The following is a 57,321-nucleotide window of genomic DNA, read 5'->3' on the forward strand; positions in this document are numbered from 1 at the left end:
CCTCGTGCCACGGCGAGGGTCGCGTCGAAGAGTACAAGACTCTGTCGGTCAAGGTCCCGGCCGGGGTCGACACCGGCGATCGCATTCGCCTGTCCGGCGAAGGCGAGGCAGGTACCCATGGTGGCCCGACCGGCGACCTGTACGTAGTGGTCAACGTGCGCGAGCACCCGATCTTCCAGCGTGACGGCAAGCACCTGTACTGCGAAGTGCCGATCAGCTACACCGACGCGGCCCTGGGCGGCGAGCTGGAAGTGCCGACCCTCGATGGTCGGGTGAAGCTGAAGATTCCCGAAGGTACCCAGACCGGCAAGCAGTTCCGCCTGCGCGGCAAGGGCGTGGCACCGGTGCGCGGTGGTGCGGCAGGCGACTTGCTGTGCCGCGTGGCGGTGGAAACCCCGGTCAACCTCAGTCGTCGCCAGCGTGAGCTGCTCGAAGAGCTGCGCGATTCGCTCGAGGGCGACAGCTCTCACTCGCCCAAGGCCAGTGGCTGGTTCGAAGGCGTGAAGCGCTTCTTCGGCGATCTCTGAGAAGGAACAGGCTATGCGACGTATTGCAGTGATGGGCGCCGCCGGGCGCATGGGCAAGGTGCTGATCGAGGCGGTGCAGCAGCAGGCGCCCAAGGCTGGCCTGACCGCGGCGATCCATCGCCCGGACAGCACCCTGGTCGGTGCCGATGCCGGTGAGCTGGCGGGCCTGGGCCGCATTGGCGTGACGATTTGCGACGACCTGGCCAAGGTCGTCGACGAGTTCGATGTGCTGATCGACTTCACCCATCCGTCGGTGACTCTGAAGAACCTGGCGCTTTGCCGCAAGGCGGGTAAGGCCATGGTCATCGGCACCACCGGCTTCTCTGTGGAGGAGAAGGCGCTGCTGGTCGAGGCTGGCAAGGACATTCCGATCGTCTTCGCCGCCAACTTCAGCGTTGGCGTCAATCTCAGTCTCAAGCTGCTGGACATGGCGGCGCGCGTGCTGGGTGACGATGTCGATATCGAGATCATCGAGGCCCACCATCGACACAAGGTCGATGCGCCGTCGGGTACCGCGCTGCGCATGGGGGAAGTGGTTGCCAATGCGCTGGGGCGTGACCTGCAGGAAGTGGCGGTGTATGGCCGTGAAGGCCAGACGGGTGCCCGTGACCGCAAGACCATCGGCTTCGCCACCGTGCGTGCCGGTGATGTGGTCGGTGATCACACTGTGCTGTTCGCTGCCGATGGCGAGCGTCTGGAGATCACCCACAAGGCCTCGAGCCGCATGACCTTCGCCAAGGGTGCGGTGCGCGCGGCGCTGTGGCTGGATGGGCGTGAGCCTGCGCTGTATGACATGCAGGATGTGCTCGAGCTGCATTGATGCGGCCCCTGTAGGAGCGGCCTTGTGTCGCGAAAGGGTCGCGCAGCGGCCCCTGGATCTCTGAGTTACTCAGAATTGCCGGGGCTGCTGCGCAGCCCTTTCGCGACACAAGGCCGCTCCTACAATGATTACGTAATTTCTGCTGTCGCAATCCTGTGTTTTAGAGACACATTCCAGGTAGACCCAAAACGCATTTTTCTGTAAGCTACAGCTTTAGTGTGTCCACTAAAAGCGCGCAGACTAATTCAGCATAAAAGCGGGGTGACGTGTCCATACGTCATTCCGCTTTTTTGCAACCTGCGATCGCCCTTTCAGGCTTGATTTACGGGAGGTCTTCTTGACTAAGCCAGCCATACTCGCCCTTGCCGATGGCAGCATTTTTCGCGGTGAAGCCATTGGAGCCGACGGTCAGACCGTTGGTGAGGTCGTGTTCAATACAGCAATGACCGGCTACCAGGAAATCCTCACAGACCCTTCCTACGCCCAGCAAATCGTCACCCTGACTTACCCGCACATCGGCAACACCGGCACCACCCCAGAAGACGCCGAATCCAATCGCGTCTGGTCCGCCGGCCTGGTCATTCGTGACCTCCCGTTGCTGGCCAGCAACTGGCGCAACACCCAGTCGCTGCCTGACTACCTGAAAGCCAACAACGTCGTCGCCATCGCCGGCATCGACACCCGCCGCCTGACCCGCATCCTGCGCGAAAAAGGCGCCCAGAACGGCTGCATCCTCGCCGGTGACGACATCACCGAAGAGCAGGCCATCGCCGCCGCCCGTGCCTTCCCGGGCCTCAAGGGCATGGACCTGGCCAAGGTCGTCTCCACCAAGGAGCGCTACGAGTGGCGTTCCAGCGTGTGGGAGCTGAAGACCGACAGCCACCCGACCATCGACGCTGCCGACCTGCCGTACCACGTGGTTGCCTTCGACTACGGCGTCAAGCTGAACATCCTGCGCATGCTGGTCGCACGTGGTTGCCGCGTGACCGTGGTGCCGGCTCAGACCTCGGCCAGCGAAGTGCTCGCGCTCAACCCTGATGGCGTGTTCCTGTCCAACGGCCCTGGCGATCCGGAGCCGTGCGACTACGCGATCCAGGCGATCAAAGAGATTCTCGAAACCCAGACCCCGGTGTTCGGCATCTGCCTTGGCCATCAGCTGCTGGCCCTGGCCTCCGGCGCCAAGACCCTGAAGATGGGCCATGGCCACCACGGTGCCAACCACCCGGTCCAGGACCTGGACACCGGCGTGGTCATGATCACCAGCCAGAACCACGGGTTCGCCGTCGACGAAGCCACCCTGCCGGGCAACGTCCGCGCCATCCACAAGTCTCTGTTCGACGGCACCCTGCAGGGTATCGAACGCACCGACAAGAGCGCGTTCAGCTTCCAGGGCCACCCTGAGGCGAGCCCAGGCCCGACCGACGTCGCGCCACTGTTCGATCGTTTCATCGATGCCATGGCCAAGCGCCGCTGAGCATCCTGCATCAAGGCCCCGGGCCGGCTCGCGCCGCCCGGAAGCGCCTGACCCAGATTGTTCAAGACGGCTTGCCGACTGACCCGCGGATTTGAGTGACAACCATGCCAAAACGTACAGACATCAAAAGCATCCTGATTCTCGGCGCTGGCCCGATCGTGATCGGCCAGGCCTGCGAATTCGACTATTCCGGCGCCCAGGCTTGCAAAGCCCTGCGCGAGGAAGGTTTCCGCGTCATCCTGGTGAACTCCAACCCAGCCACCATCATGACCGACCCGGCCATGGCCGACGCCACCTACATCGAGCCGATCAAGTGGCAGTCGGTGGCCAAGATCATCGAGAAAGAGCGTCCTGACGCCGTCCTGCCGACCATGGGTGGCCAGACCGCGCTGAACTGCGCCCTGGACCTGGAGCGCCATGGCGTTCTGGAAAAGTTCGGCGTCGAGATGATCGGTGCCAACGCCGACACCATCGACAAGGCCGAGGATCGCTCGCGCTTCGACAAGGCAATGAAGGCCATCGGCCTGGAGTGCCCGCGTTCCGGTATCGCCCACAGCATGGAAGAGGCCAACGCGGTCCTCGAGAAGCTCGGCTTCCCGTGCATCATTCGCCCGTCCTTCACCATGGGCGGCACCGGTGGCGGTATTGCCTACAACCGTGAAGAATTCGAAGAAATCTGCGCCCGTGGCCTGGACCTGTCGCCGACCAAGGAACTGCTGATCGACGAATCGCTGATCGGCTGGAAGGAATACGAGATGGAGGTGGTCCGCGACAAGAAGGACAACTGCATCATCGTCTGCTCCATCGAAAACTTCGACCCGATGGGTGTGCACACCGGTGACTCGATCACTGTCGCGCCTGCGCAAACGCTGACCGACAAGGAATACCAGATCATGCGCAACGCCTCGCTGGCGGTGCTGCGTGAGATTGGCGTCGAAACTGGCGGCTCCAACGTGCAGTTCGGTATCTGCCCGAACACCGGGCGCATGGTCGTGATCGAGATGAATCCGCGTGTATCGCGTTCCTCGGCGCTGGCCTCCAAGGCCACCGGCTTCCCGATCGCCAAGATCGCCGCCAAGCTGGCCATCGGCTACACCCTCGACGAACTGCAGAACGACATCACCGGCGGTCGCACTCCGGCGTCCTTCGAGCCGTCGATCGACTACGTCGTCACCAAGCTGCCACGCTTCGCCTTCGAGAAATTCCCCAAGGCCGATGCCCGCCTGACCACCCAGATGAAATCCGTCGGTGAAGTCATGGCCATCGGCCGGACCTTCCAGGAGTCCCTGCAGAAAGCCCTGCGTGGCCTGGAAGTCGGCGCCTGCGGCCTCGACCCGAAAGTCGACCTGGCCAGCCCGGAAGCCGCCAGCATCCTCAAGCGCGAACTGACCGTGCCGGGTGCCGAGCGTATCTGGTACGTGGCCGACGCCATGCGTTCGGGCATGACCATCGAGGAAATCTTCCAGTTGACCGGCATCGACCTGTGGTTCCTGGTGCAGATGGAAGACCTGATCAAGGAAGAAGAGAAGGTCAAGACCCTGGCCCTGTCGGCGATCGACAAGGACTACATGCTGCGCCTCAAGCGCAAGGGCTTCTCGGACCAGCGCCTGGCCAAGCTGCTCGGCATCACCGACAAGAACCTGCGCCGTCACCGCCACAAGCTGGAAGTGTTCCCGGTGTACAAGCGCGTCGACACCTGCGCCGCCGAGTTCGCCACCGACACCGCCTACCTGTACTCGACCTATGAGCAAGAGTGCGAGGCCAACCCGTCGACCCGCGACAAGATCATGATCCTGGGCGGTGGCCCGAACCGTATCGGCCAAGGCATCGAGTTCGACTACTGCTGCGTACACGCGGCACTGGCGCTGCGTGAAGACGGCTACGAGACCATCATGGTCAACTGCAACCCGGAAACCGTCTCCACCGACTACGACACCTCCGACCGCCTGTACTTCGAGCCGCTGACCCTGGAAGACGTGCTGGAAGTCTGCCGCGTCGAGAAGCCGAAGGGCGTGATCGTCCACTACGGCGGCCAGACCCCGCTGAAACTGGCCCGCGCCCTGGAAGAAGCCGGCGTACCGATCATCGGTACCAGCCCGGACGCCATTGACCGCGCCGAAGACCGCGAGCGTTTCCAGCAGATGGTCCAGCGCCTGAACCTGCTGCAGCCGCCAAACGCCACCGTGCGCAGCGAAGAAGAAGCCATCAGCGCAGCCGGCGGCATTGGCTACCCGCTGGTCGTGCGGCCATCGTACGTGCTGGGCGGTCGCGCCATGGAGATCGTCTACGAACTGGATGAGCTCAAGCGCTACCTGCGTGAAGCGGTACAGGTCTCCAACGACAGCCCGGTGCTGCTCGACCACTTCCTCAACTGCGCCATCGAGATGGACGTGGATGCGGTTTGCGACGGCACCGACGTGGTGATCGGCGCGATCATGCAGCATATCGAGCAGGCCGGCGTTCACTCCGGTGACTCGGCGTGCTCGCTGCCACCTTACTCGCTGAGCAAGCAAGTGCAGGACGAGGTCCGTGTACAGGTCAAGAAGATGGCCCTGGAACTGGGCGTGGTCGGCCTGATGAACGTGCAGTTGGCCCTGCAGGGCGACAAGATCTACGTCATCGAGGTCAACCCGCGCGCTTCGCGTACCGTGCCGTTCGTCTCCAAGTGCATCGGCACCTCGCTGGCGATGATCGCGGCCCGCGTCATGGCCGGCAAAACCCTGAAAGAGCTGGGCTTCACCGAGGAAATCATCCCGAACTTCTACAGCGTCAAGGAGGCCGTCTTCCCGTTCGCCAAGTTCCCAGGGGTTGACCCGATCCTCGGCCCTGAGATGAAATCCACCGGTGAAGTCATGGGTGTCGGCGACAGCTTCGGTGAAGCCTTCGCCAAGGCCCAGATGGGTGCCAGCGAAGTGCTGCCGACCGGCGGTACCGCGTTCATCAGCGTGCGCGACGACGACAAGCCACAAGTGGCTGGCGTTGCCCGCGACCTGATCGCACTGGGCTTCGAAGTGGTCGCCACTGTCGGCACCGCCAAGGTGATCGAGGCCGCAGGCCTGAAAGTGCGCCGTGTGAACAAGGTCACCGAAGGTCGCCCGCACGTGGTCGACATGATCAAGAACGACGAAGTGTCGCTGATCATCAATACCACCGAAGGCCGCCAGTCGATCGCCGACTCCTACTCGATTCGTCGCAATGCGTTGCAGCACAAGATTTACTGCACCACCACCATTGCGGCCGGTGAAGCCATCTGCGAGGCGCTGAAATTCGGTCCGGAAAAGACCGTTCGTCGCCTGCAGGATCTGCATGCAGGACTCAAAGCATGAGCATTACCAAGTACCCTATGACCGTCCAGGGCGCTCGCGCCCTGGAAGAAGAGCACCTGTTCCTGAGCAAGACCGAGCGTCCGCGCCTGAGCCAGGCCATTGGTGAGGCCCGTGAGCTGGGCGACCTGAAGGAAAACGCCGAATACCATGCCGCCCGCGAGGAGCAGGGCATGGTCGAGGCGCGTATCCGTGATATTGAAGGTCGCTTGCAGAACTCGGTCGTGATCGACGTCACCACCATTGCCCACACCGGCAAGGTGATCTTCGGCACCACCGTCGATCTGGAAAACACCGAGACTGGCGATCAGGTGACCTACCAGATCGTTGGCGAGGACGAGGCTGACATCAAGAAGGGCAAGCTCTCGGCGAGCGCGCCGATCGCTCGCGCGATCATCGGCAAGGAAGAGGGCGACACGGTCGTCGTCAAGACGCCAAGCGGCACCGTCGAGTACGAGATTGTCGAAGTCAAGCACATCTGACCGGCGCCTGCGGGCGCCATCCCTCGAGGGGATCCTCTGGCAGCTGGCCCAGGTGTTCTGGGTTGGCGGCTTGTGGGTGTTCCATGTGGGCCTGGTGCCGGCGCTCAAGGTCAGCGGCCTGGCGCCGTTGCTGGTGCATGACATCGCCGGGCAGATCGATCGCTGGTTGATCGGCGTGGCGATGCTCGGGCTGGTGACCCAGCTGGCGGTATTGGCGAGGGTGGACGGCCTAACGGCCTGGTGGCGGCAGTTTCGTGGGCAGATGTTGCTGCTCGGCCTTGGCGCCTGTGTTGGCTATTACACGCTGCGCTACGGAATTTCCGTGGGCGAGCGTTGGCAGATGTTCTGCTTCCTGGTGCTGGGGTTTTCCGGCATCGTGCTGGTGGCCCAGCCGGTACCGGTCAGGGCGCGCCGCCAGCCTGGCTTGACCCGGAACGTGTAGGAGCGGCCTTGTGTCGCGAAAGGGCCGCGTAGCGGCCCCCGGATTTCAGCTTCGCTGCGGATATCGCTGGGACTGCTGCGCAGTCCTTTCGCGACGCAAGGCCGCTCCTACAGGCGCCACCGTTACTTGAAACGGTGGATGTTGGAGAGCTGCTTGTTCGGCTGCGGATTCTTGCGGTAGATCAGCGCTTTCTTGCCGATGGTCTGCACCAGCTCGGCGCGGCCAGCCTTGCACAGTTCGGCGATGGCTGCGGCACGTTCCTCGCGATCTTCCGAGCGGATCTCGACCTTGATCAGTTCGTGGTCGGTCAGGGCGCGTTCCAGTTCGGCGATGACGCCTTCATTCAAACCATTGCCTGCGACGATCAGAACCGGCTTCAGGTCGTGACCAATCGATTTGTACTGCTTCTTCTGCTCGTTATTGAGCGGCATAATCTGACCCTTTTCGTCTGATTCTGTAAAATTGACGGGCATTTTACCCGAGGGCCTGTGGCTCCGCCCAGTCAAACACGACGCATATCATCGAGGTGCCCCGTGGTACAACGTTCCAAAAGCAGCGCCAACTGGCTGCGCGAACATTTCAACGACCCTTTTGTGAAGCAAGCACAGAAGGATGGCTACCGCTCGCGCGCTAGCTACAAACTGCTGGAGATCCAGGAGAAAGACCGCCTGATCCGTCCCGGCATGAGCGTCATCGACCTCGGCGCGGCCCCCGGAGGCTGGTCGCAGGTGACCAGTCGTCTGATTGGTGGCCAGGGCCGCCTGATCGCCTCGGACATCCTGGAAATGGACTCGATCCCCGATGTGACCTTCATCCAGGGCGATTTCACCCAGGACGAAGTGCTGCAGCAGATCCTCCAGGCGGTCGGCGATTCGCACGTGGACCTTGTGATTTCCGATATGGCCCCCAATATGAGTGGTACGCCCGCGGTGGACATGCCGCGCGCCATGTTCCTCTGTGAACTGGCCCTGGATCTGGCGACCCGCGTGCTCAAGCCCGGCGGGGATTTCCTGATCAAGATCTTCCAGGGCGAAGGTTTCGACATGTACCTCAAGGACGTGCGCAGCAAGTTCGACAAGGTGCAGATGCGCAAGCCGTCGTCCTCGCGGGATCGCTCCCGCGAACAGTACCTGTTGGGCAAAGGTTTCAAAGGAGTGTGAAAGGCGTGCTGCGGGGTTGCCGATAGTTATTTCCAATCGGCCGCCCCGTCTGGATCGTCCGAACTTCGTGTAGTCTAGCTTTCACAAAGGGTTACAGACGGTGCCTGCGGATGCGTGGGTAATGTAGTAAGTTAGGGCGATGAATATCATGCGAGGCACGGCTGCGTCGTGCGCCGGCCTCAGAGGGTAGCGAATTGAACGACATGGCAAAGAATCTGATCCTCTGGTTGATCATCGCCGCCGTCCTGGTGACGGTGATGAACAACTTCTCCAGCCCTAACGAGCCGCAGACCCTCAACTATTCCGACTTCATCCAGCAGGTCAAGGATGGCAAGGTCGAGCGCGTGACCGTCGACGGCTACATCATTACCGGCAAGCGCACCGATGGCGACAACTTCAAGACCGTGCGCCCGGCCATCACCGACAACGGCCTGATCGGCGACCTGGTCGACAATCATGTCACCGTCGAAGGCAAGCAGCCCGAGCAGCAGAGCATCTGGACCCAACTGCTGGTGGCCAGCTTCCCGATCCTGGTGATCATCGCCGTGTTCATGTTCTTCATGCGTCAGATGCAGGGCGGTGCCGGCGGCAAGGGCGGCCCGATGAGCTTCGGCAAGAGCAAGGCGCGCCTGCTCTCCGAAGACCAGGTCAAGACCACCCTGGCTGACGTCGCGGGCTGCGACGAGGCCAAGGAGGAGGTCGGCGAGCTGGTCGAGTTCCTGCGCGACCCGGGCAAGTTCCAGCGTCTGGGCGGGCGTATTCCGCGCGGCGTGCTGATGGTCGGCCCACCCGGTACCGGTAAGACCCTGCTGGCCAAGGCCATCGCCGGTGAAGCCAAGGTGCCGTTCTTCACCATTTCCGGCTCCGACTTCGTCGAGATGTTCGTCGGCGTGGGTGCCAGCCGTGTCCGTGACATGTTCGAGCAGGCCAAGAAGCACGCGCCGTGCATCATTTTCATCGACGAGATCGATGCCGTCGGTCGCCATCGTGGTGCCGGCATGGGCGGCGGTCACGACGAGCGTGAGCAAACGCTGAACCAGTTGCTGGTGGAGATGGACGGCTTCGAGATGAACGATGGCATCATCGTCATCGCCGCCACCAACCGTCCGGACGTCCTCGACCCGGCGCTGTTGCGTCCAGGTCGCTTCGACCGCCAGGTGGTGGTCGGCCTGCCGGATATCCGTGGTCGCGAGCAGATCCTCAAGGTGCACATGCGCAAGGTACCGGTTGGCGAGAACGTCAACGCTGCGGTCATCGCCCGTGGTACGCCTGGCTTCTCCGGTGCCGACCTGGCCAACCTGGTCAACGAGGCTTCGCTGTTCGCTGCTCGTGCTGGCAAGCGCCTGGTGGAAATGAAGGAGTTCGAGCTGGCCAAGGACAAGATCATGATGGGCGCCGAGCGCAAGACCATGGTCATGTCCGAGAAAGAAAAGCAGAACACTGCCTATCACGAGGCCGGTCACGCCATCGTCGGTCGTGTCGTGCCCGAGCACGACCCGGTTTACAAGGTTTCGATCATTCCCCGTGGCCGTGCCCTGGGCGTGACCATGTTCCTCCCGGAAGAGGACCGCTACAGCCTGTCCAAGCGCGCGCTGATCAGCCAGATCTGTTCGCTTTACGGCGGCCGTATCGCTGAAGAGATGACCCTGGGCTTCGACGGTGTCACCACCGGCGCGTCCAACGACATCATGCGTGCCAGCCAGATTGCCCGGAACATGGTCACCAAGTGGGGCCTGTCCGAGAAACTCGGCCCGCTGATGTACGCCGAAGAAGAGGGCGAGGTGTTCCTCGGTCGCAGTGCCGGTAGTCAGCACGCCAGCGTCTCCGGTGAAACGGCGAAGATGATCGACTCCGAGGTGCGCAGCATCATCGATCAATGCTACGCCACGGCCAAGCAGATCCTCACCGACAACCGCGACAAGCTCGACGCCATGGCCGAGGCCTTGATGAAGTACGAGACCATCGATGCCGATCAGATCGACGACATCATGGCTGGTCGCACCCCGCGCGAGCCGCGCGACTGGGACAACGATGCTGGCACCAGCGGCACGCCGGCTTCCCAGGATGATCGTCCGGAATCGCCGATTGGCGGTCCAGCGGCTCAACACTAAGGGTTTCTATGACCTCACAGCAGTACCCGACCCGGTTGCCTTGCGGCAACCGGGTTCTTGATTTGTCCCGTACCCATGTCATGGGTATCCTCAATATCACCCCCGACTCCTTCTCCGACGGCGGGCGCTATAGCCAGCGAGACGCTGCGTTACGCCATGCCGAGGCGATGGTGGCGGCAGGGGCGACCTTGGTCGATGTCGGTGGCGAATCCACCCGCCCAGGCGCCCGTGCGGTTTCACCGACACAGGAGCTGGAGCGCGTGGCGCCGATCGTCGAGGCGATCAGCAGCCGGCTTGATGTGATCATCTCCGTCGATACCTCGACGCCTGCGGTGATGCGTGAGTCGGCCCGTCTGGGCGCTGGCCTGATCAACGACGTGCGCGCCCTGGAGCGCGATGGTGCGCTGGATGCCGCGGCAGATACCGGCTTGCCGGTGTGCCTGATGCACATGCGTGGCGAGCCGGGCACCATGCAGGACAATCCGCACTACGAGGATGTGACTGCCGATGTCACGCGCTATCTTGAACAGCGTATGGCCGCCTGCGCGGCAGCCGGCATCGCTGCCGAACGCATCGTCCTCGACCCAGGCTTCGGTTTTGCCAAGACCCTTGAGCACAACCTCAGCCTGTTCAAGCACATGGAAGCGCTCTATCGCCTTGGGCGCCCGCTGTTGGTGGGTGTTTCGCGCAAGAGCATGATCGGCCTCACGCTGGACCGTCCGGTCGGCGAGCGGCTCTACGGCAGTCTGGCCCTGGCCGCCCTGGCCATGAGCAAGGGCGCGAGCATCCTGCGGGTGCACGACGTGGCGGAAACCGTCGACGTGGTGCGCATGATCGCCGCGGTACAGAACGCCGAATAAGAACATTGGAGTCACTATGAGCAGAAAATACTTTGGCACCGATGGTATCCGTGGTCGCGTCGGCCAATTCCCGATTACCCCCGACTTCATGCTGAAGCTCGGCTGGGCCGCGGGCATGGCCTTCCGCAAGCAGGGTAACTGCCGTGTGCTGGTGGGCAAGGACACGCGAATCTCCGGCTACATGTTCGAATCCGCGCTGGAGGCCGGGCTTTCCGCGGCCGGCGCCGATGTGATGCTGCTTGGGCCGATGCCGACCCCGGCCATCGCCTACCTGACCCGCACCTTCCACGCCGAAGCCGGCATCGTCATCAGTGCTTCGCACAACCCGCACGACGATAACGGCATCAAGTTCTTCTCCGGCGCCGGCACCAAGCTGCCGGATGAAGTCGAACTGATGATCGAGGAACTGCTCGATCAGCCGATGACCGTGGTCGAGTCGAGCAAGCTGGGCAAGGTTTCGCGCATCAATGACGCGGCCGGACGCTATATCGAGTTCTGCAAGAGCAGCGTGCCCAGCAGCACCAGCTTCGAAGGGCTGAAGATCGTCGTCGATTGCGCCCATGGCGCCACCTACAAGGTGGCGCCGAGCGTGTTCCGCGAGTTGGGTGCCGAGGTAACGGTGTTGCACGCTGCGCCGGACGGCCTGAACATCAACGAAGGCTGTGGCTCGACCCATATCGAGTCGTTGCAGGCGGCGGTGCTGGTCGGTCACGCCGACATGGGTATCGCCTTCGATGGTGACGGCGACCGGGTGCTGATGGTCGACCACACCGGCGCCATCGTCGATGGTGACGAACTGCTGTTCATCATCGGTCGCGACATGCAAGAGCGCGGTAAGCTCCAGGGTGGCGTGGTTGGCACGCTGATGAGCAACCTGGGCCTGGAGTTGGCGTTCAAGGAGCTGGATATCCCGTTCGTGCGCGCCAAGGTCGGTGACCGCTATGTCATGGCCGAGCTGCTCGAGCGCGACTGGCTGCTGGGCGGCGAGAACTCTGGCCACGTCGTCTGCGCCAGCCACACCACGACCGGTGATGCGATCATCGCCGCGCTGCAGGTGCTGATGGCGCTCAAGCGTCGCGGCGAGAACCTGGCCCAGGCGCGCCAAGCGGTGCGCAAGTGCCCGCAGGTACTGATCAATGTGCGCTTCGCCGCGGGCAAGGACGATCCGCTGGAAAACCCCCTGGTCAAGGAGGCTAGCGCCAAGGCCACCGAAGCCATGGCCGGGCGCGGGCGCGTGCTGTTGCGCAAGTCTGGCACCGAGCCGTTGGTGCGGGTGATGGTCGAGGGTGACGACGAAAGCCAGGTGCGCGGCCATGCCGAAGCCCTGGCCAAGCTGGTCGAGGAAGTTTGTGCCTGAAAGAGGCTTGCCAGCGCAGATCGGGTTGGGTAAGATCTGCGCCCACTTTGACCGACGAGGTAAAGCATGCGTCGCCCCATGGTAGCTGGTAACTGGAAGATGCACGGTACCCGCGCTAGCGTCGTAGAGCTGACCCAGGGCTTGGGCAATCTGTCCCTGCCAAGCGGTGTGGAAGTCGCGGTGTTTCCACCGTCCTTGTTCATCAATCAAGTGATCGATGGCCTGGAAGGCAAAGGAATCAGCGTAGGCGCACAGAATTCTGCGGTACAGCCTGAACAAGGCGCACTGACCGGCGAAGTTGCCCCGAGTCAGTTGGCTGAAGTCGGTTGCAAGTATGTGCTGGTTGGGCACTCCGAGCGTCGCCAGGTTATTGGCGAAAGTGACGAAGTGCTGAATCAAAAGTTTGCAGCGGCGCAGCAAAGTGGTTTGACGCCAGTGCTCTGTATAGGGGAAACTCTCGCAGAGCGCGAAGCCGGCGAGACGCTTGAAGTTGTAGGGCGTCAACTAAGCAGTGTTATCGATGTGTTCGGTATCAAGGCTTTCGCCAATGCAGTTATTGCCTATGAGCCTGTTTGGGCCATCGGTACTGGTTTGACGGCCTCGCCACAGCAAGCTCAGGATGTGCATGCAGCCATCCGCAAGCAGTTGGCGGCGAAGGACGCCGAAGTTGCAGAAGGTGTGCAGCTTCTCTACGGCGGCAGCGTGAAGGCGGCCAATGCGGCCGAACTGTTCGGCATGCCGGATATCGATGGGGGGCTCATTGGTGGAGCTTCCCTGAACGCAGACGAATTCGGTGCAATTTGTCGCGCCGCAGGAAACTGAACAAATGCTGGAAACAGTCGTAGTTGTTTTTCATCTGTTGGCGGCGCTGTCACTGGTAGTTATGGTGCTGTTGCAACAGGGTAAAGGTGCGGAAGCAGGTGCATCTTTCGGCGCAGGTGCTTCAAATACTGTGTTCGGAAGCCAAGGTTCCGCTACCTTTTTGAGTAAAGTTACTGCTATACTTGCTGCCACTTTCTTTTTGACTGCACTTGGGTTAGGATACTTCGCCAAGCAGCAGGCTCACCAGCTGACTCAAGCTGGTCTGCCAGATCCAGCAGTGCTGGAAGTCAAAGAGTCAAAGCCGGCAGTCAATGATGATGTACCGGTGCTCCAGCAGCAGAAGAGCGAAACCACCAACACTGGTGACGTACCTCCTCCGGCCAAAGAGCAGCAGTAACGGGTTTCAAGAAGTAGTATTGCCGAGGTGGTGGAATTGGTAGACACGCAACCTTGAGGTGGTTGTGCCCATAGGGTGTAGGGGTTCGAGTCCCCTTCTCGGTACCAATTGAAGCATGAGAGCCCGCTTTAGCGGGCTTTCTTGCAGGTGGAGGTTGGATTGACCCTGCACAGGGTTCGGTCTTATACTTTCGCCCCAGCTTTGTCGCGGGGTGGAGCAGCTTGGTAGCTCGTCGGGCTCATAACCCGAAGGTCGTTGGTTCAAATCCAGCCCCCGCAACCAGCTTCAGCAGAGCCCCTTTTCAGGGGCTTTTTGCTAGCCGACAGTTTTCGGCGCCGTTGTCCAACGGCGCTTTCAGGGATGGGCGCTTCGCCCATTTTTTATTTGCACAGCATGCACGAGGGGGTTCAGGTGTCGAGCAAGCTAGAACAGTTGCAGGCCTTGTTGGCCCCGGTGGTCGAGGGTCTGGGCTATCAGTGCTGGGGGATCGAATACGTTTCCCAGGGTAAGCATTCGGTACTGCGCATCTACATCGACAAGGATGGCGGCATCCTGGTGGAGGACTGCGAAGCGGTCAGCCGTCAGGCCAGCGCCATTCTCGACGTGGAAGATCCGATCAGCAGTGAATACACCCTCGAAGTTTCTTCGCCTGGCATGGATCGCCCACTGTTCACTCTGGAACAGTTTGCCTCGCATGCCGGCGAACAAGTGAAGATCAAGCTGCGTTCACCCTTCGAGGGTCGTCGTAACTTCCAGGGCCTTCTCCGTGGTGTGGAGGAGCAGGATGTGGTGGTCCAGGTGGACAACCAGGAGTTCCTGCTGCCGATCGACTCGATCGACAAGGCCAATATTATTCCCAGTTTTGACTGAGACGTGCCGGGCCCGGCGGATGTTCCGGGGCCAATGGCTTGCGCAAGGCGAGGCGTACGATGAGCAAAGAAGTACTGCTGGTTGTTGAATCGGTATCCAACGAGAAAGGTGTACCGCCAGGCGTCATTTTCGAAGCGCTGGAAGTGGCCTTGGCCACTGCAACCAAAAAACGTTTTGAGGACGAAGTCGACCTGCGTGTGGAAATCAACCGCCACACCGGTAGCTACGAGACCTTCCGCCGCTGGACCGTGGTCGACGAAAACGACCTGGACGATCCGGCGATCGAGACCTGGCTGGAAAAGATCCAGGACACGCACCCGGACGCCAAGGTCGGTGACGTGATCGAAGAGAAGATCGAGTCGATCGAATTCGGCCGCATCGCCGCCCAGACCGCCAAGCAGGTCATCGTGCAGAAGGTCCGCGAGGCCGAGCGCGCCCAGGTGGTCGACGCCTACCGCGAGCGTGTCGGCGAGATCATCTCCGGCACCGTGAAGAAAGTCACTCGCGACAACGTCATCGTCGACCTGGGCAACAACGCCGAGGCGTTGCTGGCCCGCGAAGACATCATTCCCCGTGAGACCTTCCGGGTCGGCGTGCGCCTGCGCGCGCTGCTCAAGGAAATCCGCACCGAGAACCGCGGCCCACAGCTGATCCTGTCGCGCACTGCGCCGCAGATGCTGATCGAGCTGTTCCGCATCGAAGTGCCGGAAATCGCCGAAGGCCTCATCGAAGTCATGGCCGCCTCCCGTGATCCGGGTTCGCGTGCCAAGATCGCCGTCCGCTCCAAGGACAAGCGCATCGACCCGCAAGGTGCCTGCATCGGCATGCGCGGTTCGCGCGTCCAGGCCGTATCCGGCGAGCTGGGTGGCGAGCGTGTGGATATCGTCCTGTGGGACGAGAACCCGGCGCAGTTCGTCATCAACGCCATGTCGCCGGCAGAGGTTGCCGCGATCATCGTTGATGAAGATGCCCATGCGATGGACATCGCCGTGGCCGAGGACAACCTGGCCCAGGCCATCGGACGTGGCGGCCAGAACGTCCGTCTGGCCAGCCAGCTGACTGCATGGACCCTGAACGTGATGACCGAGAAGGACATCCAGGCCAAGCAACAGGCTGAGACAGGCGACATCCTGCGTAACTTCATCGAGGAACTGGAAGTCGACGAAGAGCTGGCACAGGTGCTGGTCGACGAAGGCTTCACCAGCCTCGAAGAAATTGCTTACGTACCGTTGGAAGAAATGCTCAACATCGATGGCTTTGACGAGGACATCGTCAATGAGCTGCGCGCTCGTGCCAAGGACCGTTTGTTGACCAAAGCCATCGCTACCGAAGAAAAACTGGCAGACGCCCATCCGGCCGAAGACCTGCTCTCCCTCGAGGGCATGGACAAGGACCTGGCGGCGGAACTGGCGGTGCGCGGCGTGGTTAACCGCGAAGACCTGGCCGAGCAGTCGATTGACGACCTGCTCGACATCGACGGCATCGACGAAGAGCGTGCCGGCAAGTTGATCATGGCCGCCCGAGCCCACTGGTTCGAGTAATTAGGCGCGGCCTGAGGAGAGAAGTGCATGACGCAAGTCACGGTGAAAGAACTGGCCCAAGAGGTCGAGGCACCGGTAGAGCGCCTGCTGCAGCAGATGCGTGAGGCAGGTCTGCCGCACACCGACGCCGGTCAGGTAGTGACCGATAATGAGAAGCAGACCCTGCTGACCCATTTGAAGAGCAGCCACAAGAGCAAGGCGGAAGAGCCGCGCAAGATCACCTTGCAGCGCAAGACCACCAGCACTCTGCGTGTCGCCGGTAGCAAGAGCATCAGCGTAGAAGTACGCAAGAAGAAAGTCTTCGTGCAGCGCAGCCCGGAAGAGATCCAGGCTGAGCAGAAGCGTGAGCAGGAAGAGCGCCGCGCCGCTGAAAACGCCGCGCGCGAGAAGGTCGAGGCCGAAGTGCGCCAGCGCAACGAGGAGCAAGCTCGCCGTCAGGCCGCCGAAGCCCCGGCTGCGGCACCTGCGCCCAAGGCTGAACCTGCCCCTGTCGCTGCCCCGGTAGTGGCCAATGCGCCGGTGTCCGAAGACGCCGCCGCGCGTGCTGCCGAGCGCAAGAAAGACGAGACCCGTCGCAACGAAAGCCGTACCCGTGATGACGATCGTCGCGGTGGTGGCCCAGCGGCTGCCGGCCGTGGCGATGCGCCGCGCATGTCGGTCAAGGTCAAGGTCAAGGAGAAGGAAAAGGCTCCGACCCCTCGCGCCGCGCCCCGTACCACCGACGAAGAAAGCGATGGCTTCCGTCGTGGTCGCGGTGGCAAGGGCAAGGGCAAGAAGCGCAATGCGCATGGCTTCCAGAGCCCGACTGGTCCGGTCATTCGTGACGTGACCATCGGCGAGACCATCACCGTCTCGGAACTGGCGCAACAGATGTCGGTCAAGGCCGCTGAAGTCGTCAAGTTCATGTTCAAGCTGGGTACCCCGGTCACCATCAACCAGGTGCTCGACCAGGAGACCGCGCAGCTGGTCGCCGAAGAGCTGGGCCACAAGGTCACCCTGGTCAGCGACACCGCCCTGGAAGACTCCCTGGCCGAATCGCTGAAGTTCGAAGGCGAGACCACCTCGCGTGCGCCGGTCGTGACCGTCATGGGCCACGTCGACCACGGCAAGACCTCGCTGCTCGACTACATCCGTCGTGCCAAGGTGGCCGCTGGCGAAGCCGGTGGTATCACCCAGCACATCGGTGCCTACCACGTCGAAACCGACCGTGGCATGGTCACCTTCCTCGACACCCCAGGCCACGCTGCGTTTACCCAGATGCGTGCCCGTGGTGCCAAGGCCACCGACATCGTCATCCTGGTGGTGGCGGCGGACGACGGCGTGATGCCGCAGACCCGCGAAGCCGTGCAGCATGCCAAGGCAGCTGGCGTACCGCTGGTGGTAGCCGTGAACAAGATCGACAAGCCAGGTGCAGACCTCGATCGCATCCGTAACGAGCTGTCCGTCGAAGGCGTGACCTCCGAGGAATGGGGTGGTGACACGCCGTTCGTCAAGGTTTCGGCGAAGATGGGTACCGGTGTCGACGAGTTGCTCGAAGCTGTCCTGCTGCAGGCCGAGATCCTCGAGCTCAAGGCCACCCCGACCGCTCCAGGTCGTGGCGTGGTGGTCGAGTCGCGTCTGGACAAGGGCCGTGGCCCGGTGGCGACCATCCTGGTTCAGGACGGTACCCTGCGTCAGGGCGACATGGTCCTGGTCGGCTCCAACTATGGCCGCGTGCGCGCCATGCTCGACGAGAACGGCAAGCCTGTGAAGGAAGCTGGCCCGTCGATTCCGGTCGAGATCCTCGGCCTGGATGGCACCCCGGATGCTGGTGAAGAGATGTCGGTGGTTGCCGACGAGAAGAAAGCGCGTGAAGTGGCGCTGTTCCGTCAAGGCAAGTTCCGTGAGGTCAAGCTGGCCCGTGCTCACGCCGGCAAGCTGGAAAACATCTTCGAGACCATGGGTCAGGAAGAGAAGAAGACCCTCAACATCGTCCTCAAGACCGACGTGCGCGGTTCGCTCGAGGCGCTGCAAGGCTCGCTCGGCGGCCTGGGCAACGACGAAGTTCAGGTGCGCGTCATCGGTGGCGGCGTTGGTGGTATCACCGAAAGCGACGCCAACCTGGCGCTGGCTTCGAATGCAGTACTGTTCGGCTTCAACGTGCGTGCCGATGCCGGCGCGCGCAAGATCGTCGAGCAGGAAGGTCTGGATATGCGTTACTACAACGTGATCTACGACATCATCGAAGACGTCAAGAAGGCCCTGACCGGCATGCTCGGCAGCGATGTTCGCGAGAACATCCTGGGTGTCGCCGAAGTGCGTGATGTATTCCGTTCGCCGAAGTTCGGCGCCATCGCTGGCTGTATGGTCATCGAGGGTACCGTGTACCGTAACCGTCCGATCCGCGTATTGCGCGACGACGTGGTGATCTTCGAAGGCGAGCTGGAATCGCTGCGTCGCTTCAAGGACGACGCCGCCGAAGTGCGTAACGGCATGGAGTGCGGTATTGGCGTCAAGAGCTACAACGACGTCAAGGTCGGCGACAAGATCGAAGTCTTCGAGAAAGTCCAGGTGGCTCGTACCCTGTAAGGGCCGAGCGTGGTGCAGGCCCCGCCCCAGGGCGGTCGCCGGCACCTCTGAAGGTAGCGCCCGGTCAGGCTTTTCGCTTGACCGGGCGTTTGCCGCTTTAAGATACAGGTAGCAAGAATGGCAAAAGAATACAGCCGTACCCAACGTATCGGTGATCAGATGCAGCGTGAGCTGGCCGAGCTGATCCGCCGCGAAGTCAAAGACCCGCGCGTCGGCCTGGTGACCATCACCGCCGTCGACGTCAGCCGTGACCTGGGCCACGCCAAGGTGTACATCACCGTGATGGGCCAGGACGGTACCGACGCCGTGCCGCAGACCCTCAAGGCCCTCAACAGCGCCGCGAGCTTCCTGCGCCTGCACCTTGGCCGCGTCATGCAGTTGCGCAGCGTGCCACAGCTGCATTTCCACTTCGATGAGAGCGTCAGCCGTGGTGTCCACCTGTCGGCGCTGATCGAACGTGCGGTGGCAGAAGACCGCCTGCACAAGGATGCCGACGAGCCGGACACCAAGGAGTAAGCGGTGGCCCAGGTCAAACGTATCCGCCGCAACGTCAGCGGCATCATCCTGCTCGACAAGCCGCTGGGGTTCACCTCCAACGCCGCCCTGCAGAAAGTCCGTTGGCTGCTCAATGCCGAGAAGGCCGGCCACACCGGCAGCCTCGACCCCTTGGCCAGCGGCGTGCTGCCGCTGTGCTTCGGCGAGGCGACCAAGTTCTCCCAGTACTTGCTCGATTCCGACAAGGGCTACGAAACGGTCATGCAGATGGGGCAGACTACGACCACGGCGGATGCCGAAGGCGAAGTGCTGCAAACCCGTGAGGTGACCGTTGGTCGTGCCGACATCGAAGCGGTGATTCCGCGTTTTCGTGGCGAAATCAAGCAGGTACCGCCGATGTACTCGGCTCTCAAGCGCGATGGCCAGCCGTTATACAAACTGGCGCGTGCAGGAGAGGTAGTGGAGCGCGAGGCGCGTTCTGTTACTATTGGCCGCCTGGAGTTGCTCGAGTGCGAAGGCACCCGTGCGCGCCTGTCGGTTGGTTGCAGCAAAGGCACCTATATCCGCACCCTGGTGGAGGATATCGGTGAGGCGTTGGGTTGTGGTGCCTACGTTGCCGAACTGCGCCGGACCCAGGCCGGGCCCTTCGCGCTGGCACAGACCGTGACGCTCGAGGAACTCGAACAGGCCCACGCCGAAGGTGGCAACGAAGCGCTCGATCGCTTCCTGATGCCCTCGGACAGCGGCCTGCAGGATTGGCCCCTGGTGGTGCTTTCCGAGCACAGCGCGTTCTACTGGCTGCATGGTCAGGCGGTACGCGCCCCGGATGCGCCACAGTTCGGCATGGTCCGGGTGCAGGATCACAACGCCCGCTTCATCGGTATCGGTGAGGTGAGCGAGGACGGGCGCATTGCGCCGCGTCGACTGATTCGGTCGGAATGACCGGAACCATCGGTGCAGGCTTCGGCTGAAACCGGCGGACTCGAGGGTGGCTGTTATTAGGCACGGTCACACCTCTTCTTATTAATACGGGGACTTGTCCCTGGCCTATTGGAGACCGTTCGCGGGATCCGTTTATCAGGAGAAGCCAAATGGCCCTCAGCGTCGAAGAAAAAGCCCAGATCGTTGCAGACTATCAGCAAGCCGCCGGCGACACCGGTAGCCCGGAAGTACAGGTTGCTCTGCTGACCTTCAACATCAACAAGCTGCAAGGCCACTTCAAGGCCAACGAAAAAGACCACCACTCCCGTCGTGGTCTGATCCGTATGGTCAACCAGCGTCGTAAGCTGCTGGACTACCTGAAGGGCAAGGACACCACTCGTTACAGCGCCCTGATCGGTCGCCTGGGCCTGCGTCGCTAATAGCGGCCTGGCCAGTGGTGTTGCATGGCGTGTCGCATTCCTCGGCAAGGCTGCCTGGCAGCCCTGCCGTTGGACACGCCGCGCGATCTGCGAGGTTGGCAGCCTGGTCTGCCGAGCGGTTCATCCGCCCGGCGCCAGGCTCCCAGCCTCGTGTTGTATCTGGACGGTCGATGGGGCCGATTCCCCGTGCTGCCCAAGAATTCGCAAGAACCAGTTCCCCCAAGAGCCACTGAAAAAGGTAGGAAACCGTGAACCCGGTAATCAAGACGTTCCAGTTCGGTCAATCGACCGTTACTCTCGAAACGGGCCGCATTGCCCGTCAGGCCACCGGCGCCGTGCTGGTCACCGTCGACAACGATGTCACCGTGCTGGTGACCGTGGTCGGTGCCAAGCAAGCCGACCCGGGCAAGGGCTTCTTCCCGCTGTCCGTGCACTACCAGGAAAAAACCTACGCCGCCGGCAAGATCCCTGGTGGTTTCTTCAAGCGTGAAGGCCGTCCTTCCGAGAAGGAAACCCTGACCTCGCGCCTGATCGACCGTCCGATCCGCCCGCTGTTCCCAGAAGGCTTCATGAACGAAGTGCAGGTTGTCTGCACCGTCGTCTCCACCAGCAAGAAGACCGATCCGGACATCGCTGCGATGATCGGTACCTCGGCTGCCCTGGCCATCTCCGGCATTCCGTTCGAAGGCCCGATCGGCGCTGCCCGCGTCGCCTTCCACGAAAGCACCGGCTACCTGCTGAACCCGACCTACGAGCAACTGGCTGCCTCGAGCCTGGACATGGTCGTCGCCGGTACCGAATCCGCCGTACTGATGGTTGAATCGGAAGCCCAAGAGCTGACCGAAGACCAGATGCTGGGCGCCGTCCTGTTCGCCCACGACGAATTCCAGGCCGTCATCAAGGCGGTCAAGGAGCTGGCTGCCGAAGCCGCCAAGCCGACCTGGGACTGGAAACCTGCCGTTGCCAACACCGAGCTGTTCAACGCCATCCGCGCCGAGTTCGGTGAAGCGGTGTCGCAGGGCTACACCATCACCGTCAAGGCCGACCGCTACGCGCGCCTGGGCGAACTGCGCGACCAGGCCGTTGCCAAGTTCTCCGGCGAGGAAGGCCAGCCATCGGCTGGTGAAGTCAAAGACATCTTCGGCGAAATCGAATACCGCACCGTTCGCGAAAACATCGTCAACGGCAAGCCGCGTATCGACGGTCGTGACACCAAGACCGTGCGTCCGCTGAACATCGAAGTCGGCGTTCTGCCCAAGACCCACGGTTCGGCCCTGTTCACCCGTGGCGAAACCCAGGCCCTGGTCGTCGCGACCCTGGGTACCGCCCGTGACGCCCAGCTGCTGGATACCCTCGAAGGCGAGAAGAAAGACCCCTTCATGCTGCACTACAACTTCCCGCCGTTCTCGGTGGGCGAGTGTGGTCGCATGGGCGGTGCTGGTCGTCGTGAAATCGGCCACGGCCGTCTGGCCCGCCGTTCGGTCCAGGCCATGCTGCCGGCCGCCGACGTGTTCCCGTACACCATCCGCGTGGTCTCGGAAATCACCGAATCCAACGGCTCCAGCTCCATGGCTTCGGTCTGCGGCGCTTCGCTGGCCCTGATGGACGCCGGTGTACCGATGAAAGCTCCGGTTGCCGGTATCGCCATGGGCCTGGTCAAGGAAGGTGACAAGTTCGCCGTCCTGACCGACATCCTCGGTGACGAAGACCACCTGGGCGACATGGACTTCAAGGTAGCTGGTACCGCCAAGGGCGTTACCGCGCTGCAGATGGACATCAAGATCAACGGCATCACCGAAGAGATCATGGAAATCGCCCTGGGCCAGGCCCTGGAAGCGCGCCTGAACATCCTCGGCCAGATGAACCAGATCATCGGCGAATCGCGTACCGAGCTGTCGGCCAACGCCCCGACCATGATCGCGATGAAGATCGACACCGACAAGATCCGTGACGTCATCGGCAAAGGCGGCGCCACCATCCGCGCCATCTGCGAAGAGACCAAGGCCTCGATCGACATCGAAGACGACGGTTCGATCAAGATCTTCGGCGAGACCAAGGAAGCGGCAGATGCTGCCAAGCAGCGCATCCTGGGCATCACCGCCGAGGCCGAAATCGGCAAGATCTACGTCGGCAAGGTCGAGCGCATCGTCGATTTCGGTGCTTTCGTCAACATCCTGCCGGGCAAGGACGGCCTGGTGCACATCTCCATGCTGAGCGATGCTCGCGTCGAGAAAGTCACTGACGTGCTGAAGGAAGGCCAGGAAGTCGAAGTGCTGGTACTGGACGTGGACAACCGCGGCCGTATCAAGCTGTCGATCAAGGATGTTGCCGCTGCCAAGGCATCGGGCGTCTAAGCCCTGAGTGGCTGGAAAAAGGACCCTTCGGGGTCCTTTTTTTTGGCCTGCCGCGGCCCCCGGAGGGCTGGCGAAGCAGGCGGCGCGACGATTGGTTCGCCGGCAAGCCGGCTCCTACGGGGTTTTGGCCTTGCATCTTGCATTCAGGTTTGCGCCGCAGCTTGCAAAATGCACGACGCCAAGCATTTTGGTTTTCTTCTAACTTATTGATTTATAAGGAATCAAGCGAAACGGAAAAACTGGCACAACCCCTGCAACATCACTCCTACCTGACGCCAGGAACCAAGGCGCAGACCTTTCGAAAAAACAGGAGTGACTCACATGAAGAAGTTCGCCATTGCTGCCGCTACTGCTACCGCTCTGACCCTGACCATGGCCAACGCAGCTTTCGCTGCTCAGTCCACCCAGGCCCCGATGACGCTTGCGGCCGGTGAGGTGACCAAAGCCAAGGAAGCGACTTCCGACACCTGGATCACCACCAAGGTGAAGGCTGACCTGATGACCGAGAAAGGCGTGCCAGGCAGTGACATCAAGGTCGAAACCAACAAGGGTGTAGTGTCGCTGTCCTCGGACGTGGCCATCACCGATGCGCAGAAAGAGATGGCAGTGGCCATCGCCAAGAAGATCAAGGGCGTGCAGGCCGTCTCGGCGGATGGCTTGAAGTCCGAATAAGGAATGTCCCGTCGGCCAAAAGGAGTTGGCCACCCCTTCAAGCAAAAGCCCCGGCCATCGCCGGGGCTTTTCTATTGGCGTTCAGGAAGGCGGCTTCAACTCACCGGGTTTCGGGCGATTACATCGCTCTCGAAGCACACCTGCTCTTCGATCAGCGGTTCCACCAGAGGGCGACTGTCGCGAAAATGCGCGGTCCGGGTATGCGCCTCGTACGCTTCATCGTCTTGGTAGATCTCGTACAGGTAGATGACATCGGCATTCTCCCGGTCCTGCGAGACATCGAATACCAGACAACCCGGCTCGGTGGCGACCGATGCCGCGGCGTTGGTATTGATGGCTGCCAGGAAGGCATCCGCGGTACCGGGTTTCACGCGCGTCTTGATAAATAGGCAGTACACATGACGCTCCTTTTGTTTTAGATTCTGTTGTGAATTGTATACAAAAAAAGGAGCCGCGCTCATGTCCGATCTACCTACCCGCCCAGGCCGCCTCAATGGCCTGCGGCACATCGCCCTGCTGGTCCCCAACCTGGAGGAGTGCGAGCGCTTCTACGTGGATGTGCTGGGCATGGAAGTGCTAAACCGTGCCAACGAAGACCTGGTCTACCTGACCTGCGGCAATGACAACCTGTCGCTCGGGCGCGGCGCAGGCGCGGCCAACGGGCTGCAGACCCTGGATCACTATGGCTTCATTGTCGACAGCGTCGAGGAACTGGAGGCTTGGTACCAGTACTTCAAGGCCCGTGGCGTGACCTTGCTGGATCGTCCGTTCAACCATGGCGATGGCGCGCGCAGCTTCCATTTGCTGGATCCGGCGGGGAACAAGGTGCAGCCGCTGTATCACCCGGCGGTGTCGGGGCAGCGGCTGGTCTGAAGGCTGTACGCCGTAGGAGCCAGCAAGCTGGCTCCTACGAGTCAAGGCAGAGCAGAAGCTTACTCTGCATCCAGGTGCATTGGCGTTACCACGCGCCCGTCACTTTCGGCCTGACCGAGGTTGGTGTCGATGAAGTACACCCGGTCATCTTCCAACTGCCCCTTGTCCACCAGGTAATCCTTGATGCTGCTGGCACGCTCCTGGCCGAGGTTGCGCAGCAACACGGCGCTCTCCGCCCAGGACTTGATCACCGCCTCGCGCAGCTTGGCGGTGCGCTCGTCGCGGCCGAGCTTTTCCCACTCGGCAGGCGGCTGCTGCTTGAGGCGGTTGCGGTAGATGCCTTCGAGCATCGGCGGTTTGTCGCTGTCGTCGACCACCAGCAACGATGCGTTGGCCGGAACCTTGTCGCCACGGCGCTGCAGGATCTTGTACCAGGTGGCCTGGTATTCGCGCTCCAGCCGTTGCTGGGCGATCAACGGGCCGTCGCTACTCTGTGCCGCGGTGCCTTCGATCTCCAGGCGCAGCTCAGGGCGCTCCTTGAGCGCCGAAGCCAACTTGTCGAGGGACGATTGCACCTCGGGAGTCAGGTCGCTGGAGCCGGCGGCGAACGAGACGTTGCCCAGGTCCTCGGAACCACCGCCCGAGACCAACCCGCCAAGCAGCTTGAACGGCGCCTGGGCCGCGCGCAGCACCAGGTTGCGCAGGGTCTGCCAGACAATCGGCATCACGCTGAACTGCGGGTTGTTGAGGTCGCCCGATACCGGCAGCTCGATGGAGATCTTGCCTTCGGTGTCCTTGAGCAGTGCCACCGCCAGGCGGATCGGCAGGTCCACCGCGTCCGGGCTGTCGACCTTCTCACCCAGCTGCAACTGTTCGACCACCACCTTGTTCTCGGCCTTGAGCTGGCCGTTGGTGATCAGGTAGTGCAGGTCGAGGTTCAGGCGGCCCTTGCGGATACGGAAACCCGCGAACTTGCCGGAGTAGGGCGTCAGGGTGGTCAGTTCGACGCGCTTGAAGCTGGTGGCGATATCGAGGCTGGCCATCGGGTCGAACGGATTGAGCGCTCCCTTGATGGTCACCGGCGCATAGCGGTCGACCTTGCCCTTGATATCTACCTTGGCCGGCATCGGCTTGCGGTTGTCGATGGTGCCGATCTGGCCGTTGAGTTGTTGCACGGCGGTGGCGAAGTTAGGCGTCAGGGTCAGGTCGGCGAAGTTGGCCGAGCCGTCGTTGATGCTGATCTGGCCGATACGGATACCCAGTTCCTTGCCGCTGCCGGCGGTAGCCGGTTTGCTCGCGGCCGGTGCAGGCTTGCCGGCGGGCTGTGGGATCAGCAGGTCGTCGACGTTGGTGGTGCGGTCTTCGTTGATGATGAAGCGCGCATAGGGCTGCAGCAGGGTCACCTTGTCGATCGACAGGGCGTCGCCGTGCACGTATGCCAGGCCGTCGACGTTGACCTGCTGCCATTTGACGAAGTCGCGGTTCTTGATGGTATCCAGGGTATGCAATTGGTTGGCCTGGGCCTTGCCGGTGATGCTGAAGGCCAGCGGCTCGGTGCTCTTGAGGTCGACCTTTAGGTCGCTGGAAAGCATGCCGCTGCGCAACTCGAGGCGGATGAACGGGCTGATGTAGGCCTGGGCCACGCGCAGGTCGATGTCGCGGGTGGCGACGTCGAGCTTGGCGGTCACCGGCGCCAGATTGACCTGGCCGGCAGCTTGCAGCTTGCCCTGCTTGCCCACCCCGGTGTCGAGCTTGAGGGTGAAGGGCGACTGGTTGAGGCTGTCGAAGTTCTGCAAGTCGAGGTTCAGTGGGCCGACATCCAGCGCCACCGGTTCCTTCTGGCTACGGTCGGCCAGGTGCACCATGTAGTTGCGCGCCTGTACGTCCTTGAGCAGCACCTGCCAGGGCTTGCTTGGCGTGGCGGCGGCTTTTTCCCTGTCGCTCGGTTCGGCAGTGGCCGGTTCGGCCTTTTCCTTGGCGGCGGCCTTGTCTGGCTGGCTGGCGAACAGCTTTTGCCAGTCGAGCTGGCCGTCTTTCTCCAGGGCGGCCCAGGTCTCGAGCTTTTCACTGCGAATCTTGCCGACCGTGACCAACTGCTTGGCCAGGTCGATGGAGGTCTCGCTCACTTCGAGGCTGGCCAGGCGCGCCAGCGGGCGGCCGTCCGGCGCCTTGATGGCGAAGGGCGCGACCCGCACCGAGGTGTTGTCCAGCAGCAGCTCGGTTTCCTTGGCCAGGTTGAGCTTGTAGTGGGCTTCTAGGCTGACCTTGCCGTCTTCCAGCACCAGCGGCACGGCATCGCGCACATAGGGCCAGAACAGCTTCATCTGGCCATCGCTGATCTTCAGCGTGCCTTGCGAGGCGATCGGCGTCAGGCTCAAGGTGCCGCTCCAGTCGATACGCCCGCCTGCCGGGCCATTGGCCACCAGGGTCATGTCGGCGTTGTCGTCTGGCAGGGTGCTGAGGTTCTTCAGCTCCAGGTTCATCGAGTCGTAGAGGAACTCGATGGGCTCGCTCGGGCGCAGGTCCTCGAAGTGCAGGTAGCCTTCGTTGAGCTTGATGCTGGCGATGCGTACCGGGAACGGATCGCTGGGTGGCTCGTCGGCTTTCGGTTCGCTTGGCGGCAGCTTGAACAGCTGCGCCAGGTTGAGGCTGCCGTCCTTGGCGAACAGCAACTCGGTGCGCGGCTTGTCCAACTCTACGGCGTCCAGGCGCAGGGCCTTGGTCCATAGGCTGTCCAGCGACAGATTGGCGTACAGGCGCTCGAAGCCGACCTGCTCCTTGCCGGGCTCGCCGATCTGCAGGCCCCAGAGCGTCAGCTCGAGGCTGAACGGGTTGAGCTCGATGCGTTGCAGGTGCGCAGGCACCGTGGCGTATTGCGCCAATTGCTGGTTGGCGATGCGCAGGGCGACGCCAGGGAGAATGAGAAAGCCGAGCAGGCTGTACAGGGCCACGAGGGCCAGCAGGGCGCCGAGGGCGCGGGTCAATCCTTTGGGCATGTGTCGCTTCGTCTGTATCAGGCTGGAGTGCTTGGAGTATGGCACGTTAAATCGGTTCCGATGAACGGACCAAAATACCTCATTCGACGCTCATGCGCCGCCTGGCGCGCTGCGCCGAGCCATTGCGCATGGCCCAGCGCAGCACCGGCGCGGTATTGCTCAGGCCCAGGCGGATCATGCGCCGCTCGAGCGCGCCCTGGTGCAAGCCGAGCATTGCGCTGGCCCAGTCCGGCAGCAGGTCGATGCCGGCCTTGAGCATCAGCTTGCCCACCGGCTCGGCGAGGCGGCTGGGGGCCGGGGCCTTGAGCAGGATATCGACCACCTCGAGGCTGCGCGCATCGCACCGCAACTGCGGGCGCATGCGCTGCAGGTAGGCATCCACCTCGGCACAGGAGCGAGGCACGTCGCGCGCGCCCAGGCGTTCGGCGATCAGGGCGATCTCGTTGTAGTAGGCGTCCTGCGCGCTACGCGCCAGACCAGGATTGCGGTAGCGCAGGTGGGCTGCGAGGAAGCTGCTGACTTCGGCCACATGCACCCAGGTCAGCAGGTCGGGGTCGCTGGCGGCGTAGGGGCGGCCATCGGCCGCAGTGCCGACCACCTTGAGGTGGATGGTGCGGACCTTGTCGATCAACCACTCGGCGTCACGGGTCGAACCAAAGGTGGTGCCGGAGATGAACTGGCTGGTGCGGCGCAGGCGGCCGAGCAGGTCCTGGCGAAAGTTCGAATGGTCCCAGACCCCGGCCAGGGCCAGCGGATGCAGCAGTTGCAGCATCAGCGCGCTGATTCCGCCCACCAGCATGCTGGGGAAGTCGCCATGCACCTGCCAGCTGATGCTCTGCGGGCCGAACAGGCCGGGATCGCCCTTGGGCGACTCCAGGTCGAGCTGGCCGAGGGCCAGCCCGGTGAGGCTCATGACTTGGGTTTCGATGCGGCGACGCAAGGCTTCCATGGCGACCTGTGCTGGCCGCCATGGCGGCCGTCTATGGGGTTGGGCAATTGTCGTCCAGTCGGGCACGGCCCGGGCTGGTGGGCGCGTGCGTTTCGAACGCGCCGCCCTGCACATGATAAACCGTGGGCTCCTCGGAAAAATATGGTGTCAGGTGGGCCATGAAGACCTGGTGGTCTTCACTGGCCTCGAAACCCGGCGCGTGGTCCTCCAGTGTTTGCCATTGCACGATCAGGTTGAACTGATGGGGGCTCTCGATCCCTTGCGCGAGCATATGGCTGACGTGACCCTTGGCTCGGCTGAGCAACGGGGCGACCTCGGCGAATGCGTGCGTGAAGGTATCGACGTGGGTCGGACGGATGGGAAGCAGGGCAATTTCGTAGATCATGGCGGTCCTTGAAGTCGAAAAGGGTGACTGGCGCTTCAAGCGCTGGCGGGATCGGCCATGGGCGCGACCGCAATGGCGATCTTCCCTTGCAGGCCATTGTTGGCGCTTTGCAGCCGGGCATGGGCGCGGGGAACCTCGGCGAGGGTGTAGACGGCGCCCACGTGTGGCTTTAGTTGCCCGCGCTCGACCAGCGCGCTCAACTCGTCGAGCTTGCCGCGGTGCTGCCGGGTGAAGACGAAGTGGTAACTCGCGTTGCGGCCCCAGGCCTGGATCAGGTTCTGCGGTTGCGCGATGTCCACGATCGACACCACGCGCCCCAGTTGCGCCAGGACGTCCGGGCTGCGTGCCAGGGTATCGCCACCAATGGTGTCGAAGACCACGTCGACGCCTTGGCCGGCCGTTTCCCGCAGGACGACATCGACATAATCCTGATGCTCATAGTCGATGACCACGTCCGCGCCCATTTGCCGCACGAATTCGGCATTGTCCTCGCGCACGGTGGTGAACACCCTGGCGCCCATGGCCTTGGCCAGCTGGATCGCCACGTGGCCGACACCGCCTGCGCCGCCGTGAACCAGAATGCGCTCGCCCACCCTGAGCGCTGCACGTACTACCAGGGCCTCCCAGGCAGTACCGCCGACCAGGCTAAGGCTGGCGGCCTGCAGATGGCTCAGCGAAGGCGGTTTCAGGCCGATGATGCCTTCGGCGGCGACGTGGTACTCGGCATAGCTGCCCGCCCCATCGAAGATCTGCGGCGTGTACCACACCTCGTCGCCCGGGCTGAACGCGGTCACACCTGGCCCGACGGCTTCGACGACGCCGGAAACGTCGTGCCCGGTAATGGCTGGGAGGGGCACCAGGTCAGGGTAGTCGCCACGCCGAACCTGGTAATCCAGGGGGTTGATGGAAGTGGCATGTACCCGGACCAGTACCTGTCCGGCCTGCGCCACCGGTTTGGCGACATCGCGATAGGCGAACGCGTCCGGGCCGCCAAAAGAATCCAGTATCAACGCTTTCATGGTGTTTTCTCGCTTCGATAAAAAGGGATATCGGGAAATATCGATACATAAAGTGAAATGAAGTTGCTGTTCTGTTCCTTGGCACCTGTCAGATGCCGTAGTTGCTGCCTCCGTGGGGTAGAAAAAATTCGACAAAACGGGATATCGGGAAAAGTCGATATGTAAAGGTGAAAGTGAAACCTACAACTCACTCCCGATCAGCTCGGCGAGCGCGCTGATGGCTGCTTCGTTACGCTTGTAATAGGTCCACTGGCCAATGCGCCGGACTTCGACCAGGCCTGCGCGCTGCAGAGTGGCCAGGTAGTCGGACACCGTCGACTGCGACAGCCCGACGCCTTCCTGGATGCTGCTCACACAGACGCCCACCGTATGAACGTCACCTTCGTCCTGGGGAGGAAAGTGTTTCACCGGGTCTTTCAGGCCTTTGAGGATCTCGAGACGGGTACGGTTCGAGAGTGCCTTGAATATGTCGAGCAGTTCCATGGCGCGATAATATCGGGATTTACCGATATGTCAATGCGGTAAAGGATGATCGGGGCGGCGCTGGCCGCCCCTAGGGTTCTACTGGTTGAGGCGCTTGTCGATCAGGCCCTGGACCACGCTGGGGTCGGCGAGGGTGGAGGTATCCCCCAGGTTGTCCAGCTCGTTGCAGGCGATCTTGCGCAGGATGCGCCGCATGATCTTGCCCGAGCGAGTCTTGGGCAGGGCGGGTGCCCACTGGATCAGTTCGGGCTTGGCGAAGCTGCCGATTTCCTTGCTGACCAGGGCCAGCAGTTCGGCCTTGAGCGCATCATCCGGTTCTATGCCGTTCATGGGGGTGACGAAGGCATAGACGCCCTGGCCCTTGAGGTCATGGGGATAACCGACCACCGCCGCTTCGGCGACGCTGTCGTGCAGCACCAGCGCGCTCTCCACCTCGGCGGTGCCGATGCGGTGGCCGGAGACATTGATCACATCGTCGATGCGCCCGGTGATCCAGTAGTCGCCGTCGGCGTCGCGGCGGGCGCCGTCGCCGGTGAAGTAATAGCCGGGCATGGGCTTGAAGTAGGTGTCGACCATGCGCTGGTGATCGCCGTAGACGCTGCGGATCTGCCCCGGCCAGCTGGCTTTGATCGCCAGCAGGCCGGCGCCTGGCCCCTCGATGAGCTTGCCCTTTTCATCCAGCAGCACCGGCTGCACGCCGAACATCGGTTGGGTGGCGCAACCGGGCTTGAGCCTTTGTGTGCCGGGAAGGGGCGTGAGCATGATGCCGCCGGTCTCGGTCTGCCACCAGGTGTCGACGATGGGGCAGCGTTTCTGCCCGACCGCCTCGAAGTACCATTCCCAGGCCTCCGGGTTGATCGGCTCGCCGACACTGCCGAGCAGGCGCAGGCTCTGGCGCGAGGTGCCCTGCAGCGGGCCGGAGCCTTCACGCATCAGGGCCCGCAACGCGGTGGGCGCGGTGTAGAAGATGTTCACCTGGTGCTTGTCCACCACCTGCCAGAAACGCGAGGTGTCGGGGTAGTTGGGCACGCCCTCGAACATCAGCGAGATCGCGCCGTTGGCCAGCGGGCCATAGACGATATAGCTGTGGCCGGTGACCCAGCCGACGTCGGCGGTGCACCAGAACACTTCGCCGTCGCGGTAATCGAACACCACCTTGAAGGTCATCGTCGCCTGTAGCAGGTAGCCGGCGGTGCTGTGCAGCACGCCCTTGGGTTTGCCGGTGCTACCGGAGGTGTAGAGGATGAACAGCGGGTCCTCGGCGTTCATCGGTTCGGGCGGGCAGTCGTCGCCGGCCTTTGCCGTTGCCTCGTGGTACCAGAGGTCACGGCCTTCGCTCCAGCTGACGTCACCGCCGGTGCGCTTGACCACGAGCACGCTGCTGACGGCCGGGCAGCTGGCCAGCGCCTTGTCGACATTCTGCTTGAGCGGTATGCGCTTGCCGCCGCGCACCCCTTCGTCGGCAGTGATCAGGGTGCGGCAATCGGCGTCGAGGATACGGTCGCGCAGGGCATCGGGGGAGAAGCCGCCAAACACCACCGAGTGAATGGCGCCGATGCGGGTGCAGGCGAGCATCGCGTAGGCGGCCTCGGGGATCATCGGCATGTAGATGCACACCCGGTCGCCTTTATTCACCCCCCGGGCTTTCAGGGCATTGGCCAGCCGGCACACCTGGCGGTGCAGCTCGCGGTAGCTGATGGCCTTGCTGTCGCTGGGATCGTCGCCCTCCCAGAGCAGGGCGGTCTGTTCGCCGCGCGTGGCCAGGTGGCGATCGATGCAGTTCTGACTGACATTCAGCTGAGCGCCGTCGAACCAGCGCGCACTACCGGTATTCAGGTCGCATTGCTGCACGCTCGACCAGGGCTTGATCCAGTCCAGGCGCTCGGCCTGCTTGGCCCAGAAGGTGTCGGGGTCGTCCACCGACTGGCGATAGAGGCGATGGTAGTCGTGGTCGGAGAGTGTGGCGGCCTGGCTGACGGCCAGTGCCTCGGGATAGTCGCGGATATCGAACATGGCGGGTGGTCCTGCTCTTGTTAGGGGCGAGGGACTGCAACGGCTATTCGATGGACAGTGTAGAAGGTGGGGGTGTTCCCTGGGGGAAACGCCGTCTGTGTAGGAGCGGCCTTGCGCCGCGAAAGGGCCGCAAAGCGGCCCCAGCAATCAAGGCTTTATTGTTGAAATCCTGGGGCCGCGGTGCGGCCCTTTCGCGGCACAAGGCCGCTCCTACAGACAGAGCGGCTGTCTGGCGTCAGCCGCGGTGACGGCCGCGGAAGTAGTTGATCAGGCCCTGGGTCGAGCCATCCTCGGCGCTGTCTTCCTGAGCGCCGACCAGGCGCTGATACACGCCCTTGCCCAGCTCCTTGCCCAGTTCCACGCCCCACTGGTCGAAGGCGTTGATGCCCCAGACCACGCTCTGCACGAACACCTTGTGCTCATACATCGCCACCAGCGCGCCGAGGCGGCGAGGGCTGATGCGCTCGACCACCAGGGTGTTGCTCGGGCGGTTGCCCGGGATCACCTTGTGCGGCGCCAGCTTGGCGATATCGGCCTCGTTCAGGCCCTTGGCGCGCAGTTCGGCCTCGGCTTCCGCGAGGGTCTTGCCGAGCATCAGCGCCTGGCTCTGCGACAGGCAGTTGGCATACAGCCACTGGTGGTGGTCGGCGACTGGGTTGAAGCTCACCACCGGCACGATGAAGTCAGCCGGGATCAGCTGGGTGCCCTGGTGCAGCAACTGGTGGTAGGCATGCTGGCCATTGCAGCCGACGCCGCCCCAGATTACCGGGCCGGTATCGGTCTTCACCGGGGTGCCGTCGGTCAGCACGCTCTTGCCGTTGGATTCCATGTCCAACTGCTGCAGGTGCTTGGTGATGTTGCGCAGGTAGTGGTCATACGGCAGGATCGCGTGGCTGCGCGCGCCCCAGAAGTTGCCGTACCACACGCCCAGCAGGGCCAGCAGCACCGGCATGTTCTTCTCGAACGGCGCGGTCTGGAAGTGCTGGTCCATGGTGTAGGCACCGGACAGCAGCTCCTTGAAGTTGGCAGTGCCGATGGCCAGGGCGATCGGCAGGCCGATTGCCGACCACAGCGAGTAGCGCCCACCGACCCAGTCCCACATCGGGAAGATGTTCTCTTCGCGAATACCGAAGGCCACGGCGGCGGCCTTGTTGCTCGAAACTGCGATGAAGTGGCGGTACAGCTCGGCTTCCGAGCCGCCTTGGGCCAGGTACCAGGTGCGTGCAGCCTGGGCGTTCTTCAGGGTTTCCAGGGTGTTGAACGACTTCGAAGAGACGATGAACAGGGTGGTTTCGGCGCGCAGCTTGGCCGACAGCTCATGGAATTCGCTGCCGTCGATGTTGGCCAGGTAGTGGCAGCGCACGCCGCGCTGGGCGTAGGGCAGCAGGGCTTCGGACACCAGCTCCGGGCCGAGGAACGAGCCGCCGATGCCGATGTTGACCACGTCGGTGATCGGCTTTTCGCTATAGCCGCGCCACAGGCCGTCATGGATGCGCCCGACCAGTTCGGTGATCTGGTTGAGCACCTTGTGCACGTCGGGCATCACGTTGACGCCATTGACGCTGAGTTTGTCGCCAACCGGACGGCGCAGGGCGGTGTGCAGCACCGGGCGGCCTTCGGAGGCGTTGATGATCTCGCCGTTGAACATCGCCTGGATGGCCGCTTCCAGGTCGACTTCCTTGGCCAGGTTCACCAGCAGGTCGCGGGTCTGCGCGGTAATCAGGTTTTTCGAGTAGTCGAGAAACAGTCCGCAGCTGCTCAAGGAGAACTGCTCGAAGCGCTTGCCGTCGGTGGCGAAGGCTTCGCGCATGCTGAAGCCCTGCATGGCGTCGCGGTGCTGTTGAAGCGCCTGCCAGGCGGGCAGTGCCGTCACATCGTGGGGGTTACGGTAATACGCCATTGCGGGTGGTTTCCTTGGTGCATGGTCAGGCTATGACACTGGCATTCGTTGCCAGTTGCAAGCTGCTCATTATAGGCATTGGCCGGAAACCGGGAATGGGGTAGGGCAGGGTGCGGGATGAAATTTTGTGGGGGCACTCACTCTGTGGGAGCGGCCTTGTGTCGCGAAAGGGCCGCTCACACACGAGTCGAGCTAGGCAGTCTGTGCTTCGAGGTGCAGATACAAGTTGTCGATCAGCCGGGTGTTACCCATGTAGGCCGCGGCGATCACCACCAGGTCACGGTCATCCGCCTGCGCCGGGCGCAGTGTCACGGCATGCCGCACTTCAAGGTAGTCCTTGCCAAAGCCCGCCGCTTCGAGCTGCGCCTGGCCCTCGGCGACCAGCGCCGGGAAATCGCGCTGGCCACGGCGAATCGCCTCGGCCATGCCGCTCAGGACCCGGTACAGCGCTGGCGCGGCGGTGCGTTGCTCGGCACTCAGGTAGCCATTGCGCGACGACAGCGCCAGGCCATCCTCGGCGCGCACGGTCGGCTCGCCGATGATCTGGATCGGCATGTTCAGGTCGCGCACCATGGCGCGGATCACCGCCAGTTGCTGGTAGTCCTTTTCGCCGAATACGGCGAGGTCTGGCTGGACCATGTTGAACAACTTGCTGACCACCGTCGCCACGCCCTCGAAGTGCCCCGGGCGGCTGGCGCCGCACAGGCCTTCGGACAGCTGCGGCACGCTGACCCGGGTTTGCACGGTCATGCCGTCGGGGTACATCTCCTCGACGGTGGGGGCGAACAGCAGGTGGCAGCCGGCCTGGAGCAGTTTTTCCTGGTCGGCGGCGAGGGTGCGCGGGTACTTGTCCAGATCCTCGCCCGCGCCGAACTGCAGCGGGTTGACGAAGATGCTGGCGACCACGAAGTCGGCGCGCTGGGCTGCCTTGGTCACCAGGGCGGCATGGCCGCTGTGCAGGTTGCCCATGGTCGGCACGAAGCCGATGCGCTTGCCTTCGCCACGGGCACGCGCCACGGCGGCGCGCAGTTCACGAACGGTCTTGACGGTATTCATGCGCTGAACCCATGTTCGCTACCGGGGAAGCTGACGTCCTTGACTGCCTGTACGTAGGCGGCCAGGGCGCTCTGGATATCGGGCTGGCCGGCCATGAAGTTCTTCACGAACTTCGGCACGCGGCCGCTCAGCGACAACCCGAGCATGTCGTGCAGCACCAGTACCTGGCCATCGGTGGCGCTGCCGGCGCCGATGCCGATCACCGGGATGCTCACCGCCTGGGTGATTTCCGCGGCCAGTTCGCTGGGCACGCACTCGAGCAGCAGCATGGCGGCGCCTGCCTGTTCCAGGGCAATGGCGTCGGCGCGCATCTGCCGCGCCTGGGCTTCCTGGCGGCCTTGGACCTTGTAGCCACCGAGCACGTTGACGGTCTGCGGGGTCAGGCCCATGTGCGCGCACACCGGCACGCCGCGTTCGGCCAGCAGGCGGATGGTCTCGCCCAGCCAGGCGGCACCTTCGATCTTGACCATGTGGGCGCCGGCGCGCATCAGCTGGGCGGCGTTGGCGAAGGCCAGCTCAGGGGTGGCGTGGGCCATGAACGGCAGGTCGGTGAGGATTAGCGCACCGCTGTTGCCGCGCTTTACGCAAGCGGTGTGGTAGGCCATGTCGTCGTTGCTGACGGGCAGGGTGCTGTCATGGCCCTGCAGGACCATGCCCAGGGAGTCGCCGACCAGCAGGACTTCGACACCCGCATCGCTCGCAGCCTTGGCGAAGGTCGCGTCGTAGCAGGTCAGCATGGTGATTTTTTCACCCTTGGCCTTGAGGCCGTTCAGGGTGGTCAGGGTTACTTCAGGCATGTAGGGGCATCCTCGTTCAGGCGCTGTGAACAACAACTGCGGACAACGCGTGCATTCATCTTCCGGAGCGGCACATCATCGATCGTGATGTTCGGGCGCAGGTCCGTCCGAGCCTAAATGGGTGATTGCGGCATAGTGGCGCCGCGGGACGCCTATAGTCGTGAGCGAGGTGGGGGAAGTCAATAATCCGTGTTACCGCATTGTTACGCCGTGGGTGTTACTGGCGTTACCTTGCCCTGGAACGCCCGGATTACAGGCGTTCCAGGCCGACGAACGGGCACGCCTGGAGCAACTGCTGCAGGAGGCGGCCATCGGCGAGGCAGAAGTCGGCGGGCACCAGCTCGGCGAGCGGGTAGAGCACGAAGGGACGCGCGTGCATGTGATAGTGTGGCACTTTCAGGCGCGGTACATCGATGACCTGATCACCAAACAGCAGCACGTCGAGGTCTAGGGTGCGCGGGCCCCAGCGTTCCTTGCGCACGCGGCCCTGGTCATTTTCGATGGCTTGCAGGGCATCGAGCAGGTCAAGTGGCGCCAGCGTCGTATCGATGGCCGCCACGGCGTTGGTGTAGCGTGGCTGGCCGGGCAGCAGCGAGTCGCTGGTATAGAAGGCCGACGCCGCCGCCAGGCGAGTGTCGGCCATCAGGTCCAGCGCCTGGAGGGCGCTTTGCAACTGCTCGGCGGGCTGGTCCAGGTTGCTGCCCAGGCCGATGAACGCACGGGTGCTCATGCTCAGTCCCAGGCTTGCTCGTCGTCGCGCTTGCGCTTGGCGCCACTGCGCTTGCGTTTGCGTGGTCCGGCAGTAGTGCTGGCGCCATCGTCGCGGCTGCCCAGCTCGCGGATCATGTCGCGGCGCTGGCTGTCGTTGGCATCCTGGTAGTCGGTCCACCATTGGCCCAGGCCGTCGGTTTGCTCGCCGGCGCTTTCACGCAGCAACAGGAAATCGTAGCCGGCGCGGAAGCGCGGGTTGTCCAGCATCACGTCGGCGCGCTTGCCGCTGCGCCGTGGCAGGCGCTCCTGCATGTCCCAGATCTCGCGGATCGGCAGGGTGAAGCGCTTGGGGATGGCGATGCGTTGGCACTGTTCGGCGATCAGGTCGTGAGCCGCGCCGTTCATGGCCGGGATCGGCGGTACGCCCTGGCTCTGCAGGTGCAGCACGCGGCCAGGCAGGGCGGGCCACAGCAAGGCGGCGAACAGGAAGGCCGGGGTCACCGGCTTGCCCTGCTTGACGCGCAGGTCGGTGTTGCTCAGGGCCTGGCTGATCAGGGTATGGGTGTAGGTCGGGCGCTCTTCCAGGGCGTGGCTGCTGGCCGGGAACAGCGGCTCGAACAGTTCCAGGTCGACCAGCATCTCGAAGGTGATCGCGCCCTGGCCGTTGAGGAACAGCTTCAGGCTCTCTTCGAACAGCCGCGCCGGCGGGATGTCGCGCAGCATCGGCGCCAGCTGGCGGATCGGCTGCACGGTGTGCTTCTCGATGCCGAAGTCCAGCTTGGCGGCGAAGCGCACGGCCCGCAGCATGCGCACCGGGTCTTCCTGGTAGCGCTGGGTCGGGTCGCCGATCAGTCGCAACAAGCGGTTGCGGATGTCGTGGACACCGTTGGCGTAGTCGAGAATGCGCTCGCTGACCGGGTCGTAGTACAGGGCGTTGATGGTGAAGTCGCGGCGTTGCGCGTCTTCTTCCAGGGTGCCGTAGACGTTATCGCGCAGGATCCGACCGCTGGCATTGTGCGACGAGCGGTGGCTGTCGGCCTGGTCTTCATCGGAGTGCGGGGCACGGAAGGTGGCGACCTCGATGATCTCGCGACCGAAATGAATATGGACCAGCTTGAAGCGCCGGCCAATGATTCGGGCGTTGCGGAACTCCGCGCGGACCTGTTCGGGCGTGGCGCTGGTGGCGACGTCGAAGTCCTTGGGGGTGATGCCTAGCAACAGGTCGCGCACGCAGCCGCCGACCAGGTAGGCCTGGTAACCGGCCGACTGTAGGCGCTCGACGATGCCCACGGCATGACGGCTGAACTGGCTGCGTTGCAGCGAGTGCTGGCTCTTGTTGATCACTTCAGGCGTGGTGCGCCTGTGGTGCTGGCCACGAACGGGCGGGCGGAACGACTGGAACAGCTTCTTCAGCATGGGATGCACTGTTTGAAGGAATGTTCGGCCAAGGATAGGAGAATGGCCGCATGATGGGCGGGGATTCTAGCATTTACTCGGGGAATGGTGTAGGCGCTATGCCAAGAGGCGATGCAGAAGGGAGAAACGACATGGGGAGCCTAAGCTCCCCATCAAGTCGTTGCGTGCTCTTATTATTTTTTTGTCGGGCTTCTTGTTTTTGTTGAGTGCCCTGTCCACGACGCCTGAAGCGTATGGACGACCCCCAAACCAGGGGTGAAGAGCAAACGGATTGCTTTGGTCGCCGAGTTGATGCTGACCTTGCGGTCCAATCAGTTCAGGTGCTGCTTTTAAGTGCAGTTTTTGTTGTTCTCTGCCTGATCGTGGGGCAAACCCCAAACACAACGCCTCTCCAAAAGAATCAGTTAGCTGCGCCTCCGCCGTCTTGTTTTTATTGTGCGTGAGCCGTTTCGTCTTGTTCTTATTCTGAGTTGCAGTGCTTGTTATTGTTCTTGTACCAGAGATATAGCAGATGCCGTGCCAACTTTTGAAAACCCAATGAAACCGGGGCTTTCGCCGATTCTGGCTGGGTTGGGGCGCGGGCAAATGTAGAAATTTCGTTACCGTACGCCTCGGGAACTGTTACGTCTGACAGCTTGGGTAACAGATTTGCGCAAAGGCTGATGTGTTACCGCACAAACGCAGCGCGGGCGACGCGTCGACCCGAGCAGCCCGCTCCCACGTCACCCTTGCCGAGTACGTGGGAGCGGGCATGTCGGGTCGCCGCATCGCCCGCGATGCATTACGCAGAATCAGTTGTCGCTGGTGGCGTTGCTCTTGCGCCGCGGGATGCCCAGGCGCTGGCGGCGCTCCCACAGGCACTTGCGGCTGACCCCCAGCTTGCGCGCCAGCTCAGTCTCGGTCATGTGGTCCTGGTGTTCGAGCACGAAGTGCTGGAAGTAGTCTTCCAGCGACAGGTCCTCGGTCGGTTCGTGGCTGGCGCTGCTGGCACCGTTGCCCACCAGCGCCGGCAAGCTGTCGAGCACGTCGTCGTCCAGGTCGCTCAGCTCGATGTCGATGCCCAGCAGGTCGGCGGAAATTTCCGCGCTCTCGCTGAGAATCACCGCGCGCTCCACGGCGTTTTCCAGCTCGCGCACGTTGCCCGGCCAGCTGTAGTGGCGGATGGCTTGCTCGGCCTCGCTGGAGAAGTGCAGGTCGTCGCGGCCGACCCGCGCGCTCTGGCGCGCGAGGAAGGCGTTGGCAATTTCGTTGACGTCGCTGCCGCGCTCGCGCAGGGCTGGCAGCTTCAGGGCGATCACGTGCAGGCGGTAGTAGAGGTCTTCACGGAACTGTCCGGCCTTGGCTAGGTTCTTCAGGTCGCGGTGGGTCGCGGCGATCAGGCGCACATCGACCTTTTGCGACTGTACCGAGCCGACCCGGCGGATCTCGCCTTCCTGCAGTACGCGCAGCAGGCGGGCCTGGGCTTCCAACGGTAGTTCGCCGATTTCGTCGAGGAACAGCGTACCGCCATCGGCGGCTTCTACCAGGCCGGCACGCCCGGCGCTGGCGCCGGTGAATGCGCCTTTTTCGTGGCCGAACAGTTCGGACTCGATCAGGGTCTCCGGGATCGCCGCGCAGTTCACCGAGATCATCGGCGCCTTGGCCCGGCGCGACAGGTTGTGCAGGGCGCGGGCGACCAGTTCCTTGCCGGTGCCCGACTCGCCCTGGATCAGCACATTGGAGTCGGTGGGCGCGACCTTGCGGATCTTCACGAACAGGTCCTGCATTGGCGCGCAGGAGCCGATGATGCCGATTTCGCCGTTGGCCGCGGCCGGTTTGTCGGCGCCAGCCTTGCCATTGGTGGTTCGCGCTTCGCTGGCGGGCGCCGCGGCCGGTGCGTTCTGGCGATCGCGCAGGATGCGCGCGACGGCCTGGAGCATCTCGTCGTGGTCGAACGGCTTGGCGATGTAGTCCACCGCGCCCATTTTCATCGAGTCCACCGCCGAGCGCAGGCTGGCGTAGCTGGTCATGATCAGCACCGGGGTGCCCTGGCCGAGCTTGATCAGCTCGGTGCCCGGGGCGCCTGGCAGGCGCAGGTCACTGACGATCAGGTCGAAGGTGGCAATGCTGAAGCGTTCCTGGGCTTCCTGCACCGAGCCGGCTTCGCTGACCTGGTACTGGTTGCGTTCGAGCAGGCGGCGCAGGGCCGAACGGATGATGGTTTCGTCTTCGACGATCAGAATGTGCGGCATTGATTCAATTCTCTCGACGGTCGCGAATTTCAGGGGACGTCGCTACGACATGCCGGGGCAGGGTCACGCGGATCCGGGTACCACGTTGGCGCTCGATGTCGGCCGGGCTGTCGATGGTGATTTGCCCATAATGCTCTTCCACGATGGAATAGACCAGAGCGAGCCCCAGTCCGGTGCCTTCGCCCGGGTCCTTGGTGGTGAAGAAGGGTTCGAACAGGCGGTCCATGATGCTTTTCGGAATGCCGCTGCCTTCGTCCTCGACGATCAGGTCCACGGTATGCTCGCTGCTTTCGCTGCGCACGCGCACGGCGCTGCCGGGTGGCGAGGCGTCGCGGGCATTGGAAAGCAGGTTGATCAGCACCTGGGCCAGACGCTGCGGGTCGCCCTCGACCCAGTGTTGCGGGTCGCAGAGGTTGAAGAACTGTACTTCGAAATTGCGCCGGTTCAACGCCAGCAGACCAATGGCATCCTGCGCCACCTCGGCCAGGCACACCGGTTCCTCGCTGTTCTGCTGGCTGCCGCCGGCGTGGGCGAAGCTCATCAGCGACTGGACGATGCGCGACACGCGCTTGGTCTGTTCGAGGATCTGGCTGGACAGCTCGATCAGCTCGCCATCGCCCTCGCGTTCTTCGCGCAGGTTCTGCGCCAGGCAGGCGATGCCGGTGATCGGGTTGCCGATCTCGTGGGCCACGCCGGCGGCCAGGCGGCCGATGCTGGCCAGCCGTTCGGAGTGCACCAGTTTGTCTTCCAGGGCCTGGGTTTCGGTCAGGTCCTCGACCAGCAGCACCAGGCCGCTGTTGCCCGGGGCCAGCGGCTCGTCGATGGCCGCCTTGTGCAGGTTGAGCCAGCGAGGTTGGCCGTCGAGGGCCAGGCGTTGCTTGTGCAGGTGTTCGTCGGGCAGGTTGATGAAGCCCTGCAGCAGACCGCGCCACGGTTCGGCAATGGTCACCAGGCGCGAGCCGACCACATGCTTGGCGGCGATCCCGGTGAGCTCCTCCATGGCCTTGTTCCACATCAGGATTTCCTGGTCCTTGGCCAGCGAGCAGACACCCATGGGTAGCTCTTGCAGGGTCTGGCGGTGGTAGCGGCGCAGGGCGTCGAGCTCGGCGGCAAGGCCGGTGAGGCGCGAGTGATAGTCCTCGAGGCGGCTTTCGATGAAGTGGATGTCCTCGGTGACGTAGTTTTCGTTACCGGACTTGTACGGCAGGAAGGTCTCGACCATGTCCTGGGCCACGCTTGGGCCCATCAGGCCGGAGAGGTTGGCCTCGATGCGGTCGCGCAGACGGCGCAGGGCGTAGGGGCGGCGCTCATCGAAGGGCAGGTAGAGGTCGCGCAGGGCCTGTTCGACTTCCTTCTGCGCGGCCTTGGCGCCCAGTGGCTTGGCCAGCTGGGTGGCGAACTCCTGGGGCGAGGCGGCGTGCAGTTCGCGGCGTTGCGGCCGGCGCACGTTGTCCACCGCGCACGCCTCGGCGGCGCTGACCTCTTCGCTGCTGGCGTTGGTGAACAGCGAGATCAAGGTGAACAGCAACACGTTGGCCGCCAGCGAGGCGATGGCCGCCATGTGCCAGCTGGTGTCGTCCAGCACATAGATCATGTCCAGCAACGGGATGTAGAAGCCCTGCAGGTTGCCCAGCAGCGGCAGCAGCATGGTCACCATCCACACCAGGGTGCCTGCCAGCAGGCCGGCGATGAAACCGCGACGGTTGGCGGTCGGCCAGTACAGCACCGACAGCACGCCGGGCAGGAACTGCAAGGTGGCGACGAAGGCGACGATGCCCAGGTTGGCCAGGCTCTGGTGGTTGTTCTGGGTCAGGTAGAAGATGAAACCGGCGGTGATGATGGCGACGATCAGCGCTCGACGGGTCCATTTCAGCCAGCGGTAGATATTGCCCTCGGCCGGCGGCTGGTACAGCGGCAGCACCAGGTGGTTCAAGGCCATGCCCGACAGCGCCAGGGTGGTGACGATGATCAGCCCGCTGGCCGCCGACAGCCCGCCGATGTAGGCCAGCAAGGCCAGTGCCTCATTGTTGGCGGCAATGCCCAGGCCCAGGGTGAAGTACTCGGGGTTGGTGCTGGCGCCCAGGCGCAGTCCGGCCCACAGCACCAGTGGCACCGCCAGGCTCATCAGCAGCAGGAACAGCGGCAGGCCCCAGCTGGCGCTGACCAGCGAGCGCGGGCTGAGGTTTTCGGTGAACGCCATGTGGTACATGTGCGGCATCACGATCGCCGAGGCGAAGAACACCAGCAGCAGGGTGCGCCATGGGCCTTCCTGCAAGGGTGTATGCAAGGCGGCGAGGGCCGTCTGGTTCTGCAGCAGCCATACTTCCAGGCCGTGGGGGCCGCCGAACACGCCATACAACGCGTACAGGCCGATACCGCCCAGGGCCACCAGCTTGATCACCGATTCGAAGGCGATGGCGAACACCAGCCCTTCATGTTTCTCGCGGGTGGCGATATGGCGCGAGCCGAAGAAGATGGTGAACAGGATGATCAGCGCGCAGAAGGCGAACGCCACCCGCGCCTTGACCGGCTCGCCGGTGAGGATGCTGATGGAGTCGGCCACCGCCTGGATTTGCAAGGCCAGCAACGGCAGCACGCCGATCAGCATGATCACCGTGGTCAGCGCGCCGGCCCAGGTGCTGCGAAAACGAAACGCCAGCAGGTCGGCCAGTGACGACAGCTGGTAGGTGCGGGTGATCTTGAGGATCGGGTAGAGCAGCACCGGCGCCAGCAGGAACGCGCCCGACACCCCCAGGTAACAGGCGAGAAAGCCGTAGCCGTACTGGTAGGCCAGGCCCACCGAGCCGTAGAACGCCCAGGCACTGGCATAGACGCCCAGCGACAGGGTGTAGGTCAGGGGGTGGCGGATGACCGCGCGCGGGATCAGCCCGCGTTCGCTGATCCAGGCCACGCCGAACAGCACCAGCAGGTAGGCGGCGCTGATCAGGATCATCTGGGTCAGGCTAAAGCTCATCGGCATCTCGTTGGCTCTGCAGGATGAAGGTGACGACGATCAGGATCAGCCAGAGCAGGTAAGGGCGATACCAGGCTCCGGTCGGTTCGATCCACCAGTCCATGATGGCCGGGGAGAACAGGTAGATCCCCACGACCAGAAGCAGGACCAAACGATAGATGTACATGCTGGCCTCGAGGGTTGGGCGCTGCGGGTTTGGACTTATTATTGGCGCAAATGATGGCGGCGATGCTAGCGGGAATCGGTAGGGTTAGCCAAGGATTTGAATTTGTTGGGCTTTTGATTGCGTTGAAACACTAGGCTTGCTGTTTTGCGCGGCCCCTGTAGGAGCGGCCTTGTGTCGCGATGGGGCGCGTAGCGGCCCCAGGTTTTCAGTGTTGCCTCAGATATTGCCGGGGCTGCTTTGCAGCCCATCGCGACACAAGGCCGCTCCTACAGGGACCGCGTTGGCCGGTCGGACCAGGACATTAATGCAGTTCAGCCTCGGGCACTGTCATTTGCCGGGCAATATTCTCCGGCCGCCACTGCTGCCTGGCCACGGCAAGCACCTCGGCCGGGCTGGCGCCCGCCAGCGCCGGATCGGTCTGCTGGCCAAGCGCGCGCAGCGCCCGCAACAGCAACGGCGTTGCCTGGTCAGCATCCAGAGGCGGCGAGCGATACGACTTGCCCAGCTTGTGCCCGTCGGGCTGCACGATCAATGGAATATGCAGGTAGCGCGGCTGCGAAAAGCCTAGCAACTCCTGCAGGTACAGCTGGCGCGGGGTGTTGTCGAGCAGGTCGGCGCCGCGCACGATGTCGCTGACGCCCTGCCAGGCATCGTCCAGCACCACCGCCAACTGGTAGGCATAGAGCCCGTCGCGGCGCTGGATGACGAAGTCGCCCACCTCGCGGCCCAAGTGCTGTTCGAACGGGCCTTGGACGCGGTCGTTGAAGCGGTAGATCAGTTCCGGCACCCGCAGGCGAATCGCCGCGCCTTCGCGGGCGTGGCCGGCATCGCGGCAAAAGCCTGGGTAGATGCCGTTGTGGCCCTCGAGTTGCTTGCGCGAACAGGTGCAGGCATAGGCCAGGCCCATGCTGAACAAGCGGTCCACGACAGCGGCGTAGGCCTCGTGGCGCTGGCTCTGGAACACTACCTCAGCGTCCCACTCCAGGCCGTAGCGCTCCAAGGTCTGCAGGATCGCGTCACGGGCGCCGGGCATTTCCCGGGGTGGATCGGTATCTTCCATGCGCAGCAGCCAGCGGCCACCGACCGCGCGGGCGTCGAGCCAGGAGGCGAGGGCGGCGACCAGCGAGCCGAAGTGCAGGAAACCACTGGGGGTGGGGGCGAAGCGGCCGATGTAGCGGGAGTCGGTCATGGATTGCGCAGCTATATAAATGAAAACGGGGCGCATGATGCGCCCCGCTCGGGTGGGAAAAGGCTCAGCCTTTGCCGACGGTCTTTTCCTTCTTCTCCGCGATTTCCTTGCAGTCGAAGCACAGGTCGGCGGTAGGACGGGCCTCGAGGCGGCGCAGGCCGATCTCGATGCCACAGGAGTCGCACCAGCCGTATTCGTCGTCCTTGATCTTGTCGAGGGTCTTGTCGATCTTCTTGATCAGCTTGCGCTCGCGATCGCGGTTGCGCAGCTCCAGGGCGAATTCTTCTTCCTGGCTGGCACGGTCGGCCGGGTCGGGGAAGTTGGCTGCTTCGTCCTTCATGTGGTCCACGGTGCGATCGACACTGACCATCAGCTCGCCTTTCCAGGCATTAAGGAGCTTGGTGAAGTGTTTTTTCATGGGCTCGCCCATGTACTCCTCACCCTTGGTCTCTACGTAAGGCTCGACACCGTACATGGTCTGGACTTTTTGCTTTTCTACGGTGGACATGAATAGACCGCCTCTCACTCATCTGATCCAATGCGCAGGCTTGCTTCCATCTCCGGCGCCCGCCGGCCCTGCGACTGCGAGCCGCCGAACTTACCAGATAGATCCGGGGTGCGCTACCCCGCCCTATGCCTGCTATTGACAGCGGCGCGGGCGGCACGTTCGCAGGCCCGCGCAGGTAGAATCACCAGTTTAGACCTAATTGAGAGAAGGCCCATGGCTCAGCCACACAGTGCGCGCAGTCGCGCCATCGAACCCTTCCACGTGATGGCCCTGTTGGCGCGCGCCAACGAGCTGCAGGCAGCGGGCCACGACGTGATCCACCTGGAGATCGGCGAGCCCGACTTCACCACCGCCGCGCCGATCGTCGCCGCCGGCCAGGCCGCCCTGGCCGCCGGGCACACCCGTTACACGGCTGCCCGCGGCTTGCCGCAGCTGCGTGAGGCAATCGCCGGGTTCTACGGCCAACGCTACGGCGTGGACCTCGACCCGGAGCGCGTGCTCATCACCCCGGGCGGTTCCGGCGCGCTGCTGCTGGCCAGCAGCCTGTTGGTCGACCCGGGCAAGCACTGGCTGCTGGCCGACCCGGGCTATCCGTGCAACCGCCACTTCCTGCGCCTGGTCGAAGGTGGCGCGCAACTGGTGCCGGTGGGGCCGGAGGTCAATTACCAGCTGACCGCCGACCTGGTCGAGCGTCACTGGGACAAGGACACGGTCGGTGCCCTGGTGGCCTCGCCAGCCAACCCAACGGGCACGGTGCTCGAGCGCGACGAGCTGGCCAGCCTTTCCAAGGCTACCCGCGAGCGCCATGGGCATCTGGTGGTGGACGAGATCTACCACGGCCTCACCTACGGCATGGAGGCGCCGAGCGTGCTGGAAGTCGACGATGAGGCCTTCGTCCTGAACAGTTTTTCCAAATATTTCGGCATGACCGGCTGGCGGCTGGGCTGGCTGGTAGCGCCGCCATCGGCGGTAGCGGACCTGGAAAAGCTGGCGCAGAACCTCTACATCAGTGCTCCGAGCATGGCCCAGCATGCCGCGCTGGCCTGTTTCGAGGCGCAAACCCTGGCCATCCTCGAGGAACGCCGCGCCGAGTTCGCCCGCCGCCGCGACTACCTGTTGCCGGCATTGCGTGAGTTGGGCTTCGGTATCGCCGTGGAGCCGCAAGGCGCCTTCTATCTGTATGCCGATATCAGCGCGTTCGGCGGCGATGCCTTCGCGTTCTGCCGGCACTTCCTCGAAACCGAGCACCTGGCATTCACCCCGGGGCTGGACTTCGGTCGTCACCAGGCCGGCCACCATGTGCGTTTTGCCTACACCCAGAGCCTGCCGCGCCTGGAAGAGGCGGTACAGCGCATCGCCCGTGGCTTGAAAAGCTGGCAGGGCTGACGGATGTTGTTTCCGCAACTGGAACAGGCGCGCCTGCTGCGCCGCTATAAACGCTTCCTGGCCGACATCGAACTGGCAACTGGCGAGCAGTTGACCATTCACTGCCCCAACACCGGCTCCATGCTCAATTGCATGCGCGAGGGCGGGCAGGTGTGGTTCAGCCGCTCCAACGACCCCAAGCGCAAGCTGCCCGGTACCTGGGAAATCAGCGAGACGCCCCAGGGCCGGCTGGCCTGCGTCAATACCGGGCGGGCCAATGCGGTGGTGGAGGAAGCGCTGCGGGCCGGGGTGATCAGCGAGCTGGCCGGGTTCACCACGCTCAAGCGTGAAGTGGCATATGGCGAGGAACGTAGCCGTATCGACTTCTACCTGGAGTTCGCCAATGGCGACAAAGCCTACGTCGAGGTCAAGAGCGTGACCCTCGGTTATCCCGATACCCCTGTGGCGGCGTTCCCCGACGCCGTTACCCAGCGGGGGGCCAAACACCTGCGCGAGCTGGCCGCCCTGGCACGCCAGGGCATCCGTGCGGTGCAGCTGTATTGCGTGAACCTGACTGGCATCGAGGCCGTGCGCCCGGCCCAGGAGATCGACGCCGCCTACGCCCAGGCACTGCGCGCCGCGGTGGCGGGAGGGGTCGAGGTACTGGCCTACGGCACGCGCCTGGATGCCCGGCAACTGGTCATCGACCGGCCGCTGCCGGTACTGCTCAATCCGTGAACCAGATGCCCTGGCTGTCTTCCCGGCAGTCCAGGGCCTCCAGCCATTCGCCCGCGCAGGGGCCAGTGATGCATTCGCCGCTTTCTACCAGGAACTGGGCCCCGTGATGGGCGCACTGGATCAGGCTCGCGCTGTCATCGAGAAAGCCGTCCGCCGCCCAGTTCAGCGGGATGCCCCGGTGCGGGCAGCGGTTGCGGTAGAGGTGGACCGTGCCCTGGCGGCGCACGCCGAACAGCGCTATGCCGGCTACGCTGAAGGCGCGGCTGTTGCCCTCGGCGAGGTCGTTGGAGGCGCAGAGAAAATGCATCGCAGCGGAGTCTTCCGGTTAAGCCGTGTGACAAAGGGATGGCTTGACGCTTCAATGCGAATAATTATCAAATTGCCCGCATTCGTCGCGCCAGGCTGTCTATGGTGCGCACTTGTGCCGCCCGCCACAAGGTGTGCTGCCCGCCCTCTGCAAAGGAATCCGATGATGCGCCGTCCCGCTGCCTTGATTGCTCTGTGCGCCGGTCTTGCCCTGTCTACCCACACCATGGCCGCCGAGCTGCCACAGCGCTGGGTAAGCGCCGGCGGTGCCTTGAGCGAGTGGATCAGCGCCCTGGGTGGCGAGCAGCGCTTGGTCGGTGTCGACACCACCAGCCAGCACCCCGAGTCACTCAAGGCGCTGCCCAGCATCGGCTACCAGCGCCAGTTGTCGGCCGAAGGCATCCTCAGCCTGCGTCCTGACGTGCTGGTAGGCACCGAGGAAATGGGGCCACCGCCGGTGCTGGCGCAGATCCGCAAGGCCGGCGTGCGCGTCGAGCTATTCTCCAGCAAGGCCGAGCTGCGGGCGGTGGAGGAAAACCTCAAGCACCTCGGCGCACTGCTGGGCAATGAAAAGCAGGCGAGCGAACTGGCCGGCGACTATCGCCAGCAACTGGAGCAGGTGCACAAGCAGGTCGAGCAAGCCCAGGCCGGGCAGCAGACGCCGGGCGTGCTGCTGCTGGTCGGGCATGCCGGCGCCAAGCCGATGATCGCCGGGCAGGGCACCGCCGGTGACTGGCTGCTGCGCCAGGCCGGTGGTCGCAACCTGGCCGAGCACCAAGGCTACAAGAGTTTCTCGGTGGAGGCCCTGGCCGCGCTGAACCCCGATGTGCTGGTGTTCTCTGACCGCGCCCTCAGCGGCGAGCAGGCGTTGTCGGCGCTGCTCAAGGAAAACCCGGCCCTGGCGGCCTCGCGGGCGGTGCGTGAACAGCGCCTGGTGTCGCTCGATCCGACGCTGTTGGTCGGTGGCCTGGGCCCGCGTCTGCCTGCCACCTTGCATGAGCTGGCAGGCAGCTTCTATCCCGCCGCCAAGGCCAGCCTCAATCCATGATGCCGCGGGTTCGTCCACGTACGTTGTTCATTACCCTGGCCTTGCTGTGCCTGTTGGCGGTGTGGCTGTCGCTGGCGCTGGGGCCGGTCAGCCTGCCGCTGTTCGATACCCTGCGCGCAGGCTTGCGGCTGTTCGGCCTGCCGCTGGCAGGGGATGGCCTGGAACAGGCCGAACTGATCCTGGGGCAGATTCGCCTGCCGCGCACCTTGCTGGGCTTGGCGGTGGGCGCTGTACTGGCGCTGTCGGGCGTGGCGATGCAGGGGTTGTTCCGCAACCCGCTGGCCGACCCGGGGCTGGTGGGGGTGGCCAGTGGCGCGGCGCTGGGTGCGGCGGTGGCGATCGTCGGTGGCAGTTGGCTGGGGGGGATCCCCGAGTGGTTCGCGCCTTACTTGCTGTCGCTGTGTGCCTTTGTCGGCGGCCTCGGGGTGACGGCGATGGTCTACCGCCTGGGGCGGCGCGACGGACAGACCAACGTGGCGACCATGCTGCTGGCCGGTATTGCGATGACCGCGCTGGGGGGCTCGGCGGTGGGGCTGTTCACCTACCTCGCCGACGACGCCACCCTGCGCACCCTGACATTCTGGAACCTGGGCAGCCTCAACGGTGCCAGCTACGAGCGGCTGTGGCCATTGCTGCTGGTGGCGACGGCGGTAGCGCTGTGGTTGCCGCGGCGGGCCCAGGCGCTCAACGCGTTGCTGCTGGGTGAGTCGGAGGCGCGTCACTTGGGCATCGAAGTGGAGGCGCTCAAGCGCGAACTGGTGTTCTGCACCGCCCTGGGTGTCGGCGCGGCGGTGGCCGCAGCCGGGTTGATCGGCTTCATCGGCCTGGTGGTGCCGCACCTGGTGCGGCTGGTGGCCGGGCCTGACCACCGGGTGCTGCTGCCCGCGTCGTTGCTGGCCGGCGGCACGCTGCTGCTGTTCGCCGACCTGATCGCGCGCCTGGCGCTGGCCCCGGCAGAGCTGCCGATCGGCATCGTCACGGCCTTCATCGGGGCGCCGTTCTTCCTGTTCCTGCTGGTGAAGGTGCGCAACTGATGCTCGATGTTCAAGGCCTGTCTCTGACCCGTGGCGGCAACCAGGTGCTGAGCGATATCACCCTGACGTTGCAGCCAGGGCAGATTCTCGGGGTACTGGGGCCCAATGGCGCCGGCAAGAGCAGCCTGTTGGGCGCGCTGTGCGGTGAGCTGACACCTGGCGCCGGGCATGTTCACCTCGATGGGCGCGCGCTGAGTGACTGGGCCGGGCAGGCGCGGGCCAGGCGCCTGGCGGTGTTGCCGCAAGCCTCCAGCCTGGGTTTTGCCTTCAGCGTCGAGGAGGTCGTCGGCCTGGGGCGTCTACCCCATGCCAGTGGCCGCCAGCGCGACCGCGAGATCGTCGCCGCGGCGTTGGCGGCGGCGGACGCGCAGCACCTGGTCGCGCGCAGCTACCTGGCGTTGTCCGGTGGCGAGCGCCAGCGCGTGCACCTGGCCCGGGTGCTGGCGCAGTTGTGGCCGGGCGAGGCCGGCACCACGTTGCTGCTCGACGAGCCGACCTCGGCGCTCGACCCGCTGCATCAGCACACCACCTTGCAGGCCGTACGGGATTTCGCCGATCGTGGCGCGGCGGTGCTGGTGATCCTGCATGACCTCAACCTGGCGGCACGCTACTGTGACCAGATCCTGTTACTGAAGCAGGGCCGCTGCCATGCGCTGGATACCCCCGAACAGGTGTTGACCCCGGTGGCGCTGCGCGCCGTGTTCGGTATCGATGTGCTGGTGCAAGCGCACCCGGAGCGCGGCCATCCGTTGATCATCACTCGCTAGGAGCCCGAGCCATGCGCCATCCCCTGTTGTCCGGCCTGCCGATCTGCCTGGCGCTGGTCTTGGCGGGCTGCCAGGCCAGCCTGCCTCCGCTGCCGGCCTGGCAGAGCAGCGAAGGGCATGACAGCACGCAGTTGGGGCAGATCCGCGAGTTGTCCACAGGCAGGCTCCTGAACCCTGAGCAACTGGTCGAACGCCTGGCCGACGCACCCCGGGTACTGGTGGGCGAGAAGCACGACAACCCTGATCACCATGCCTTGCAACTCTGGTTGTTGCAGGCACTGGACAGCCGCAGGCCCCAGGGCAGCCTGCTGCTGGAAATGCTTGAGCCCGGCCAGCAAGCAAGGGTCGACGCGCAAAAGGGCAAGCTCCCGGCGGACCTGCCCAAGGCGCTTGACTGGCAGGCGGGCTGGGGCTGGAACCTGTATGGGCCGATCGTGCGCGAAGCCCTGGCGCGACCCTACCCACTGCTGGCTGCCAACTTGACCCCCGTGGAAATCAAGCAAGCCTACCGTCAACCCTCGACACCGCCAGGCCCGCGGTCCAATGCGCCTGCCGTGGTACAGGGGCTGCGCGAATACGTGCGCGCAGGCCACTGTGACCTGCTGCCAGCAAGCCAGCTACCCGCGATGCTCAGTGTTCAGCAGCAGCGTGACCGGCGCATGGCCGAGCGTCTACTCGACGCGCCGCAACCGGCCATGCTGTTCGCCGGCAGCTTCCATGCGCGCAAGGACCTTGGCGTGCCCCTGCACCTGATCGATCTCGGCGCCCCGGGTGAAAGCCAGGTGTTGCTGCTGGCGGAGGTTGGGGAGGTGATCGAGCCGGCCATGGCCGACTACGTCTGGTTTACCGCGGCGCTCCCGGCACAGGACTACTGCGCTCAACTGCGCAAGGCTCCTTGAAATACAGGCAAAAAAAGACCCGGCAAAGTGCCGGGTCAATAACCGTGATTAGCCTGATGAGGAGATAATCTGAGCGTCCGAACCAGGGAGCATTCAGTTTATCCAACCAGTCTCGCGACCAGTTGTGATAATCATAACGATTCTCATTTCGGAGTCAATGCCTTTTGCCAATTTATTTTTCACTCTTCTGTGGCTGGCACTTGGCATCGAGCTGTTGGTTGAGCGCCTGCTTGCGTTCGGCCGGCAGGTCGTTCCAGTGCATGTCCAGCAGGGCGCCCTCGATGGCATACAACAACACCTTCGAAGCCCGGAAACCCCGCGTTCTTACCGCCTGGTAGGCACTCACCGCGCCGAGCCGGCGCAAGTCCGATGCACTGTGGATCCCGACAGCGTGCAGCCATTGCGCGGAGGTCTTGCCAAGGTTTTTCAGATGCTGCAATTCATCGTTCATCGAGCCTCCTTGCGATGGCTGAACGGGTCTTGTGGATAAATCGCGAGCAGGTCAGTGAGGAGTGTAGCGGGGGTTGGCAATTACGCGGCCTTTTGCCATCTGCCGCCGACAGGCTGCCAGTAGCACGCATGCACCGCAGGACCGGTCTTGCTGGCGACCAACCGAGTAACGGTTCGCCAGCAAGGCCGGCTCCTACAAGAAACCTCGGGGTCAGCGGGCGGTGCGATAGCGCATGCGCGTGCCGAATTTCACCGACATCAGGATCTCGTCGGCGCTCAGTTCGGCGGGGAAGTAGGTTCCGGAAATCTGCGCATGGGCCAGGCTCGCGCCTTCCAGGCCATTCTCGCGCAGGTCCAGGCCACGCAGGTCGGCAGCGCGGAAATAGGCGTCGGTGAAGTCGATGCCTTGAACATCCAGGGCGCGCAGGTCAAGGCCGCGGAAATCGCCACCGCGAAAATCGATCGAAGGGTGCGCGGCCTTGACCCGGTTGAACTCAGCGATCTTCTCGTCGCGGACCAGGGTGAACAGTTGGTTGTCCAGCTGGCGGGGTTGGTTCATGGCGGCGCCTCCTCGGGGGTGTGATGATATTGTAATGCCATCACTGAAGAGGCGCCTGACTTCAGGCGTGAACTGTCGACTGCTTCACGCCTGGCGGGTCAAAGGCCGGGCAGGCGTTGGCGAATCTGCTCGATCACCTTGTTCATGTTGTTGGCGTCCTGGGTGTCGACGCGGGTGCTTTGCGCCAGCTCTTCGGCATCCAGCGGCTCGCGGCTGGCCTGTTGCGCCTGGATCACCTCCAAGGTGGCATCCGAAGGGTCGATGGCTTCGGCCTGGCGCTGGGCCAGCCAACTGGCGATCACCGCGTCGGGCGCCTGGCAATCGAGGATCAGCAACGGCACGCCGGTTTCGCTGGCGACCTGCGCCGCTGCCTTGCGCTGGTCTTGCTTGAGGTAGGTAGCGTCGATCACTACCGGGAAACCGGCGTGCAGGATGATCGCGGCCAGTTCATGCAGGCGCTGGTAGGTGGCAGCGCTGGCTTCTTTATCGTAGATGCCGGCCTCGAGTTGGCCTGCGTTGTCTGCCGATTGTTTGCCGAACAGGCGCTTGCGCTCGACATCCGAACGCACGCGCACCGCGCCCAGCGCCTCGACCAGGCGCATGGCCACGTGGCTCTTGCCCACTGCCGAGACGCCCTGGGTGATGGCCAGCAGGCGCGAAGGGATGGCGCTGTAGCTTTCGGCCAGGTTGGCATAGTTGCGGTAGGTGCGCAGGGTAGTGGCGCGCTGCACGCCATCGGCGTCCGGCGCCAGGCTGAACAGCGCGACCTTGGCCCGCACCAGGGCGCGATAAGCCTTGTAGAAGTTCAGCAGTTCCAGGCCTTGGTAGTCACCGGTCAGCTCCAGGTACTGGCTGATGAAACGCCGCGACAGGCACTTCAGGCCGCGGTCCTCGAGGTCCATGGCCAGGAAGCCGACATCGGCATAGACGTCGGTCAGGCGGAACGGCTCGTTGAACTCGATGCAGTCGAAGATCACCACCTTGCCATCGATCAGGGTGGCGTTACCCAGGTGGATGTCGCCGTGGCATTCGCGGATGAAACCGTTGGCCTTGCGCGCCTCGAGCAGGCCATGCAGGCGCTTGAAGCTGTCCTGGGCCCAGGCTTGCAGGTTGTCCAGTTGTTGCAGGTCGGCCTTGTCGGTGAGGAATGGGCGGATCTGCTCGAAGTTCTGCTCCACCGGTGCCATCACCGCGTCCGGGGTGCCCAGCGGGTGGTCGACCGACACTCTCGGCGCCTGCAGGTGGAACTCGGCGATCTGCTGGGCCATCTGGTCGATGTGCCCGGCGTTCAGTTCGCCGTTGGCCTGCAGGGTGCTGAGCATCTGGCCCTGGGGGAACTGGCGCATTTTCAGGGCGTACTCGATAGGCGCACCCTCGCCGTTCAGCACAGGGGCCTCGGCGCTGCCGGTAATCGGCAGCACTTCCAGGTACAAGCCTTCGGTCAGGCGTTGGTTCAGGCGCAGCTCTTCGTTACAAAAATGCCCGCGCTGGTCGAGGCCGGTGAAGTCGAGGAAGCCGAAGTTCATCGGCTTCTTGATCTTGTAGGCGTATTCGCCAGTGAGCAAAACCCAGGAGATATGCGTCTCGATGAGCTGGAAGCCCGCGACGGGGTGCGGATAGAGGGCGGGGTTCTGCAGCGCGCTGATCAGGGCTTGGCTCACGGATCATCCTTCATGGGTCAGGGAATTCGAATCGGACATTATGGTCAATGGTGCCGTCCCTGCAAACCGCCGAGGGGCGCCTGCCCCCCTTTTCCAAAGTGCGTATAATCCGCCGCCATGACACGAACCCGAAATTCCCGCACCCCCAAAAAACGCCCGTCCGGCCGCTCCCGCGCCTGGCTAGGCTGGGCGCTCAAGCTCAGCCTGGTCGGCCTGGTGGTGATCGCCGGTTTCGCGGTCTACCTCGATGCCACCGTCCAGGAAAAGTTCTCCGGCAAGCGCTGGACCATCCCGGCCAAGGTGTATGCCCGGCCGCTGGAGCTGTTCGTCGGCCAGAAACTGAGCAAGAACGACTTCCTCACCGAGCTCGATGCCTTGGGTTATCGCCGCGAAAGCGTGGCCAATGGCCCTGGCGCCGCGTCGGTCAACGGCAACAATGTCGACCTCAACACCCGCGGCTTCCAGTTCTATGAAGGGATCGAGCCGGCGCAGTTCGTACGCGTGCGTTTCTCTGGCGACTACGTTGCCGGCCTCAGCGGCGCCAATGGCGGCAAGCTCGACGTGGTGCGCCTCGAGCCGCTGATGATCGGCGGCATCTACCCGAAGAATCTTGAAGACCGCATCCTGGTCAAGATCGACCAGGTGCCGCCGTATCTGCTGGAAACCCTGATCGCCACCGAGGACCGCGACTTCTACAGCCACTTCGGCGTGTCGCCCAAGTCCATCGCCCGGGCCGTCTGGGTGAACACCTCCTCGGGGGCCATGCGCCAGGGCGGCAGTACCCTGACCCAGCAGTTGGTGAAGAACTTCTTCCTCACCAACGAGCGCAGTCTCAGTCGCAAGCTGACCGAAGCGATGATGTCGCTGCTCCTGGAAGTGCACTATGACAAGCAGGAGATCCTCGAGGCCTACCTGAACGAAGTGTTCATCGGGCAGGACGGCCAGCGCGCCGTGCACGGCTTCGGTCTGGCCAGCCAGTTCTTCTTCAGCCAGCCGCTGCAGGAGCTCAAGCTGCACCAGATCGCCCTGCTGGTGGGCATGGTCAAGGGCCCGTCATACTACAACCCACGCCGCCACCCCGAGCGCGCCTTGCAGCGGCGCAACCTGGTGCTCGACCTGCTCGCCGAGCAAGGCGTGGCCACTCAGGACGTGGTCGATGCAGCGAAGAAAATGCCCCTGGGCGTGACCAAGCGCGGCAGCCTGGCCGACAGCTCGTTCCCGGCCTTCCTCGACCTGGTCAAGCGTCAGCTGCGCCAGGACTACCGCGATGAAGACTTGACCGAAGAAGGCCTGCGCATCTTCACCAGTTTCGACCCGATCCTGCAGATGAAGGCCGAAACCGCCATGAGCGAGACCTTCAAGCGCCTGGCCGGGCGCAAGGGCGCCGACGAAGTCGAATCGGCGATGGTCGTCACCAACCCGGAAACCGGTGAGGTGCAAGCGCTGATCGGCAGCCGCCAGTCGGGCTTCGCCGGTTTCAACCGCGCCATCGATGCGGTGCGGCCGATCGGCTCGCTGGTCAAGCCGGCTGTCTACCTGACCGCGCTGGAACAGCCGAGCAAGTTCACCCTGACCACCTGGGTGCAAGACGAGCCGTTCTCGGTCAAGGGCGCCGATGGCCAGGTCTGGCGGCCACAGAACTACGACCGTCGCCCCCACGGCACCATCTACCTGTACCAGGGCCTGGCCAACTCCTACAACCTGTCCACCGCCAAGCTCGGCCTGGAAGTGGGCGTGCCGAAGGTGATCAAGACCATCGGTCGGCTGGGTGTGCAGGTCGACTGGCCGGCGTTCCCGTCGATGCTGCTGGGGGCCGGAGGCATGTCGCCGATGCAGGTCGCGACCATGTACCAGACCATCGCCAATGGCGGTTTCAATACGCCGATGCGCGGTATCCGCAGCGTGCTCACCGCCGAAGGCGAGCCGCTCAAGCGCTACCCGTTCCAGATCCAGCAGACGTTCGACCCGGGCTCCATCTACCTGGTGCAGAACGCCATGCAGCGGGTGATGCGCGAAGGCACTGGCCGCTCGGTGTACAGCCAGCTACCGAGCTCGCTGACCCTGGCCGGCAAGACCGGCACCAGCAACGACTCGCGCGACAGCTGGTTCTCTGGCTTCAGCCAGGACCTGCTGGCGGTGGTCTGGCTGGGCCGCGACGACAACGGCAAGACGCCGTTCACTGGCGCCACCGGTGCGCTGCAGGTGTGGACCAGCTTCATGAAGAAGGCCGATCCGCTGCCGCTGGACATGCCGCAGCCGGATAACGTGGTGCAGGCCTGGATCGACCCGTACAGCGGCCAAGGCTCCGACGGTAGCTGTCCGGGAGCGGTGCAGATGCCGTATATTCGCGGCAGTGAACCACCCGCTGGCGCCACCTGTGGTGGCGAGCAGAACCCGGCCGAATCGGTGATGGACTGGGTCAAGGGCTGGATGAATTGAGCGCGAGTTTTGAAGAGGGTGTGAAGTGAACAAGTGGTGGATTCCTGCCTTGACCGCGGTGGCCGTATTGCACGGCTGTGCCAGTGTCCCGCGTGGCAACATCCCGGTGGTGGATTCGAGCACCCGGGTTTCCGACAACGAGCGGGTCATGGCCAAGCGCAACGCGGCCTACCCGACCAGCGGTGGCAGCCGCCAGTCGCAGGCGTTGCCGGAAGACTCCGGTGTCACCGTGATGATCCCGCAGGGCACCGGCGGCGCGCCGATCCAGTCGTTCCCGGCCGGTAGCAGCGCGGCGCCGATCAGCACCGGCCCGATCACTCCGGGCCCGGTCAGCAGTGGGCCGATCACCACCAATCCCAACCCGATTGCCGACGAACCGTTCGACATCGCCTCGATGAGCAAGCCGGCGCCTGTCAGTAGCGCGCCGACCGGCATCCCGCGCGCCAGCGGCGGCCTGTCTGCCGACGAGCAGCTCGACGGCCCGGTGCTGGCGCTGCTGACCACAGCCCAGCAGCAGCAGGGCAGTGGCGACTTCAACGGTGCTGCCTCCAGCCTGGAGCGTGCCCAGCGCATCGCCCCGCGCGAGCCGCAGGTGCTGTTCCGCCTGGCCCAGGTGCGCCTGTCCCAGGGCGATGCGGCGCAGGCCGAGCAACTGGCCCGCCGCGCGCTGACCTACGCCAACGGTCGTCCCGACCTGCAGGCGCAGTTGTGGAACACCATCGCCCAGGCCCGCGAGAAGCAGGGTGACAGCGC

Annotated in this window: 51 protein-coding genes and 2 tRNA genes (2 of these 53 cut by a window edge); 31 read left to right on the plus strand and 22 right to left on the minus strand. The window is 63.6% G+C overall.

Going from position 1 to position 57,321, the window contains the following annotated elements:
• The 6 genes from dnaJ to ACODS5_RS12980 all read left to right on the plus strand — a co-directional run.
• On the plus strand, positions 1-527 hold the 3' portion of the coding sequence (gene dnaJ / locus ACODS5_RS12955; protein WP_134691586.1) for a molecular chaperone DnaJ. 598 nt of this gene lie to the left of the window's left edge; the window shows 527 of its 1,125 coding nt (coding positions 599-1,125); its start codon lies off the left edge, out of view; the stop codon is at positions 525-527.
• A gap of 13 nt (positions 528-540) precedes the next feature.
• Complete coding sequence (gene dapB / locus ACODS5_RS12960) at positions 541-1,347, plus strand: 4-hydroxy-tetrahydrodipicolinate reductase (protein WP_134691585.1); 807 nt, start codon at positions 541-543, stop codon at positions 1,345-1,347.
• A 337-nt stretch (positions 1,348-1,684) separates the two neighbouring features.
• On the plus strand, positions 1,685-2,821 hold the full coding sequence (gene carA / locus ACODS5_RS12965) for a glutamine-hydrolyzing carbamoyl-phosphate synthase small subunit (RefSeq protein WP_134691584.1): 1,137 nt from the start codon (positions 1,685-1,687) through the stop codon (positions 2,819-2,821).
• A 104-nt stretch (positions 2,822-2,925) separates the two neighbouring features.
• Complete coding sequence (carB, locus tag ACODS5_RS12970; protein WP_134691583.1) at positions 2,926-6,147, plus strand: carbamoyl-phosphate synthase large subunit; 3,222 nt, start codon at positions 2,926-2,928, stop codon at positions 6,145-6,147.
• Complete coding sequence (gene greA, locus ACODS5_RS12975) at positions 6,144-6,626, plus strand: transcription elongation factor GreA (protein ID WP_081255197.1); 483 nt, start codon at positions 6,144-6,146, stop codon at positions 6,624-6,626. Before carB ends, greA begins: the two co-directional genes overlap by 4 nt.
• Entirely contained in the window at positions 6,604-7,068 is a 465-nt protein-coding gene (locus ACODS5_RS12980) for an MFS transporter (protein ID WP_489108867.1), read from the plus strand. The genes greA and ACODS5_RS12980 overlap by 23 nt, the downstream gene beginning before the upstream one ends.
• A 122-nt stretch (positions 7,069-7,190) precedes the next feature.
• Here the strand turns inward: ACODS5_RS12980 and yhbY are convergent, their stop codons facing one another.
• The gene (gene yhbY, locus ACODS5_RS12985) at positions 7,191-7,499 is read right to left on the minus strand and encodes a ribosome assembly RNA-binding protein YhbY (RefSeq protein WP_489108868.1); all 309 of its coding nucleotides are present in this window, start codon (positions 7,497-7,499) and stop codon (positions 7,191-7,193) included.
• Between the two features lie 102 nt (positions 7,500-7,601).
• Between yhbY and rlmE the strand changes: the two genes are divergently transcribed.
• The 16 genes from rlmE (at position 7,602) to ACODS5_RS13065 (ending at position 23,636) form a co-directional block, all read left to right on the plus strand.
• Positions 7,602-8,228 carry a 23S rRNA (uridine(2552)-2'-O)-methyltransferase RlmE gene (rlmE, locus tag ACODS5_RS12990; protein WP_167070160.1) on the plus strand — a complete coding sequence of 209 codons (627 nt, stop codon included), beginning with the start codon at positions 7,602-7,604 and terminating at the stop codon, positions 8,226-8,228.
• 203 nt (positions 8,229-8,431) lie between these two features.
• Positions 8,432-10,339 carry an ATP-dependent zinc metalloprotease FtsH gene (ftsH, locus tag ACODS5_RS12995; RefSeq protein WP_134691580.1) on the plus strand — a complete coding sequence of 636 codons (1,908 nt, stop codon included), beginning with the start codon at positions 8,432-8,434 and terminating at the stop codon, positions 10,337-10,339.
• Between the two features lie 8 nt (positions 10,340-10,347).
• A complete protein-coding gene (folP, locus tag ACODS5_RS13000) occupies positions 10,348-11,199 on the plus strand; it encodes a dihydropteroate synthase (RefSeq protein ID WP_489108869.1) in 852 nt (283 codons plus the stop codon).
• A gap of 16 nt (positions 11,200-11,215) precedes the next feature.
• Positions 11,216-12,556 carry a phosphoglucosamine mutase gene (glmM, locus tag ACODS5_RS13005; RefSeq protein ID WP_134691578.1) on the plus strand — a complete coding sequence of 447 codons (1,341 nt, stop codon included), beginning with the start codon at positions 11,216-11,218 and terminating at the stop codon, positions 12,554-12,556.
• 66 nt (positions 12,557-12,622) lie between these two features.
• A complete protein-coding gene (tpiA, locus tag ACODS5_RS13010) occupies positions 12,623-13,378 on the plus strand; it encodes a triose-phosphate isomerase (protein ID WP_489108870.1) in 756 nt (251 codons plus the stop codon).
• Between the two features lie 4 nt (positions 13,379-13,382).
• On the plus strand, positions 13,383-13,775 hold the full coding sequence (gene secG, locus ACODS5_RS13015) for a preprotein translocase subunit SecG (protein WP_134691576.1): 393 nt from the start codon (positions 13,383-13,385) through the stop codon (positions 13,773-13,775).
• 21 nt (positions 13,776-13,796) lie between these two features.
• Positions 13,797-13,882 (plus strand) — tRNA-Leu (locus tag ACODS5_RS13020).
• A gap of 98 nt (positions 13,883-13,980) precedes the next feature.
• A tRNA-Met gene (locus tag ACODS5_RS13025) sits at positions 13,981-14,057 on the plus strand.
• A 129-nt stretch (positions 14,058-14,186) separates the two neighbouring features.
• On the plus strand, positions 14,187-14,645 hold the full coding sequence (rimP, locus tag ACODS5_RS13030; RefSeq protein WP_167659473.1) for a ribosome maturation factor RimP: 459 nt from the start codon (positions 14,187-14,189) through the stop codon (positions 14,643-14,645).
• A gap of 59 nt (positions 14,646-14,704) precedes the next feature.
• Positions 14,705-16,186: a transcription termination factor NusA gene (gene nusA, locus ACODS5_RS13035; RefSeq protein WP_134691574.1), complete on the plus strand. Its 1,482-nt coding sequence runs from the start codon at positions 14,705-14,707 to the stop codon at positions 16,184-16,186.
• Positions 16,187-16,213: 27 nt separating this feature from the next.
• Positions 16,214-18,754, plus strand: coding sequence for a translation initiation factor IF-2 (gene infB / locus ACODS5_RS13040; RefSeq protein ID WP_134691573.1), 2,541 nt, complete (start codon positions 16,214-16,216; stop codon positions 18,752-18,754).
• A 117-nt stretch (positions 18,755-18,871) separates the two neighbouring features.
• Positions 18,872-19,270 carry a 30S ribosome-binding factor RbfA gene (gene rbfA, locus ACODS5_RS13045; RefSeq protein ID WP_134691572.1) on the plus strand — a complete coding sequence of 133 codons (399 nt, stop codon included), beginning with the start codon at positions 18,872-18,874 and terminating at the stop codon, positions 19,268-19,270.
• A 3-nt stretch (positions 19,271-19,273) separates the two neighbouring features.
• Positions 19,274-20,191, plus strand: coding sequence for a tRNA pseudouridine(55) synthase TruB (gene truB / locus ACODS5_RS13050; protein WP_134691571.1), 918 nt, complete (start codon positions 19,274-19,276; stop codon positions 20,189-20,191).
• A gap of 149 nt (positions 20,192-20,340) precedes the next feature.
• On the plus strand, positions 20,341-20,610 hold the full coding sequence (gene rpsO, locus ACODS5_RS13055) for a 30S ribosomal protein S15 (RefSeq protein WP_023629335.1): 270 nt from the start codon (positions 20,341-20,343) through the stop codon (positions 20,608-20,610).
• Between the two features lie 248 nt (positions 20,611-20,858).
• Entirely contained in the window at positions 20,859-22,964 is a 2,106-nt protein-coding gene (gene pnp, locus ACODS5_RS13060; RefSeq protein WP_134691570.1) for a polyribonucleotide nucleotidyltransferase, read from the plus strand.
• A gap of 321 nt (positions 22,965-23,285) precedes the next feature.
• The gene (locus tag ACODS5_RS13065) at positions 23,286-23,636 is read left to right on the plus strand and encodes a BON domain-containing protein (RefSeq protein WP_028691248.1); all 351 of its coding nucleotides are present in this window, start codon (positions 23,286-23,288) and stop codon (positions 23,634-23,636) included.
• Positions 23,637-23,731: 95 nt separating this feature from the next.
• Here ACODS5_RS13065 and ACODS5_RS13070 read toward each other — a convergent pair whose 3' ends face one another.
• Positions 23,732-24,034, minus strand: coding sequence for a heme-binding protein (locus ACODS5_RS13070; protein ID WP_134691569.1), 303 nt, complete (start codon positions 24,032-24,034; stop codon positions 23,732-23,734).
• 61 nt (positions 24,035-24,095) lie between these two features.
• Between ACODS5_RS13070 and ACODS5_RS13075 the strand changes: the two genes are divergently transcribed.
• The gene (locus ACODS5_RS13075) at positions 24,096-24,509 is read left to right on the plus strand and encodes a VOC family protein (protein WP_489108871.1); all 414 of its coding nucleotides are present in this window, start codon (positions 24,096-24,098) and stop codon (positions 24,507-24,509) included.
• Positions 24,510-24,568: 59 nt separating this feature from the next.
• Here ACODS5_RS13075 and ACODS5_RS13080 read toward each other — a convergent pair whose 3' ends face one another.
• The 16 genes from ACODS5_RS13080 to dksA form a co-directional block, all read right to left on the minus strand.
• Positions 24,569-27,505 (minus strand): DUF748 domain-containing protein, encoded by a 2,937-nt coding sequence (locus ACODS5_RS13080; protein WP_489108872.1) that lies wholly within the window; start codon positions 27,503-27,505, stop codon positions 24,569-24,571.
• 79 nt (positions 27,506-27,584) lie between these two features.
• Complete coding sequence (locus ACODS5_RS13085; protein ID WP_489108873.1) at positions 27,585-28,454, minus strand: oxygenase MpaB family protein; 870 nt, start codon at positions 28,452-28,454, stop codon at positions 27,585-27,587.
• 31 nt (positions 28,455-28,485) lie between these two features.
• The gene (locus tag ACODS5_RS13090) at positions 28,486-28,839 is read right to left on the minus strand and encodes an antibiotic biosynthesis monooxygenase family protein (RefSeq protein ID WP_489108874.1); all 354 of its coding nucleotides are present in this window, start codon (positions 28,837-28,839) and stop codon (positions 28,486-28,488) included.
• 35 nt (positions 28,840-28,874) lie between these two features.
• Positions 28,875-29,858: a zinc-dependent alcohol dehydrogenase family protein gene (locus ACODS5_RS13095; RefSeq protein ID WP_134691564.1), complete on the minus strand. Its 984-nt coding sequence runs from the start codon at positions 29,856-29,858 to the stop codon at positions 28,875-28,877.
• A 180-nt stretch (positions 29,859-30,038) separates the two neighbouring features.
• Complete coding sequence (locus ACODS5_RS13100) at positions 30,039-30,341, minus strand: ArsR/SmtB family transcription factor (protein WP_023631021.1); 303 nt, start codon at positions 30,339-30,341, stop codon at positions 30,039-30,041.
• 78 nt (positions 30,342-30,419) lie between these two features.
• Positions 30,420-32,354 (minus strand): acetate--CoA ligase, encoded by a 1,935-nt coding sequence (acs, locus tag ACODS5_RS13105; protein WP_489108875.1) that lies wholly within the window; start codon positions 32,352-32,354, stop codon positions 30,420-30,422.
• Between the two features lie 235 nt (positions 32,355-32,589).
• Positions 32,590-34,254: a glucose-6-phosphate isomerase gene (pgi, locus tag ACODS5_RS13110; protein ID WP_134691562.1), complete on the minus strand. Its 1,665-nt coding sequence runs from the start codon at positions 34,252-34,254 to the stop codon at positions 32,590-32,592.
• A 192-nt stretch (positions 34,255-34,446) separates the two neighbouring features.
• Positions 34,447-35,310, minus strand: coding sequence for a pantoate--beta-alanine ligase (gene panC / locus ACODS5_RS13115; protein WP_489108876.1), 864 nt, complete (start codon positions 35,308-35,310; stop codon positions 34,447-34,449).
• Positions 35,307-36,107: a 3-methyl-2-oxobutanoate hydroxymethyltransferase gene (gene panB, locus ACODS5_RS13120; protein ID WP_134691560.1), complete on the minus strand. Its 801-nt coding sequence runs from the start codon at positions 36,105-36,107 to the stop codon at positions 35,307-35,309. Before panB ends, panC begins: the two co-directional genes overlap by 4 nt.
• A 250-nt stretch (positions 36,108-36,357) precedes the next feature.
• Positions 36,358-36,837 (minus strand): 2-amino-4-hydroxy-6-hydroxymethyldihydropteridine diphosphokinase, encoded by a 480-nt coding sequence (folK, locus tag ACODS5_RS13125; protein WP_489108877.1) that lies wholly within the window; start codon positions 36,835-36,837, stop codon positions 36,358-36,360.
• A 2-nt stretch (positions 36,838-36,839) separates the two neighbouring features.
• Positions 36,840-38,234, minus strand: coding sequence for a polynucleotide adenylyltransferase PcnB (locus tag ACODS5_RS13130; protein ID WP_489108878.1), 1,395 nt, complete (start codon positions 38,232-38,234; stop codon positions 36,840-36,842).
• Between the two features lie 791 nt (positions 38,235-39,025).
• Positions 39,026-40,465: a sigma-54-dependent transcriptional regulator gene (locus ACODS5_RS13135; RefSeq protein ID WP_134691557.1), complete on the minus strand. Its 1,440-nt coding sequence runs from the start codon at positions 40,463-40,465 to the stop codon at positions 39,026-39,028.
• Positions 40,466-40,469: 4 nt separating this feature from the next.
• The gene (locus tag ACODS5_RS13140) at positions 40,470-43,445 is read right to left on the minus strand and encodes a sensor histidine kinase (RefSeq protein WP_167659472.1); all 2,976 of its coding nucleotides are present in this window, start codon (positions 43,443-43,445) and stop codon (positions 40,470-40,472) included.
• The gene (locus ACODS5_RS13145; RefSeq protein WP_003250005.1) at positions 43,429-43,605 is read right to left on the minus strand and encodes a hypothetical protein; all 177 of its coding nucleotides are present in this window, start codon (positions 43,603-43,605) and stop codon (positions 43,429-43,431) included. Before ACODS5_RS13145 ends, ACODS5_RS13140 begins: the two co-directional genes overlap by 17 nt.
• Before the next feature lie 301 nt (positions 43,606-43,906).
• A complete protein-coding gene (gluQRS, locus tag ACODS5_RS13150) occupies positions 43,907-44,794 on the minus strand; it encodes a tRNA glutamyl-Q(34) synthetase GluQRS (RefSeq protein WP_489108879.1) in 888 nt (295 codons plus the stop codon).
• A 64-nt stretch (positions 44,795-44,858) separates the two neighbouring features.
• The gene (gene dksA, locus ACODS5_RS13155; protein WP_186656798.1) at positions 44,859-45,302 is read right to left on the minus strand and encodes an RNA polymerase-binding protein DksA; all 444 of its coding nucleotides are present in this window, start codon (positions 45,300-45,302) and stop codon (positions 44,859-44,861) included.
• A gap of 213 nt (positions 45,303-45,515) precedes the next feature.
• On the opposite strand from dksA, the gene ACODS5_RS13160 reads away from it, so the two are divergent.
• Positions 45,516-46,688, plus strand: a complete 1,173-nt coding sequence (locus ACODS5_RS13160; RefSeq protein ID WP_489108880.1) for a pyridoxal phosphate-dependent aminotransferase — start codon at positions 45,516-45,518, stop codon at positions 46,686-46,688.
• A 3-nt stretch (positions 46,689-46,691) separates the two neighbouring features.
• On the plus strand, positions 46,692-47,405 hold the full coding sequence (gene sfsA / locus ACODS5_RS13165; protein WP_134691552.1) for a DNA/RNA nuclease SfsA: 714 nt from the start codon (positions 46,692-46,694) through the stop codon (positions 47,403-47,405).
• Here sfsA and ACODS5_RS13170 read toward each other — a convergent pair.
• Positions 47,395-47,712, minus strand: coding sequence for a Rieske (2Fe-2S) protein (locus ACODS5_RS13170; RefSeq protein WP_134691551.1), 318 nt, complete (start codon positions 47,710-47,712; stop codon positions 47,395-47,397). The genes sfsA and ACODS5_RS13170 overlap by 11 nt on opposite strands.
• 162 nt (positions 47,713-47,874) lie before the next feature.
• Between ACODS5_RS13170 and ACODS5_RS13175 the strand changes: the two genes are divergently transcribed.
• Genes ACODS5_RS13175 through ACODS5_RS13190 form a run of 4 tightly spaced genes read left to right on the plus strand, consistent with a single transcriptional unit; the run spans position 47,875 to position 51,459 of the window.
• Positions 47,875-48,759 (plus strand): heme/hemin ABC transporter substrate-binding protein, encoded by an 885-nt coding sequence (locus ACODS5_RS13175; RefSeq protein ID WP_489108881.1) that lies wholly within the window; start codon positions 47,875-47,877, stop codon positions 48,757-48,759.
• Positions 48,760-48,809: 50 nt separating this feature from the next.
• The gene (locus tag ACODS5_RS13180) at positions 48,810-49,793 is read left to right on the plus strand and encodes a FecCD family ABC transporter permease (RefSeq protein ID WP_489108892.1); all 984 of its coding nucleotides are present in this window, start codon (positions 48,810-48,812) and stop codon (positions 49,791-49,793) included.
• Positions 49,793-50,560 carry a heme ABC transporter ATP-binding protein gene (locus ACODS5_RS13185; RefSeq protein ID WP_489108882.1) on the plus strand — a complete coding sequence of 256 codons (768 nt, stop codon included), beginning with the start codon at positions 49,793-49,795 and terminating at the stop codon, positions 50,558-50,560. The genes ACODS5_RS13180 and ACODS5_RS13185 overlap by 1 nt, the downstream gene beginning before the upstream one ends.
• Positions 50,561-50,571: 11 nt before the next feature.
• Positions 50,572-51,459, plus strand: a complete 888-nt coding sequence (locus tag ACODS5_RS13190; RefSeq protein WP_489108883.1) for a ChaN family lipoprotein — start codon at positions 50,572-50,574, stop codon at positions 51,457-51,459.
• Between the two features lie 172 nt (positions 51,460-51,631).
• Here ACODS5_RS13190 and ACODS5_RS13195 read toward each other — a convergent pair whose 3' ends face one another.
• From ACODS5_RS13195 to ACODS5_RS13205, 3 genes are all read right to left on the minus strand, one after another.
• Positions 51,632-51,910 carry a TfoX/Sxy family protein gene (locus tag ACODS5_RS13195; protein WP_134691546.1) on the minus strand — a complete coding sequence of 93 codons (279 nt, stop codon included), beginning with the start codon at positions 51,908-51,910 and terminating at the stop codon, positions 51,632-51,634.
• 210 nt (positions 51,911-52,120) lie between these two features.
• The gene (locus ACODS5_RS13200; RefSeq protein ID WP_134691545.1) at positions 52,121-52,468 is read right to left on the minus strand and encodes a pentapeptide repeat-containing protein; all 348 of its coding nucleotides are present in this window, start codon (positions 52,466-52,468) and stop codon (positions 52,121-52,123) included.
• A gap of 98 nt (positions 52,469-52,566) precedes the next feature.
• Entirely contained in the window at positions 52,567-54,129 is a 1,563-nt protein-coding gene (locus ACODS5_RS13205) for a bifunctional aminoglycoside phosphotransferase/ATP-binding protein (RefSeq protein WP_489108884.1), read from the minus strand.
• A 117-nt stretch (positions 54,130-54,246) separates the two neighbouring features.
• Between ACODS5_RS13205 and mrcB the strand changes: the two genes are divergently transcribed.
• On the plus strand, positions 54,247-56,568 hold the full coding sequence (mrcB, locus tag ACODS5_RS13210) for a penicillin-binding protein 1B (RefSeq protein ID WP_489108885.1): 2,322 nt from the start codon (positions 54,247-54,249) through the stop codon (positions 56,566-56,568).
• 25 nt (positions 56,569-56,593) lie between these two features.
• Positions 56,594-57,321 carry the 5' portion of a tetratricopeptide repeat protein gene (locus ACODS5_RS13215; protein ID WP_489108886.1) on the plus strand. Its footprint extends 43 nt past the window's final position, so the window shows 728 of its 771 coding nt (coding positions 1-728); the start codon lies at positions 56,594-56,596; its stop codon lies beyond the right edge, outside the window.

The organism is Pseudomonas sp. FG47 (assembly GCF_057809115.1).

Bases quoted from the DNA above. Each gene is read 5' to 3' on its own strand.
- dapB (WP_134691585.1), top strand. From the start codon at position 541: ATGCGACGTATTGCAGTGATGGGCGCCGCCGGGCGCATGGGCAAGGTG.
- folK (WP_489108877.1), bottom strand. From the start codon at position 36,837: ATGAGCACCCGTGCGTTCATCGGCCTGGGCAGCAACCTGGACCAGCCC.
- ACODS5_RS13090 (WP_489108874.1), bottom strand. From the start codon at position 28,839: ATGATCTACGAAATTGCCCTGCTTCCCATCCGTCCGACCCACGTCGAT.
- greA (WP_081255197.1), top strand. From the start codon at position 6,144: ATGAGCATTACCAAGTACCCTATGACCGTCCAGGGCGCTCGCGCCCTG.
- ACODS5_RS13185 (WP_489108882.1), top strand. From the start codon at position 49,793: ATGCTCGATGTTCAAGGCCTGTCTCTGACCCGTGGCGGCAACCAGGTG.
- dksA (WP_186656798.1), bottom strand. From the start codon at position 45,302: ATGTCCACCGTAGAAAAGCAAAAAGTCCAGACCATGTACGGTGTCGAG.
- sfsA (WP_134691552.1), top strand. From the start codon at position 46,692: ATGTTGTTTCCGCAACTGGAACAGGCGCGCCTGCTGCGCCGCTATAAA.
- ftsH (WP_134691580.1), top strand. From the start codon at position 8,432: ATGGCAAAGAATCTGATCCTCTGGTTGATCATCGCCGCCGTCCTGGTG.
- ACODS5_RS13130 (WP_489108878.1), bottom strand. From the start codon at position 38,234: ATGCTGAAGAAGCTGTTCCAGTCGTTCCGCCCGCCCGTTCGTGGCCAG.
- infB (WP_134691573.1), top strand. From the start codon at position 16,214: ATGACGCAAGTCACGGTGAAAGAACTGGCCCAAGAGGTCGAGGCACCG.
- ACODS5_RS13085 (WP_489108873.1), bottom strand. From the start codon at position 28,454: ATGGAAGCCTTGCGTCGCCGCATCGAAACCCAAGTCATGAGCCTCACC.
- ACODS5_RS13200 (WP_134691545.1), bottom strand. From the start codon at position 52,468: ATGAACCAACCCCGCCAGCTGGACAACCAACTGTTCACCCTGGTCCGC.
- ACODS5_RS13175 (WP_489108881.1), top strand. From the start codon at position 47,875: ATGATGCGCCGTCCCGCTGCCTTGATTGCTCTGTGCGCCGGTCTTGCC.
- ACODS5_RS13100 (WP_023631021.1), bottom strand. From the start codon at position 30,341: ATGGAACTGCTCGACATATTCAAGGCACTCTCGAACCGTACCCGTCTC.
- folP (WP_489108869.1), top strand. From the start codon at position 10,348: ATGACCTCACAGCAGTACCCGACCCGGTTGCCTTGCGGCAACCGGGTT.
- rpsO (WP_023629335.1), top strand. From the start codon at position 20,341: ATGGCCCTCAGCGTCGAAGAAAAAGCCCAGATCGTTGCAGACTATCAG.
- panB (WP_134691560.1), bottom strand. From the start codon at position 36,107: ATGCCTGAAGTAACCCTGACCACCCTGAACGGCCTCAAGGCCAAGGGT.
- ACODS5_RS13135 (WP_134691557.1), bottom strand. From the start codon at position 40,465: ATGCCGCACATTCTGATCGTCGAAGACGAAACCATCATCCGTTCGGCC.
- panC (WP_489108876.1), bottom strand. From the start codon at position 35,310: ATGAATACCGTCAAGACCGTTCGTGAACTGCGCGCCGCCGTGGCGCGT.
- secG (WP_134691576.1), top strand. From the start codon at position 13,383: ATGCTGGAAACAGTCGTAGTTGTTTTTCATCTGTTGGCGGCGCTGTCA.
- glmM (WP_134691578.1), top strand. From the start codon at position 11,216: ATGAGCAGAAAATACTTTGGCACCGATGGTATCCGTGGTCGCGTCGGC.
- mrcB (WP_489108885.1), top strand. From the start codon at position 54,247: ATGACACGAACCCGAAATTCCCGCACCCCCAAAAAACGCCCGTCCGGC.
- tpiA (WP_489108870.1), top strand. From the start codon at position 12,623: ATGCGTCGCCCCATGGTAGCTGGTAACTGGAAGATGCACGGTACCCGC.
- ACODS5_RS13080 (WP_489108872.1), bottom strand. From the start codon at position 27,505: ATGCCCAAAGGATTGACCCGCGCCCTCGGCGCCCTGCTGGCCCTCGTG.
- yhbY (WP_489108868.1), bottom strand. From the start codon at position 7,499: ATGCCGCTCAATAACGAGCAGAAGAAGCAGTACAAATCGATTGGTCAC.
- carB (WP_134691583.1), top strand. From the start codon at position 2,926: ATGCCAAAACGTACAGACATCAAAAGCATCCTGATTCTCGGCGCTGGC.
- ACODS5_RS13190 (WP_489108883.1), top strand. From the start codon at position 50,572: ATGCGCCATCCCCTGTTGTCCGGCCTGCCGATCTGCCTGGCGCTGGTC.
- ACODS5_RS13145 (WP_003250005.1), bottom strand. From the start codon at position 43,605: ATGTACATCTATCGTTTGGTCCTGCTTCTGGTCGTGGGGATCTACCTG.
- ACODS5_RS13065 (WP_028691248.1), top strand. From the start codon at position 23,286: ATGAAGAAGTTCGCCATTGCTGCCGCTACTGCTACCGCTCTGACCCTG.
- ACODS5_RS13170 (WP_134691551.1), bottom strand. From the start codon at position 47,712: ATGCATTTTCTCTGCGCCTCCAACGACCTCGCCGAGGGCAACAGCCGC.
- gluQRS (WP_489108879.1), bottom strand. From the start codon at position 44,794: ATGACCGACTCCCGCTACATCGGCCGCTTCGCCCCCACCCCCAGTGGT.
- pgi (WP_134691562.1), bottom strand. From the start codon at position 34,254: ATGGCGTATTACCGTAACCCCCACGATGTGACGGCACTGCCCGCCTGG.
- ACODS5_RS13195 (WP_134691546.1), bottom strand. From the start codon at position 51,910: ATGAACGATGAATTGCAGCATCTGAAAAACCTTGGCAAGACCTCCGCG.
- acs (WP_489108875.1), bottom strand. From the start codon at position 32,354: ATGTTCGATATCCGCGACTATCCCGAGGCACTGGCCGTCAGCCAGGCC.
- nusA (WP_134691574.1), top strand. From the start codon at position 14,705: ATGAGCAAAGAAGTACTGCTGGTTGTTGAATCGGTATCCAACGAGAAA.
- ACODS5_RS13160 (WP_489108880.1), top strand. From the start codon at position 45,516: ATGGCTCAGCCACACAGTGCGCGCAGTCGCGCCATCGAACCCTTCCAC.
- ACODS5_RS13140 (WP_167659472.1), bottom strand. From the start codon at position 43,445: ATGCCGATGAGCTTTAGCCTGACCCAGATGATCCTGATCAGCGCCGCC.
- ACODS5_RS13095 (WP_134691564.1), bottom strand. From the start codon at position 29,858: ATGAAAGCGTTGATACTGGATTCTTTTGGCGGCCCGGACGCGTTCGCC.
- ACODS5_RS13075 (WP_489108871.1), top strand. From the start codon at position 24,096: ATGTCCGATCTACCTACCCGCCCAGGCCGCCTCAATGGCCTGCGGCAC.
- rbfA (WP_134691572.1), top strand. From the start codon at position 18,872: ATGGCAAAAGAATACAGCCGTACCCAACGTATCGGTGATCAGATGCAG.